51 protein-coding genes, 2 tRNA genes and 4 pseudogenes (2 of these 57 cut by a window edge) are annotated in these 56580 nt (G+C 65.6%); 34 read left to right on the plus strand and 23 right to left on the minus strand.

Annotated elements, in window-relative coordinates:
- Both argF and ALC15_RS27930 read left to right on the plus strand, forming a co-directional pair.
- Positions 1-48: the 3' end of an ornithine carbamoyltransferase gene (gene argF, locus ALC15_RS27925; RefSeq protein ID WP_050630102.1), read on the plus strand. 879 nt of this gene lie to the left of the window's left edge; 48 of the gene's 927 nt are visible here — the last part of the coding sequence; its start codon lies off the left edge, out of view; it ends in the stop codon at positions 46-48.
- Between the two features lie 194 nt (positions 49-242).
- Positions 243-1244 carry an Hsp33 family molecular chaperone gene (locus ALC15_RS27930; RefSeq protein WP_050630058.1) on the plus strand — a complete coding sequence of 334 codons (1002 nt, stop codon included), beginning with the start codon at positions 243-245 and terminating at the stop codon, positions 1242-1244.
- Positions 1245-1322: 78 nt separating this feature from the next.
- Here ALC15_RS27930 and apaG read toward each other — a convergent pair whose 3' ends face one another.
- Positions 1323-1721 (minus strand): Co2+/Mg2+ efflux protein ApaG, encoded by a 399-nt coding sequence (gene apaG, locus ALC15_RS27935; protein WP_050630059.1) that lies wholly within the window; start codon positions 1719-1721, stop codon positions 1323-1325.
- Positions 1722-1994: 273 nt separating this feature from the next.
- Between apaG and ALC15_RS27940 the strand changes: the two genes are divergently transcribed.
- The 6 genes from ALC15_RS27940 to ALC15_RS27960 all read left to right on the plus strand — a co-directional run bounded on the left by ALC15_RS27940 (position 1995) and on the right by ALC15_RS27960 (position 9278).
- Entirely contained in the window at positions 1995-3248 is a 1254-nt protein-coding gene (locus tag ALC15_RS27940; RefSeq protein ID WP_050630103.1) for an OpgC domain-containing protein, read from the plus strand.
- Complete coding sequence (locus ALC15_RS27945) at positions 3245-4018, plus strand: SGNH/GDSL hydrolase family protein (RefSeq protein WP_050630060.1); 774 nt, start codon at positions 3245-3247, stop codon at positions 4016-4018. Before ALC15_RS27940 ends, ALC15_RS27945 begins: the two co-directional genes overlap by 4 nt.
- Positions 4019-4032: 14 nt before the next feature.
- Complete coding sequence (locus ALC15_RS27950) at positions 4033-5046, plus strand: SGNH/GDSL hydrolase family protein (protein ID WP_050630061.1); 1014 nt, start codon at positions 4033-4035, stop codon at positions 5044-5046.
- Between the two features lie 225 nt (positions 5047-5271).
- Positions 5272-6774, plus strand: a complete 1503-nt coding sequence (glpK, locus tag ALC15_RS27955; RefSeq protein WP_050630062.1) for a glycerol kinase GlpK — start codon at positions 5272-5274, stop codon at positions 6772-6774.
- 60 nt (positions 6775-6834) lie between these two features.
- A complete protein-coding gene (locus tag ALC15_RS47300; protein ID WP_283806300.1) occupies positions 6835-7389 on the plus strand; it encodes a penicillin acylase family protein in 555 nt (184 codons plus the stop codon).
- The gene (locus tag ALC15_RS27960; RefSeq protein WP_283806302.1) at positions 7344-9278 is read left to right on the plus strand and encodes a penicillin acylase family protein; all 1935 of its coding nucleotides are present in this window, start codon (positions 7344-7346) and stop codon (positions 9276-9278) included. The genes ALC15_RS47300 and ALC15_RS27960 overlap by 46 nt, the downstream gene beginning before the upstream one ends.
- Before the next feature lie 356 nt (positions 9279-9634).
- Here the strand turns inward: ALC15_RS27960 and ALC15_RS27965 are convergent, their stop codons facing one another.
- The gene (locus ALC15_RS27965) at positions 9635-9910 is read right to left on the minus strand and encodes a hypothetical protein (protein ID WP_050630063.1); all 276 of its coding nucleotides are present in this window, start codon (positions 9908-9910) and stop codon (positions 9635-9637) included.
- 148 nt (positions 9911-10058) lie between these two features.
- Here ALC15_RS27965 and ALC15_RS27970 point away from each other — a divergent pair, with 148 nt between their 5' ends.
- A complete protein-coding gene (locus tag ALC15_RS27970; RefSeq protein ID WP_050630064.1) occupies positions 10059-10652 on the plus strand; it encodes a GNAT family N-acetyltransferase in 594 nt (197 codons plus the stop codon).
- 328 nt (positions 10653-10980) lie between these two features.
- Complete coding sequence (locus ALC15_RS27975) at positions 10981-11607, plus strand: glutathione S-transferase family protein (RefSeq protein WP_050630065.1); 627 nt, start codon at positions 10981-10983, stop codon at positions 11605-11607.
- Between the two features lie 234 nt (positions 11608-11841).
- On the opposite strand, the gene ALC15_RS47305 is transcribed toward ALC15_RS27975, so the two are convergent.
- Complete coding sequence (locus ALC15_RS47305; protein WP_283806301.1) at positions 11842-11976, minus strand: hypothetical protein; 135 nt, start codon at positions 11974-11976, stop codon at positions 11842-11844.
- A 107-nt stretch (positions 11977-12083) separates the two neighbouring features.
- On the opposite strand from ALC15_RS47305, the gene thrC reads away from it, so the two are divergent.
- The 4 genes and pseudogenes from thrC to ALC15_RS27995 all read left to right on the plus strand — a co-directional run bounded on the left by thrC (position 12084) and on the right by ALC15_RS27995 (position 16229).
- Positions 12084-13499, plus strand: coding sequence for a threonine synthase (gene thrC / locus ALC15_RS27980; RefSeq protein ID WP_050630104.1), 1416 nt, complete (start codon positions 12084-12086; stop codon positions 13497-13499).
- The gene (locus ALC15_RS27985; RefSeq protein WP_050630066.1) at positions 13499-14788 is read left to right on the plus strand and encodes a M16 family metallopeptidase; all 1290 of its coding nucleotides are present in this window, start codon (positions 13499-13501) and stop codon (positions 14786-14788) included. Before thrC ends, ALC15_RS27985 begins: the two co-directional genes overlap by 1 nt.
- A gap of 59 nt (positions 14789-14847) precedes the next feature.
- Positions 14848-15434 (plus strand): annotated as a pseudogene (locus tag ALC15_RS27990) (GNAT family N-acetyltransferase).
- Between the two features lie 147 nt (positions 15435-15581).
- Positions 15582-16229: a hypothetical protein gene (locus ALC15_RS27995; protein ID WP_050630067.1), complete on the plus strand. Its 648-nt coding sequence runs from the start codon at positions 15582-15584 to the stop codon at positions 16227-16229.
- Between the two features lie 159 nt (positions 16230-16388).
- Here the strand turns inward: ALC15_RS27995 and ALC15_RS28000 are convergent.
- The 5 genes and pseudogenes from ALC15_RS28000 to ALC15_RS28020 form a co-directional block, all read right to left on the minus strand.
- Positions 16389-16873: pseudogene (locus ALC15_RS28000) on the minus strand (F0F1 ATP synthase subunit B family protein).
- A 3-nt stretch (positions 16874-16876) separates the two neighbouring features.
- Positions 16877-17443, minus strand: a complete 567-nt coding sequence (locus tag ALC15_RS28005) for a F0F1 ATP synthase subunit B (RefSeq protein ID WP_050630068.1) — start codon at positions 17441-17443, stop codon at positions 16877-16879.
- Positions 17444-17526: 83 nt separating this feature from the next.
- On the minus strand, positions 17527-17757 hold the full coding sequence (locus ALC15_RS28010; RefSeq protein WP_016847054.1) for a F0F1 ATP synthase subunit C: 231 nt from the start codon (positions 17755-17757) through the stop codon (positions 17527-17529).
- A gap of 55 nt (positions 17758-17812) precedes the next feature.
- Complete coding sequence (locus ALC15_RS28015) at positions 17813-18562, minus strand: F0F1 ATP synthase subunit A (RefSeq protein ID WP_050630069.1); 750 nt, start codon at positions 18560-18562, stop codon at positions 17813-17815.
- Positions 18563-18634: 72 nt separating this feature from the next.
- Positions 18635-19006, minus strand: coding sequence for an AtpZ/AtpI family protein (locus tag ALC15_RS28020; RefSeq protein WP_050630070.1), 372 nt, complete (start codon positions 19004-19006; stop codon positions 18635-18637).
- Positions 19007-19281: 275 nt separating this feature from the next.
- Here ALC15_RS28020 and ALC15_RS28025 point away from each other — a divergent pair, with 275 nt between their 5' ends.
- The 3 genes from ALC15_RS28025 to ALC15_RS28035 all read left to right on the plus strand — a co-directional run bounded on the left by ALC15_RS28025 (position 19282) and on the right by ALC15_RS28035 (position 21077).
- Entirely contained in the window at positions 19282-19905 is a 624-nt protein-coding gene (locus ALC15_RS28025; protein ID WP_050630071.1) for a 2-hydroxychromene-2-carboxylate isomerase, read from the plus strand.
- A 31-nt stretch (positions 19906-19936) separates the two neighbouring features.
- Positions 19937-20446, plus strand: a complete 510-nt coding sequence (locus ALC15_RS28030) for a hypothetical protein (RefSeq protein ID WP_050630072.1) — start codon at positions 19937-19939, stop codon at positions 20444-20446.
- Between the two features lie 157 nt (positions 20447-20603).
- On the plus strand, positions 20604-21077 hold the full coding sequence (locus ALC15_RS28035) for a secondary thiamine-phosphate synthase enzyme YjbQ (RefSeq protein ID WP_050630073.1): 474 nt from the start codon (positions 20604-20606) through the stop codon (positions 21075-21077).
- A 79-nt stretch (positions 21078-21156) separates the two neighbouring features.
- Here the strand turns inward: ALC15_RS28035 and ALC15_RS28040 are convergent, their stop codons facing one another.
- On the minus strand, positions 21157-22821 hold the full coding sequence (locus ALC15_RS28040; RefSeq protein ID WP_050630074.1) for an MFS transporter: 1665 nt from the start codon (positions 22819-22821) through the stop codon (positions 21157-21159).
- Positions 22822-23130: 309 nt separating this feature from the next.
- Here ALC15_RS28040 and ALC15_RS28045 point away from each other — a divergent pair, with 309 nt between their 5' ends.
- Positions 23131-23805, plus strand: a complete 675-nt coding sequence (locus tag ALC15_RS28045) for a response regulator (protein ID WP_050630075.1) — start codon at positions 23131-23133, stop codon at positions 23803-23805.
- 99 nt (positions 23806-23904) lie between these two features.
- Here the strand turns inward: ALC15_RS28045 and ALC15_RS28050 are convergent, their stop codons facing one another.
- Positions 23905-24540 carry a helix-turn-helix transcriptional regulator gene (locus ALC15_RS28050; protein WP_050630076.1) on the minus strand — a complete coding sequence of 212 codons (636 nt, stop codon included), beginning with the start codon at positions 24538-24540 and terminating at the stop codon, positions 23905-23907.
- A gap of 40 nt (positions 24541-24580) precedes the next feature.
- Here ALC15_RS28050 and ALC15_RS28055 point away from each other — a divergent pair, with 40 nt between their 5' ends.
- Entirely contained in the window at positions 24581-26041 is a 1461-nt protein-coding gene (locus ALC15_RS28055; protein WP_050630077.1) for an MFS transporter, read from the plus strand.
- A 21-nt stretch (positions 26042-26062) separates the two neighbouring features.
- Here the strand turns inward: ALC15_RS28055 and ALC15_RS28060 are convergent.
- From ALC15_RS28060 to ALC15_RS28085, 6 genes and pseudogenes are all read right to left on the minus strand, one after another.
- Positions 26063-29571 (minus strand): annotated as a pseudogene (locus ALC15_RS28060) (PAS domain-containing hybrid sensor histidine kinase/response regulator).
- Between the two features lie 113 nt (positions 29572-29684).
- Positions 29685-30912: pseudogene (gene hemA, locus ALC15_RS28065) on the minus strand (5-aminolevulinate synthase).
- 180 nt (positions 30913-31092) lie between these two features.
- Positions 31093-32157, minus strand: a complete 1065-nt coding sequence (locus ALC15_RS28070) for an MBL fold metallo-hydrolase (RefSeq protein ID WP_050630078.1) — start codon at positions 32155-32157, stop codon at positions 31093-31095.
- Positions 32158-32287: 130 nt separating this feature from the next.
- Positions 32288-34432 (minus strand): methyl-accepting chemotaxis protein, encoded by a 2145-nt coding sequence (locus ALC15_RS28075; protein ID WP_050630079.1) that lies wholly within the window; start codon positions 34430-34432, stop codon positions 32288-32290.
- A 234-nt stretch (positions 34433-34666) separates the two neighbouring features.
- Positions 34667-35413, minus strand: coding sequence for an outer membrane protein (locus tag ALC15_RS28080; protein ID WP_050630080.1), 747 nt, complete (start codon positions 35411-35413; stop codon positions 34667-34669).
- Between the two features lie 245 nt (positions 35414-35658).
- Entirely contained in the window at positions 35659-35979 is a 321-nt protein-coding gene (locus tag ALC15_RS28085) for a hypothetical protein (protein ID WP_050630081.1), read from the minus strand.
- A gap of 75 nt (positions 35980-36054) precedes the next feature.
- Between ALC15_RS28085 and ALC15_RS45550 the strand changes: the two genes are divergently transcribed.
- Positions 36055-36204 (plus strand): hypothetical protein, encoded by a 150-nt coding sequence (locus tag ALC15_RS45550; protein ID WP_210168606.1) that lies wholly within the window; start codon positions 36055-36057, stop codon positions 36202-36204.
- 54 nt (positions 36205-36258) lie between these two features.
- On the opposite strand, the gene ALC15_RS28090 is transcribed toward ALC15_RS45550, so the two are convergent.
- Positions 36259-36333, minus strand: a tRNA-Thr gene (locus tag ALC15_RS28090).
- Positions 36334-36556: 223 nt separating this feature from the next.
- On the opposite strand from ALC15_RS28090, the gene ALC15_RS44910 reads away from it, so the two are divergent.
- From ALC15_RS44910 to ALC15_RS28150, 12 genes are all read left to right on the plus strand, one after another.
- Entirely contained in the window at positions 36557-36859 is a 303-nt protein-coding gene (locus ALC15_RS44910) for a hypothetical protein (RefSeq protein ID WP_347336319.1), read from the plus strand.
- 42 nt (positions 36860-36901) lie between these two features.
- Positions 36902-38602: an FAD-dependent oxidoreductase gene (locus ALC15_RS28100; RefSeq protein WP_050630082.1), complete on the plus strand. Its 1701-nt coding sequence runs from the start codon at positions 36902-36904 to the stop codon at positions 38600-38602.
- An 8-nt stretch (positions 38603-38610) separates the two neighbouring features.
- On the plus strand, positions 38611-38919 hold the full coding sequence (locus tag ALC15_RS28105; protein ID WP_050630083.1) for a UBP-type zinc finger domain-containing protein: 309 nt from the start codon (positions 38611-38613) through the stop codon (positions 38917-38919).
- A 169-nt stretch (positions 38920-39088) separates the two neighbouring features.
- Positions 39089-39589: a hypothetical protein gene (locus ALC15_RS28110; protein ID WP_050630084.1), complete on the plus strand. Its 501-nt coding sequence runs from the start codon at positions 39089-39091 to the stop codon at positions 39587-39589.
- Positions 39590-39736: 147 nt separating this feature from the next.
- On the plus strand, positions 39737-40561 hold the full coding sequence (locus tag ALC15_RS28115; protein ID WP_050630085.1) for an alpha/beta fold hydrolase: 825 nt from the start codon (positions 39737-39739) through the stop codon (positions 40559-40561).
- Between the two features lie 430 nt (positions 40562-40991).
- On the plus strand, positions 40992-41420 hold the full coding sequence (locus ALC15_RS28120) for a DUF2948 family protein (protein ID WP_050630086.1): 429 nt from the start codon (positions 40992-40994) through the stop codon (positions 41418-41420).
- 109 nt (positions 41421-41529) lie between these two features.
- Complete coding sequence (hisD, locus tag ALC15_RS28125; RefSeq protein ID WP_050630087.1) at positions 41530-42825, plus strand: histidinol dehydrogenase; 1296 nt, start codon at positions 41530-41532, stop codon at positions 42823-42825.
- Positions 42822-43328, plus strand: coding sequence for a UPF0262 family protein (locus tag ALC15_RS28130; protein WP_050630088.1), 507 nt, complete (start codon positions 42822-42824; stop codon positions 43326-43328). Before hisD ends, ALC15_RS28130 begins: the two co-directional genes overlap by 4 nt.
- Positions 43329-43439: 111 nt before the next feature.
- The gene (locus ALC15_RS28135; RefSeq protein ID WP_021076517.1) at positions 43440-43901 is read left to right on the plus strand and encodes an arsenate-mycothiol transferase ArsC; all 462 of its coding nucleotides are present in this window, start codon (positions 43440-43442) and stop codon (positions 43899-43901) included.
- A 187-nt stretch (positions 43902-44088) separates the two neighbouring features.
- Positions 44089-44718 (plus strand): Maf-like protein, encoded by a 630-nt coding sequence (locus ALC15_RS28140; protein ID WP_050630089.1) that lies wholly within the window; start codon positions 44089-44091, stop codon positions 44716-44718.
- 63 nt (positions 44719-44781) lie between these two features.
- A complete protein-coding gene (gene yacG, locus ALC15_RS28145) occupies positions 44782-44964 on the plus strand; it encodes a DNA gyrase inhibitor YacG (protein WP_050630090.1) in 183 nt (60 codons plus the stop codon).
- 140 nt (positions 44965-45104) lie between these two features.
- A tRNA-Phe gene (locus ALC15_RS28150) sits at positions 45105-45180 on the plus strand.
- Positions 45181-45365: 185 nt separating this feature from the next.
- On the opposite strand, the gene ALC15_RS28155 is transcribed toward ALC15_RS28150, so the two are convergent.
- The 4 genes from ALC15_RS28155 to ALC15_RS28175 form a co-directional block, all read right to left on the minus strand.
- Positions 45366-46169, minus strand: coding sequence for a hypothetical protein (locus ALC15_RS28155; protein ID WP_050630091.1), 804 nt, complete (start codon positions 46167-46169; stop codon positions 45366-45368).
- On the minus strand, positions 46150-48351 hold the full coding sequence (locus tag ALC15_RS28160) for an AAA family ATPase (RefSeq protein ID WP_050630092.1): 2202 nt from the start codon (positions 48349-48351) through the stop codon (positions 46150-46152). The genes ALC15_RS28155 and ALC15_RS28160 overlap by 20 nt, the downstream gene beginning before the upstream one ends.
- 67 nt (positions 48352-48418) lie before the next feature.
- A complete protein-coding gene (locus tag ALC15_RS44580; protein ID WP_162240518.1) occupies positions 48419-49291 on the minus strand; it encodes a hypothetical protein in 873 nt (290 codons plus the stop codon).
- Positions 49292-50621: 1330 nt separating this feature from the next.
- Positions 50622-53063, minus strand: a complete 2442-nt coding sequence (locus ALC15_RS28175) for a bifunctional diguanylate cyclase/phosphodiesterase (protein ID WP_094194154.1) — start codon at positions 53061-53063, stop codon at positions 50622-50624.
- Between the two features lie 334 nt (positions 53064-53397).
- On the opposite strand from ALC15_RS28175, the gene ALC15_RS28180 reads away from it, so the two are divergent.
- Both ALC15_RS28180 and ALC15_RS28185 read left to right on the plus strand, forming a co-directional pair.
- Positions 53398-53607, plus strand: coding sequence for a hypervirulence associated TUDOR domain-containing protein (locus ALC15_RS28180; RefSeq protein WP_050630096.1), 210 nt, complete (start codon positions 53398-53400; stop codon positions 53605-53607).
- Between the two features lie 12 nt (positions 53608-53619).
- Positions 53620-54168: a DUF488 domain-containing protein gene (locus ALC15_RS28185; protein WP_050630097.1), complete on the plus strand. Its 549-nt coding sequence runs from the start codon at positions 53620-53622 to the stop codon at positions 54166-54168.
- Between the two features lie 42 nt (positions 54169-54210).
- Here the strand turns inward: ALC15_RS28185 and ALC15_RS28190 are convergent, their stop codons facing one another.
- Positions 54211-55371, minus strand: coding sequence for a caspase family protein (locus tag ALC15_RS28190; RefSeq protein WP_050630098.1), 1161 nt, complete (start codon positions 55369-55371; stop codon positions 54211-54213).
- A 73-nt stretch (positions 55372-55444) separates the two neighbouring features.
- Positions 55445-56580 carry the 3' portion of a hypothetical protein gene (locus ALC15_RS28195; RefSeq protein ID WP_128089601.1) on the minus strand. 97 nt of this gene lie beyond the right edge of the window, so only the last 1136 of its 1233 coding nucleotides appear in the window; its start codon lies off the right edge, out of view; its stop codon occupies positions 55445-55447.

Genomic DNA, 56580 nt, shown 5'->3' on the forward strand with positions numbered 1-56580 from the left:
CATGCGCAAAAGGGCATTCTGGCCTGGTGCTTCAACGAAGTCGCGTAGTTGTAAATCAGTAAGCGTTGTCGTCCCTGCGAAAGCAGGGACCCATACGCCGCGGCCCGTGGAAAAGGCACAAGGGGAGACACCTTGTGCGGCGACAAAATCCTGTGGTTATGGGTCCCGGCCTTCGCCGGGACGACGATCTCTCGCTGAGTGAACCCCTTTATTTCACGGTCCGAGACCCCAGATAGAGCGCCATGGTTTCACAATCCCCCGACATCAAAATCACGACCGAGGCGCCGGTTCGGGCGCCGTCTTCGGTTCCTGTCGACGATGCCGTGCTGGCCTTCGAGGTCGACGCGCTGGACCTGCGCGGCCGGCTGACCCGGCTCGGCCCCGCGCTCGACGAGATCCTGCACAAGCACGACTACCCGCCGGCGGTGGGCAAGCTGCTCGGCGAGGCCATCGTGCTGACCACGCTGCTCGGCTCGACAGTCAAGTTCGAGGGCCGCTTCATCCTGCAGACCCGGACCGAAGGCCCGGTGTCGCTGCTGATCGTCGATTTCCAGGCGCCCGACCGGCTGCGCGCCTATGCGCGCTACGACGCGGCGCAGCTCAAGCCTGGCCAGACGTCCGGCGAGCTGCTCGGCAAGGGCCACCTTGCGATGACGATCGACCAGGGCTCCAACACCAGCCGCTACCAGGGACTGGTCGCGCTCGACGGCGGCGGCCTCGAAGAGGCGGCCCACGAATATTTCCTGCGCTCGGAGCAGATTCCGACGCGGGTGCGGCTCGCGGTCGGCGAGGAGATGCGCGGCGGCGAGGGCGGCAAGCTGCACTGGCGCGCCGGCGGCATCCTGCTGCAATTCCTGCCCAAGGCGCCCGAGCGTGCCAAGCAGGCCGATCTGCATCCCGGCGATGCGCCCGAGGGCACGGTCACGCACTCCGTGCCGGACGATGACGCCTGGGTCGAGGGACAGTCGCTGATATCAACCGTCGAGGACGTCGAGCTGATCGATCCGGATCTCTCCGGCGAGCGGCTGCTCTACCGGCTGTTCCACGAACGCGGCGTTCGCGTCTTCACCCCGCAACCGCTGCGCGCGCAGTGCTCCTGCTCGCGCGATGCGGTCTCGTCGATGCTGAAGAGCTTTGCGCCGAACGATCGCGCCGAGATGGTCAAGGACGGCAAGGTGGTCGTGACCTGCGAGTTCTGCTCGTCGGTCTACGAGTTCACGCCGCAGGAAGCCGGCGTCGAGTAGGCGCGCTTCCCGCCACGCGCAACACTGTCATCGGGCTCGCCGAAGGCGAGATCCGGTGGCGTGGCATGACGGCAGGGATTAATTGAGCACCCTCTTCCCATCCGGGCTCGGGCTGTCCAGCGAGAATGTCGGCACGTCGATCTCGAAGCGCTCGCCGGCTTCGGTGACCATCTGGTAGCTGCCGGTCATGAAGCCGGAGGCCGTCGGCAGCGGCACGCCTGAGGTGTATTCGAAGCGTTCGCCCGGCGCCAGCACCGGCTGCTCGCCGACCACGCCCTCGCCACGCACCTCCTGACGGCGGCCGGTGGCGTCGGTGATGATCCAGTGCCGCGTCCGCAGCTGCACCGTTTCCGGGCCGGAATTGACGATCACGATCTTGTACGACCAGAAATATTCGCGCCGGTCGACCGACGAGCGCTCGGGCATGAAGTTCGGCTCGACAGTGACTTCGATCTGGCGGGTAATGGCGCGGTACATAGAGCTCGATCCGATGGTCGTGGCGCGTGATCCGCTTTCGACCGGATCACGCTCAATCAGGACGCCATCATAGCCAATTGGTCAGCCGGAACCAATCGCCTGGCAGGCTGTGAAAACCCGGTCCCGGGGACAGGCTGTTCATCGCGCTTTCAACATAGTTCCGCTCTAAAGCGCGGCCGCATGTCGCCGCACTCTGCGCTTTGTCGGCAAGTCGCGGACCGATATTATCTTTTCAACTGGGCATGCGGGCGTCCGCGGCCGACACGGTGTTTGATGAGCTCGATTGCCGATCCCATAGCCGGTTCGCCGGTGGCTGACGCCAAGACCGAGGCAAACGCCGAGGTCAAGGCGAAAGCGCCCGCGATCACGCTGCCGGTGACCGGCGAGCGTGAGCTGCGGCTGGATCTGTTCCGCGGGCTCGCGCTGTGGCTGATCTTCATCGATCATCTGCCGACCAATCTTCTGACCTGGCTGACGATCCGCAATTACGGCTTCTCCGACGCCACCGAGATCTTCATCTTCATCTCCGGCTACACCGCGGCCTTCGTCTATGGCCGCGCGATGCTGGAGGGCGGCTTCGTGATCGCGACCGCGCGCATCCTGCGCCGGGTCTGGCAGATCTATGTCGCGCACGTCTTCCTGTTCACGATCTTCCTCGCCGAGATCTCCTATGTCGCGACCTCGTTCGAGAACCCGCTGTACAGCGAGGAAATGGGGATCATGGACTTCCTCAAGCAGCCCGACGTCACCATCGTGCAGGCGCTGCTGCTGCGCTTCCGCCCCGTCAACATGGACGTGCTGCCGCTCTATATCGTGCTGATGCTGTTCTTGCCGCTGATCCTGGGGCTGATGAAGTGGAAGCCCGATGTCACGCTCGGCCTGTCGGTGCTGCTCTACGCGCTGACCTGGCAGTTCGATCTCTATCTGTCGGCCTATCCGAACGGCTTCTGGGCGTTCAATCCGTTCGCCTGGCAATTGCTGTTCGTGTTCGGCGCCTGGTGCGCGCTCGGCGGCGCGCGGCGGATGTCGCGCATCCTGTCGTCGAATATCACGATGTGGATCTGCATCGTCTACCTCGTCGCCGCGTTCTTCGTGACGCTGACCTGGTATGTGCCGCAGCTCGGCCACATCATGCCGAAGGTGATCGAGCAGTGGATGTATCCGATCAACAAGACCGATCTCGACGTGTTGCGGTTCGCGCATTTTCTGGCGCTCGCCGCCCTCACGGTACGCTTCCTGCCCCGGGATTGGCCGGGCTTGAAATCGCGCTGGCTGCGACCATTGATCCTGTGTGGCCAGCATTCGCTTGAGATATTCTGTCTCGGGGTCTTCCTCGCTTTTGCCGGTCACTTCGTGCTGGCCGAAGTCTCGGGTGGTGCCGCACTGCACGCCTTGATCAGCGTCTGCGGCATCCTCATCATGTGCGGCATGGCGTGGATTATTTCGTGGTACAAGCACTCCGCCGACAAAGGCGCCTCGAAAAAAGGTGCCGTCGGCAACGCCGATCTGGCGGGAGGGGGAGCATGAAGTCCGCGCGGACGATGCTGGGCCTGCTGCTGCTGGCCGCCACTTTGGCGGCCGCGCCCGCGCGCGCCGGCGACAGCCCCGAGCCTGCACCACCGGCGCCGCCCTGCGACGTGCCCGGCTATCTGCTGTCGAGCGAGAGCTCGCTGCCGAAGGTCACCGACGTCGTGAAGGCCAATCAGCCGCTCAACGTGCTGGTGGTGGGCAGCCGCTCGTCGACCATCCCGGGCAACGAGGCGAGCGCCTATCCGGCCACGATGCAGGCGGCGCTCAAGGAGGCGTTTCCTGCGGCAAATATCGATGTATCCGTAGAATTACAGGGAAAAAGCACCGCGGAAGAGACCGCGGGAACCCTTGTTAAGCTTGTTGAAGCAAAAAAGCCTACTTTGGTTATCTGGCAGACCGGCACGGTCGATGCTATGCGAGCGGTCGATCCCGATGACTTCCGTACCGCCATCAACGACGGCGTTGTTGCGCTGCGGGGCGCCGGGGCAGACGTGGTGTTGGTCAATCTGCAATACAGCCCGCGCACGGAGACGATGATCTCTGCACCGCCCTATCTCGACAATATCAAGGTGGTGGCGCAGCAGCACGACGTTCCGTTGTTCGACCGGTTCTCGATCATGAAGCAGTGGAGCGACGCCGGATATTTTGACCTGTTCAGCACCGCGCATGGTGTCGACCTGGCCAAGAAGGTTCATGCCTGTCTCGGCCGCGCACTGGCGAAATTCGTGATCGATGCGGCCCATCTGGGCCCGGTGCAGCAGAATTAGAGGAAGCAGAGTTGATGCGTTTTGCGTTCCCTTTTCGCTTTCGTGCAGGGCCGAGCCTGTGCGCCGTAGCGGCGCTCTTGCTGCTCGCGCCATTGTCGGTCGCGCCGTCGCGCGCGCAGAGTGGTGGCCAGGCCGACCAGCATGCGGCGCTGTCATCGGGCGCGAAGGCCGAGGCCGCAAAGCCTGACGCGGCGAAGCCCGCCACGATCGAGGCCGACGCAACCAACCAGCAGCAACCGGGTGTTGCCGCAAAGGCGCTCGACAAGATGAAGCAGGTCGCGAAGTCGGCGTCCGACATCTTCCACCGCGTGCCCTGCCATCAGCCGACCGGCGTGCCGAACAGCACCGGCTCGCTGCCGCATGTCGCAGCCAAGCTCGCCGCCGGCAAGCCGGTCGTCATCATCGCGTTCGGCTCGTCCTCGACCCAGGGCTACGGGTCGTCGTCGCCGGAATTCACCTATCCGAACCGGCTCGCCGCGCAACTGCGCCGGCAATATCCCTCCGCCGACATCACCGTGATCAACCGCGGCAAGGGCGGCGAGGACGCGCCGGAGATGATGAAGCGGCTGCAGACCGAAGTGATCGACATGCATCCGGACATGGTGATCTGGCAGGTCGGCACCAACGCGGTGCTGCGCAACCTCGATCCCGTCGAGACAGCCAAGCAGGTCGAGGACGGCGTCGCGCGCATCCAGGCCGATGGCGCCGATCTCGTGCTGGTCGATCCGCAATATTCGCCGCGCGTCACCGAGCGCCCGGAAAGCGCGCGCGGCATGGTGAAGCTGCTCGGCCGCATCGCCGCGCTGCGCCATGTCGGCATCTTCCCGCGCTTCGAGGTGATGCGCGACTGGCACGAGAAGCAGGCGATCCCGATCGACGATTTCGTCATCGCCGACGGCCTGCACATGAACGACTGGGGCTATGCCTGCTTCGCCCAGTTGCTCGGCGACGACATCATCCGCTCGGTCGGCGCCATCAAGATCGGCGTCAACGTGCCGTCTGACGTGCGGACCTACCGGCCGATGTGATCGGCCAGTCCTACCGCTTCAGCCGTCATTGCGAGCGAAGCGAAGCAATCCATCTGTCCCCTTGTGCCGATGGATGGATTGCTTCGTCGCTTCGCTCCTCGCAATGACGCCGATGGGAGAGGTGCAGCTACCTAAAAGTGCCGCCGTCCTAGCCTTGCCCTGCTTGACCTCGCCGCGGTAATCCGCTCCCTTGGCGCCTGCTACCAAGCCTCAAGGGAAACGCTCATGTCTTTCGTGTTGGCCATCGATCAGGGCACCACTTCGTCGCGCGCCATGGTGTTTCGCGGCGACATCTCCATTGCCGCGGTCGCGCAGCAGGAGTTTCCGCAGCATTTCCCGGCCTCCGGCTGGGTCGAGCACGAGCCGGAGGACATCTGGACCTCGACTGTGATGGTGTGCCGCGAGGCGCTGGAGAAGGCCGGCCTTAAAGCGCGGGACATCGCCGCGATCGGCATCACCAACCAGCGCGAGACCACGGTGGTGTGGGACCGCGCCACCGGGCAGGCCGTGCACCGCGCCATCGTCTGGCAGGACCGCCGCACCGCCGACATCTGCGCGAAGCTGAAGGCCGAGGGCCATGAGCCTGTTATCTCGGCCAAGACCGGCCTGATCATCGACCCCTATTTCTCCGGCACCAAGGTCGCCTGGATCCTCGATCACGTGCCGGGCGCGCGCGAACGCGCCGAGCGCGGCGAGCTGCTGTTCGGCACCGTCGATTGTTACCTGCTATGGCGGCTCACCGGCGGCCGGGTGCACGCGACCGACGCCACCAACGCCTCGCGCACGCTGCTGTTCAACATCCATACCGGCGCCTGGGATGACGATCTCATCAAGCTCTTGCGCGTGCCGCGCTCGATGCTGCCCGAGGTGAAGGATTCCTCCGCCCGGTTCGGCGAGAGCACAGCCGATCTGTTCGGCGGCCCGATCGCGATCTCCGGCATCGCCGGCGACCAGCAGGCCGCGACCATCGGCCAGGCCTGCTTCGAGCCCGGCATGATGAAGTCGACCTACGGCACCGGCTGCTTCGCGCTGCTCAACACCGGCACCACGCCGGTCGCCTCGAAGAACAAGCTGCTCACGACGATTGCCTATCAGCTCGGCGGCCAGCGCACTTACGCGCTGGAAGGCTCGATCTTCGTCGCAGGAAGCGCGGTGCAGTGGCTGCGCGACGGGCTCGGCATCATCAAGCACGCCGCCGAGACCGGGCCGCTCGCCGACAAGTCCGACTCGATGCAGAGCGTCTACCTGGTGCCGGCCTTCGTCGGCATGGGCGCGCCGTACTGGAATCCGCGCGTGCGCGGCGCGCTGTTCGGCCTGACCCGCAACACCGGCCCGGCCGAGCTCGCGCATGCGACGCTTGAGAGCGTTTGCTACCAGACCTTCGATCTGTGGGCCGCGATGCGCACCGACTGGCCGGAGGCGAATGCCGCCAACACCGTGCTGCGCGTTGACGGCGGCATGACCGCATCCGACTGGACCATGCAGCGGCTCGCCGACCTGCTCAACGCGCCGGTCGATCGCCCGATGATCCAGGAGACCACGGCGCTGGGCGCCGCCTATCTCGCCGGCCTCGAGGCCGGCGTCTATCCGGAGCCCGCAAAATTCGCCGACAATTGGCGGCTCGAGCACCGCTTCCGCCCGGCGATGAGCGAGGCCACCCGCGAGCGCAAGCTCGCCGGCTGGGCCCGCGCGGTGAAGGGCGTGCTGGCGAGCGACGAGGGGGAGTAGCGCCGGAGAAAAATTCCGGCTCAAGTCGCGTACCAAAAATAACAACCATTGGAGAACAACATGAACACGGATCTCAACCGGGTCACCAGACTACTCGCCGCCGCGCTCTGCACCGCGATGCTGACGGCATCCGCCACCGCGCGCGAAAAGCCGAGCGCGCTGGTCGCGGCGCGCGAGGTCAAGACCGACGTCGCCGGGCTGAAGGCGCCGGGCCAGATCCTGGTCGACGTCTGGGGCATCCCGCACATCTATGCCGGCAACGACCACGACCTGTTCTTCCTGCAGGGCTTCAACGCGGCGCGCGACCGGCTCTGGCAGATCGACCTCTGGCGCAAGCGCGGCCTCGGCCTGCTGGCGAAAGACTTCGGCCCCGCCTATGCCGAGCAGGACAAGGCGCTGCGGCTGTTCCTCTATCGCGGCGACATGAATGCGGAATGGGCCGCCTACGGCCCGAAGGCGAAAACCTATGCCGAGGCGTTCGTCGCCGGCGTCAACGCCTATGTCGCGACGTCAATGCGGGCAAGCGGCCGCTGCCGATCGAATTCAGGATTGCGGGGACGAAGCCGGAGCTGTGGTCGGCGGAGGATGTCGTGCGCGTGCGCAGCCATGGCCTGACGCGCAACGTCGCCTCCGAGGTCAAGCGTTCTCTGGTGGCCTGTGCCGCCGGCCTCGATGCCGATCGCTTCCGCGTCAAGCTGGAGCCTGAGTGGAAGACGAAGATTCCGGACGGCCTCGATCCCTGCAGCGTGCCGAAGGGCGTGCTCGCCGCCTATGACCTTGCCACGCGCCCGGTGAAGTTCGCAGCTCCCAAGGACCAGAAGGCGGCGCTGGCGCACGATCCCGATCAGTTCTTGGCCGAGGCCGATCAGCAGCGCGACACCATCGGTTCCAACAATTGGGTGATCGCGGCCTCGCGCACCGCGACCGGACGTCCCATCCTCGCCAACGATCCGCATCGCGAGCATTCGGTGCCGTCGCTGCGCTACATCGTCGCCCTCAACGCGCCCGGCATCTCGGTGATCGGCGCCGGCGAGCCGGCGCTGCCGGGCATCTCGATCGGCCACAACGACACCATCGCGTTCGGCCTCACCATCTTCAACGTCGATCAGGAAGACCTCTACGTCTACGAGCTCAACCCCGACAATCCGAACCAGTACCGCTACGGCACGGGTTGGGAGGACATGAAGATCGTGCATGAGAAGGAAGCGGTGAAGGGCGAGGCCGACCGCGACCTCGAGCTGAAGTTCACCCGCCACGGCCCGGTGATCTTCGTCGATGCCGACAACAAGCATGCCTTCGCGGTGCGCTCGATCTGGTTCGAGCCGGGCACCTCGGCCTATTTCGGCTCGTCCGACTACATGACCGCGAAGTCGTGGAACGGCTTCCTCGGCGCGATGCGGCGCTGGGGCGCGCCGTCGGAGAACCAGGTCTATGCCGACACCTCAGGCAATATCGGCTGGGTCGCCGCCGGCAAGACACCGCGCCGCACCAGCTTCGATGGACTGATGCCGGTGCCGGGCGACGGCCGCTACGAATGGCAGGGTTTTCTGTCGCTCGACGAATTGCCGAAGCTGTATCAGCCGAAGCAGGGTTTTATCGCCACTGCCAACCAGATGAACCTGCCGGCGGATTATCCGGTCAACGAGCGCCGGGTCGGCTTCGAATGGGCCGACAGCGCGCGCTGGCAGCGCATCACCGAGGTGCTGCAGGCCAACAGCAAGGTGACGCTGGCCGACGCAATGGCGTTGCAGAACGACGACACCGGCATGCTCGCGCGGCGCCTTGTTGCGCTGCTGAAGCCGCTCACGTCAGATGATGCCAACATCAAGAAGGGCCTCGATCTGCTCAATGCATGGGACGCGCGCGACACCGCGGACAGCGCCGCGGCTGCTGTCTATGAAGTGTGGATCGCCAACCATCTCGGCCCGGTGCTGCTCAAGACCACCGCGCCGAAGGCCGCCGGTATGATCGCGCCGGAGGCTTCCAGCATTTCCGCCATCGTCGGCTATCTCGAAAAGCCTGATGCTGCGCTCGGCAGCGATCCGGCAGCGGAGCGTGACCGCGTGCTGCGCGACAGCCTCGGCGAAGCCGTCGCCGACGTGACCGACAAGCTCGGCTCCGATGTCTCGACCTGGCGCTGGGGCCGCCTGCATGTCGCGCAGTTCAACCACGCGCTGATGCCGCTCGCCGACAAGGCGACCGCGGCGCAGATGCAGGTCGGCCCGCTCGCCTTCGGCGGCGCCGCCAACGTGCCGCGCGCCGCCACCTATCGCCGTGCCGATTATCACCTGATCTCCGGCGCCTCGTTCCGCATGGTGCTCGATGTCGGCAATTGGGATGCGAGCCGTACCATCAACACGCCAGGCCAATCCGGCGATCCCTTCAGCGGCCACTACCGCGATCTCGCGCCGCTCTGGGCCACCGGCCAATATGTCCCGCTGCTCTACAGCCGCGGCGCCGTGGAAGCCGCGACCGCGGAGGCGATCACGCTGACGCCGAGGTGAGGGGGATTACGCCTCACCAGCGGCGCCACAAACTCATTGTCGTCCCGGGCAAGCGAAGCGCGACCCGGGACCCATAACCACGGGGTCGCGTTGTGGCGCGATGCTGGGGCCACAGCGCGCCACAACAACTCAACCCTGTGGTTATGGGTCCCTGCTTTCGCAGGGACGACAGCGAGTGTGTATTGGTCGCGCGCCCAAAACTCCGCCGTCGTCCCGGCGAAGTCCGGGACCAATAGCCACGAATGCCAATTGTCTTGCGATGCTGGGGCCGCAGCGTGCTTCAACCGCACAACCCTGTGATAACGAGTCCCGGCCTGCGCCGGGACGACACTGAATGTGTGGCAAGCGCCGTGCGCTCACCCCGTCTGCTTCTCCTGCACCTCCAGCATCGCGCGCAACGTGTCGTCGCTGAGCTTGCCGTTTGGTGACGGCACGCGCCGCTCGACCGTCTCGACCGGGCGCGCATGTTGCGGGACGATCGGCGCGCTGTGCGCGCCGTTGCCGATATCCTCAGTCTCGCCAGCCGCGCCCGCCCCATAGGCGTAACCGATGCCGCGCCGGCGCCGCGTGGACTTCGGCTTCGGTGGCGGCGGCGTGTAGATGATCGGCGGCAGCGTGTGATGGCGCGACACGGTCTCTGCTCCGGTGGCCTCTGCACATCGAGCGCCTGATTCGCGCAAATCCTCACTGACAAATCGGTAACATTGTTACGCCGCGTTGCATTGCATCCGCCGCGACATGCGGATATGTCCGGCAAACAATGCAGAAAAAGGTCGCTTAATGCTGCTGCCCGATGGTTATTCCGATATCCCTCACGGCAAGATCGCGGCCGTCGTCACACATCTGGAAATGACTGCGCGCCCGCCCTTGCTCGACGATCCGCCGGGCGCGTGGCGGCTCCGCAAGGTCGATCCGCCGGCGCTCGATTGGTACCGCGATCTCTACCGCCGCATCGGCGAGGAGTGGCTGTGGTTCACCCGCACCGGGCTCGAAGACGCCGATCTCGCTTCACGGATTCATGCGCCGGGCGTTGAACTCTACGGTCTGGTCGTCGATAGCCAGGATGAAGGCCTGCTCGAACTCGATTTCAGCGTGCCCGGCGAATGCCAGCTGCTCTATTTCGGCGTCACCGCGAAATTCATCGGCACCGGCGCCGCACGCTTTCTGATGAACCGCGCGCTCGAGATCGCCTGGTCGCGCGACATCGGCCGCGTCTGGGTGCACACCTGCACCTTCGATCATCCCTCTGCGGTCGCGTTCTACCAGCGCTCCGGCTTCCGCCCGTTCCTGCGCCAGATCGAGGTGGCCGATGATCCCCGGCTCAATGGCAAACTGCCGCGCGATGCGGCGAGGCATGTGCCGGTGATTGGGTAACGCTGCCAAGAACTCTGCTGTCGTCCCGGGTAAGCGTAAGCGCGACCCGGGATCCATAAACACCGAAGTGAGTTGGCCTGCAGCGCTGGGGCACCAGCTTTTGCCGCGACGGAAGCCGGTGGTTATGGGTCCCTGCTTCCGCAGGGACGACACTGCATATTTGGCTTGCGGGCAATGCTTCACTGGAATGACTCGGCATGTTGCAACGCAGCCCAGTCCATCTAGGATGGTGCAAAGCGCAACCTTTGACCTCGGTTTGGCCGCCGCCTCTCGAAAGCCCTGCTTTCGCGGGCAACGGCTTGCCGCGGCATGACCGACGAGATGACAGATGTTTTTGATCGGCCAGTACGACTCGCCCTTTGTCCGCCGCACCGCGATCGCACTGCGGCTCTATGGATTGCCGTTCGAGCACAAGCCGTGGTCGACCTTCGGCGATGCGGAGAAGGTTGCGGCTTACAATCCGGTGCAGCGGGTGCCGACGCTGGTGCTGGATGACGGCGAGGCGTTGATCGAGAGCGGGGCGATCCTGGATTATCTCGACGAATTGGTTGGGCCGGAGAAGGCGATGATCGCGCGTTCGGGCATCGAGCGGCGCCGGCATCTGCGCATCATGGCGCTGGCGACCGGGCTCGCCGACAAGGCGGTGAGCCTGGTCTACGAGCGCGTGCTGCGCAAGGAGCAGCTCAAGCTGTGGGTCGAGCGTTGCGAGGGGCAGATCTCCCGCGTGCTCGCGGTGCTGGAGCAGGAGCGCACGGCGGTGCAGACGCCATATTGGCTCGGCGATCGCATCGGTCACGCCGACATCGCGGTGGCCTGCGCGCTGCGCTTCACCGGCGAGGCGCATCCGCATCTGTTCGACGCGCGCTATCCGGCGCTCAAGGCCCACGCCGAACGCTGCGAAGCGCTATCGCCGTTCCAGGAGATCGTGCAGCCGCTGGCGCCGCCGAAAGGGTAGGGCGTATATCGCCGACCTCTCTCCGCCGTCATTCCGGGGCGACGCGTAGCGTCGAGCCCGGAATCCATTCCACTGCTTGTTTTGCGGCCCAACGGATTCCGGGCTCGGCCCCTCGAGCCGCCCCGGAATGATGAAGCAATGCCGTGCTGCAAACTCAGTGTCGTCCTGGCGAAAGCCAGGACCCATTACCCCGAAGCTCAATTGTTGCGCGACGCTGTGCGGCCATCGCGTTCATCACCGCATGCGGTGATTATGGGTCCTGGCTTTCGCCAGGACGACATCGATGAACGCGGCGGCGCTGCCGGTGATCAGGCCAAGGCGACGCCACTCACCACTCCGCGCGACCCCGCAGCGCTTCGGACTACCCATTGCCGGTCCGATCTTCTATGGTGAATTGTTCGGGCCGCATACGGCGAGCTTGATAATTCCACGATATCAAAGGCTTAAGGCTCTGATCGAAGCCTTTGGAGGGCGGTTTGACGCGGTATATTTCGACCAGGGGTGAGGCCCCGGTGCTTGGCTTCTGCGATGTGATGCTGACCGGGCTTGCCCGCGACGGCGGGCTCTACGTGCCCGAGACCTGGCCGCAGCTGTCGCACGAGACCATCGCCGCGTTCTTCGGCCGTCCCTATTGGGAGGTCGCGGTCGAGATCATCAGGCCGTTTGCCGCCGGCGAGATTTCCGATGCCGAGCTCGGTCGCATGGCCAACGAGGCCTATGCCACCTTCCGCCATCCCGCGGTGGTGCCGCTCGACCAGGCCGGGCCGAACCAGTTCCTGCTCGAGCTGTTCCACGGGCCGACCTTGGCGTTCAAGGACGTCGCGATGCAGCTGATCTCGCGGCTGATGGACCACGTGCTGGCCAAGCGCGCACAGCGCACCACCATCGTGGTCGCAACCTCGGGCGATACCGGCGGCGCCGCGGTCGAGGCGTTTGCCAATCTCGACAATGTCGACCTCGTGGTGCTGTTCCCGAACGGCCGCATCTCGGAGGTGCAGCGCCGCATGATGACGACGACCGGCGCCGCCAACGTCCATGCGCTCGCGATCGAAGGCACGTTCGACGATTGCCAGGCGCTGGTGAAGGAGATGTTCAACAACCATCGCTTCCGCGACGCGGTGGCGCTGTCAGGCGTCAACTCGATCAACTGGGCGCGCATCGTGGCGCAGGTGGTCTACTATTTCACTTCGGCGGTGGCGCTCGGCTCGCCCGCGCGTACCGTCGACTTCACGGTGCCGACCGGCAATTTCGGCGACATCTTCGCCGGCTATGTGGCGAAGCGGATGGGCCTGCCGATCCGCTGGCTGCGCATTGCCGCCAACGTCAACGACATCCTGCCGCGCACCCTGAAGACCGGGAATTACGAGGTGCGCGAGGTGCACGCCACGGCATCGCCATCGATGGACATCCAGGTGTCGTCGAATTTCGAGCGGCTGTTGTTCGAGGCGTCTGGCCGCGATGCCGATCAGGTCCGCCGCCTGATGGCTTCGCTGAAGCAGTCCGGCCGCTTCGTGCTGCCGGATGCGACGCTGGCCGCGGTGCGCCGCGACTTCGACGCCGGCCGCGCCGACGAGACCGAGACGGCGGCGGCGATCCGCGCCGCCTGGCGCGAGGCCGGCGATCTGGTCGATCCGCACACCGCGGTGGCGCTCGCGGTCGCCGACCGCGACACCTCGGACTCCAAGATACCGAACATCGTGCTGTCGACCGCGCATGCGGCCAAATTCCCCGATGCGGTCGAGGCCGCCTGCGGGGTGCGTCCGCAGCTGCCGGCCTGGCTCGGAGGGTTGATGACCAAGTCCGAACACATGACGGTCATGAAGAATGATGCCGCCGAGGTCGAGCGCTTCGTGCTGTCGGTCAGCCGTGCCGCCAAGCAGGGAGTTGCCTGATGAGCGTTGAAATCACCAAGCTGCCGAGCGGCTTGACCGTCGTCACCGACACCATGCCGCATCTGGAAACCGCGGCGCTTGGGGTGTGGGCCGGGGTCGGCGGGCGCGACGAGAAGCCGAACGAGCACGGCATCTCGCATCTCCTGGAACACATGGCGTTCAAGGGCACCGCGCGGCGCTCCTCGCGCGAGATCGTCGAGGAGATCGAGGCAGTCGGCGGCGACCTCAATGCCGGCACCTCGACCGAGACCACGGCCTATTATGCGCGGGTGATGAAGGCCGACGTGCCGCTGGCGCTCGACGTGCTCTCCGACATCCTCGCCAATCCGTCGTTCGTGCCGGATGAGCTCGAGCGCGAGAAGAGCGTCATCGTGCAGGAGATCGGCGCGGCGCAGGATACGCCCGACGACGTCGTGTTCGAGCATCTCAACGAGCTCTGCTATCCGGACCAGCCGATGGGGCGCTCGCTGCTCGGCACCGCCAAGACGCTGAAGGCCTTCAACCGCGACACGCTGCGCGGCTACCTGTCGACGCATTACCGCGCCCCCGACATGGTGGTCGCCGCCGCCGGCGCCGTCGATCACAAGCGCGTCGTCGAGGATGTGACGCAGAAATTCGCCAGCTTCGAGCCGACCCCGGCGCCGAAACCGCAGCCGGCGATGTTCGGCAAGGGCGGCTCGAAGGTGGTGCATCGCGATCTCGAGCAGGCGCATCTGACGCTGGCGCTCGAAGGCGTGCCGCAGACCGACCTGTCGCTGTTCTCGCTGCAGGTGTTCACTAACACGCTCGGCGGCGGGATGTCGTCGCGGCTGTTCCAGGAGGTGCGCGAGAAGCGCGGGCTGTGCTACTCGATCTACACTTTCCACGCCCCCTACACCGACACCGGCTTCTTCGGCCTCTACACCGGGACCGATCCCGCCGACGCGCCGGAAATGATGGAGGTCATCGTCGACGTCATCAATGACGCCGTGGAGACCCTGACCGAGGCCGAGGTGGCGCGTGCCAAGGCGCAGATGAAGGCCGGGCTGTTGATGGCGCTGGAAAGCTGTTCATCCCGGGCCGAACAGCTGGCGCGCCATGTGCTAGCCTATGGCCGGCCGCAGACGGTGGACGAGCTGGTGGCGCGGATCGATGCGGTCAGCGTCGAATCGAGCCGCAACGCCGCCCGTGCGCTGCTGTCGCGCAGCCGGCCCGCCGTTGTCGCCCTCGGCAGCGGAAGGGGTCTGGACACGGCGGTGTCTTTTGCGGAAGGATTGACGAAGTCGAAGGCAAAGACGCTGCTGCACTAAGGGGGCCGCAAGGCCCGGGGCAGGGTGTCACGCCCGAATGGGCGGGGGAGTGTTGGGCCATGGCCCTGTTTCGTTTGCCGTCCGGTGGACCTGCTGCACTGATGCCGCGCGGTCACGGGCTGTTGCTGCGTGCGCCGCAAATGTCGGATTTCCCGCAATGGGCGCAATTGCGCGAGTTCAGCCGTGCCTATCTGACGCCGTGGGAGCCGATCTGGCCCTCCGACGACCTGACCCGCGCCGCTTCCGCCGCAGGCTGCGCCGCTATTCCGAGGATATCGCCGCCGATCGCTCCTATCCGTTCATCATCTTCCGCGAATCGGATGGGGTGATGATCGGCGGGATCACGCTCGCCAATGTCCGCCGCGGTATCGTCCAGGCGGGCACGATCGGCTATTGGGTCGGGCTGCCGCACGCCCATCGCGGCTATATGACCACGGCGCTGCGGGTGCTGCTGCCCTCGCTGTTCGGCGAGCTCAATCTGCATCGTATCGAGGCGGCCTGCATTCCCTCCAATGCGTCGTCGATCCGGGTGCTGGAGAAGTGCGGCTTCACCCGCGAGGGCCTGGCGCGGCGCTATCTCTGCATCAACGGGATCTGGCAGGACCATGTGCTGTTCGGCCTGCTGCACGAGGATTTCCGCGGCTGAACCACCAGCCTGTCGGTGGGATGGCCGGCGCCGCCCGGCGCCTTCCGGATGCTGTGTTACATGCCTTTCACATGCCTTGGGTTCGCCGCCATTGGCTTGCTATACGCCCGCGAAACGGGAACTCGGTTTGGAGATTTGAGGATACTGATGGGTGACAGGGTGATCAGGTTCGCGCTCGCGGCGGCGGTATCGATCGGTCTCGGTGCCACCCTGCTGCCGGAGGCCAGCTTGGCGCAGTCGCTGAGCGACCGCTTCAAGAGCCTGTTCGGCGGCGGGTCGTCGGATTCGAAGCCGGAGACGCCGGCGGCGCCGCAGCAGCTGAACGACGCGGACGCGGAGCTGACCTGCCCGCCAGTGCAGATCCGCTCCGGGGCCTCGACCTATTCGGTGGCCGTGGACGGCAAGGAAGCGGTCGGCAACGACGTCAAGTTCCTGGCCTCGATCACGCGCACCGCGCGGCAGTGCAACCTCAATGCCGGTATGATCACCGCCAAGATCGGGATCCAGGGGCGGATCATCGTCGGTCCCCAGGGCGCTCCGCCGACCGTCCAGGTCCCGCTGCGCGTCGCCGTGGTGCTGGGCGGCGTCGGCGAGAAGACCATCGCGACCAAGGCCTACACGACCACGGTGCAGATGGACGATAGCGGCAGCGTGCCGTTCAGCCTGGTCGCCGAGGACGTCGTCTATCCGGCGCCGTCGCCGGCCGACAACGACAATTACATCTTCTATATCGGCTTCGACCCGCAGGCACTGAAGCCGGAACCGAAGCAGCGCGCGCCGCACAAGAAGAAGTAGCAGCAGCGCGTTTTCCAGCGAAGCGGATACCGGTTCGCGTGAACGCAACGCGTCAAGACAAGAGCGCCCGGCGCGGCGCGGACAGATCTGAATAAAGAAAAAGGCCGGCGCGATGATCTCGCGCCGGCCTTTTTTTGGAAGAAGGAGTTTGGTATCGCGTCAGTTCAGCTTGGAGCGGACTTCGGCGATGCCCTTGCCGACGAGGTCGTCGGCAACCGAGCCCTTGACCGACTGCGACAGGATGGTCGACGCGGCGGTCACGGCGGCGTTGGCCGCGGCGGCGCGGACATCGGCCACGGCCTGGGCCTCGGCCTGGGCGATCTTGCTCTCGGCGGTCTTGGTCCGCCGGGCGACAAAATCTTCCATCTTGGTCTTGGCTTCCGCCGCGATCCGTTCGGCTTCGGCCTTGGCGCTGGAGATGATGTCCTGGGCCTCGCGCTCGGCGCTGGCGCGGCGTGCCTTGTACTCGCCGAGCAGCTTGTTGGCTTCGTCCTTCAGAGACGGGCGTCCTCGAGCTCGGCCTTGATGCGCTCGGCACGATGATCGAGCGCCGTCAGCAGGGTGCGATGGACGCCGAGATAGCCGAACACGACCAGCAGAACGACGAAGGCGATCGCAACCCAGGTTTCCGGTTCGTAAAACATCGTCTATCCCTTCAGCGACGCGTCGACGGCGCTGTTGACCGCATTCGCGTCCGGCGTGACGCCGGCGAGTTGCTGGACGATGGCGCCGGCCGCATCCGCCGCGATGCCGCGGACGTTGCTCATGGCGTTGGTCCGGGTCGTTGCGATCTGCTTCTCGGCGTCGGCGAGCTTGGCCGCCAGCTTCTCTTCCAGCGCCTTGCGCTCGGCTTCCGAGGCCGCGTTCAGCTTCTCGCGGGTCTCGTTGCCGATCGCCTGCGCGTTGGCACGCGCATTCGCCAGCTCGGTCTCATAGGCCTTCAGCGCCGCGTCGGACTCGTCCTTCAGCTTCTGCGCCTCGGCCAGATCGCCCTCGATCTTGTTCTGACGTGCGTCGATCGTCCCGCCGACGCGCGGCAGTGCGATACGCGACACGATCAGGTAGAGCGCGACAAATGCAATCGCCAGCGACACCAGCTGCGAGGCGTAGTTGGACGAATCGAACGGCGGAAAGGCTCCGCCGTGATGTCCGCCTTCGGCCTCGGTGTGGGCGCCGGCCGCCTGGCCTTTTGCCTCGCCATGACTCTCAGCCATGGTGTTCTCCTGTTGCTGTCATGCGCGCCGCCCCTGGAACGATCCCCTGGGATGATCCCCGGGCGGCGCGAAGGAAGTGCCGCTCAGAGCGGAACGAACAGCAGAAGCAGCGCGATCAGCAGCGAGAAGATGCCGAGCGCTTCGGTCACGGCGAAGCCGAAGATCAGGTTGCCGAACTGGCCCTGAGCGGCCGAGGGGTTACGCACCGCAGCGGCGAGGTAGTTGCCGAAGATGATGCCCACGCCGACGCCCGCACCGCCCATGCCGATGCACGCGATGCCCGCGCCGATAAGTTTTGCTGCTGCCGGTTCCATTTGTAGCTCCTTGAGAAAGATAGACAGATTGGTGGGTGGAGATTCCCCGGACCGCTTAGTGTCCCGGATGAATGGCGTCGTTGAGGTAGATGCAGGTCAGGATCGCGAACACGTAGGCCTGCAGGAACGCGACCAGCAGTTCGAGCGCGTACAGCGCAACCGTGAGCGCCAGCGGCAGCACGCCGCCGACCCAGCCGAGCGCGCCCAGCGAGAAGCCGAGCATCGCGACGAAGCCCGCGAACACCTTGAGGGCGATGTGGCCGGCCAGCATGTTGGCGAACAGACGAACGCTGTGCGAGACCGGCCGCAGGAAGAACGACAGGATCTCGATGAACATGACCAGCGGCAGGATGTAGATCGGAACGCCGTGGGGAACGAAGATGCTGAAGAACTTCAGGCCGTTCTTGTAGACGCCGTAGATCAGGACCGTGAAGAACACCAATAGCGCCAGCGCCGCGGTGACGATCAGGTGGCTCGCGATCGTGAAGGTGTAGGGGATCACGCCGACCAGGTTCGAGACGCACAGGAACATGAAGAGCGAGAAGATCAGCGGGAAGAACTTCATGCCTTCCGAGCCGGCCGTACTGCGAATCGTCGAGGCGACGAACTCGTAGGAGATCTCGGCGACCGACTGCAGCCGTCCCGGAACCAGGTCCCGGCCGCTCGCCAGCATCAGCAGCGCAATCAAGAGCACCGCGACGAACATGTAGAGCGACGAATTGGTGAAGGCGATCGTGTGATTGCCGATGTGGCCGAGCGTGAAGAGGGGCTCGATATTGAATTGATGGATCGGGTCGATTTTCATCCGCGCGGCTCTTGGTCCACCGGCCGTGTCGCCGGTTATCGAATTTCAAATGTCGTGACTTCCCGCCAGCGCTCAGCGCTTGCCCGAGGCCACGCCCGCGGACCTCACCACGTTGACCACCCCGGCGACGAAGCCGAGCAGCGTTAACACGATGAAGCCGAATGGCGACGTCGACAGCAAACGGTCGAACCCCCAGCCAATCGCCGCCCCGACGGCAACGCCCGCGATCAGCTCCGACGAAAGACGAAAACCGAGCGCCATCGCCGAAGCTCTGGCCGCACTGTCCCCGCTTTCAGTACCGGATTGATCAGTCTTGCTCCTGCGGCTGTCGCGAATTTCTGACAACCGATGATCGAGACTTCCGAGCCTTGCGGAAAGCGCAGCTTCGTCAGGAGGCGATTGATCGCGACTTCCACCTGCGTCGTGGTTGGTGTTCTCAGCCATGCTGCAAACACTAACCGATGCCGCGGATGATGGAAATTGCGCCCGTCCCCGTCAAAAGCCGCGCGGACCATACTTACCGCGTCTAATCAAGTCAAGATTGCGTCGTAACCAGTTATTGCTTTGATTCTGCTGGATTTATTCTGAGATATTCAAGGTCAGAGTGACGCAGTGTTCGCAGTGCAACAGCTTGCGTGACATTGAGCGATGTTGCGCGGCTTTTCCCGCTCTGCTGGGATCACCGAAAGTCTTCATCCTTCGTGCAGCCAAGGTTCCGCATGCCGCGCCAGATCGACTACTATTTTTCACTGCAATCGCCCTGGGCCTATATCGGCCACGGGCCTTTCGTTCGACTCGTAAGCACTTACGATCTCAAGGTAAATTACCGTCCGGTGCTGCTGGTCGATCTGTTCTCGGAGACCGGCGGGCTGCCGCTCGCCAAGCGTCATCCGGTGCGGCAGCGCTACCGGCTGATCGAGTTGCAGCGCTGGCGTGACAAGCGCGGGCTGAATTTTCACCTGCAACCGGCCAACTGGCCGTTCAACGCGCGCCTTGCCGATGGTGTCGTGATCGCGGTGCTGGAGGCCGGGCTCGATCCCGAGCCGTTTCTGCAACGTGCCTATCCCGCAGTCTGGGAGCGTGAGCTCAACCTCGCCGATCCCGCAACGCTGGTGAAACTCGCCGATGATGCAGGTTTGCCGGGCCGCCAGCTGGTGGAGCGCTCGGGCTCCGATGCGATCAGCGCGGCCTACGAGCAGAATCGCCAGAACGCATTGGACGCCGGCGTATTCGGCTCGCCCGGATATGTGCTCGATGGCGAGGTGTTCTGGGGACAGGACCGGATCGAATTGCTCGAGGACGCGTTGAAGTCGGGCCGCAAGCCCTATAGCTCTGTGGTGTAGGGGCAGCAATCAAGTTGAGGCGGAGCAAGCCATGCCCATCGCGATGTCGTTCTCGAAATTGTCCATCGCAATTGCCGCCATGCTGATCGCGAGCGGTGCGGCGTTGGCGCAAACCGCGCCCGACACCGAGAACGGCCGCTACGCGCTGTCGCCGGCCGGCGATGGCTTCCTGCGGCTCGACACCCGCACCGGCGCGGTGTCGACCTGCACCAATTCCAGCGCCGGCTGGGCCTGCTACATGGTGCCGGACGAGCGCGCGGCGCTCGATGCCGAGATCGGGCGCCTGCAGTCCGACAATGACAGGCTGAAGGGCGAGCTTGCTGCGCGCGCACCGTCGGCCAAGACCGACGAGGCGCTGCCGAAATCGGATTCATTGAAGAAGCCGGATGCGAAGACCGCCGAAGGCGAGCGCAAGATCGAGATTCCGCTGCCGAGCGATCGCGACATGGATCGCATGATGTCGTTCGTGGAGCGGGCCTGGCGCCGGCTGATCGAGATGGCCAACCGCGTGCAGCGCGACGTCAATGGCGGCAAGATTTGATGTGGCTCTCTCCGCTGCGTCGTCCCGGCGAATGCCGGGACCCATAACCACCGAAGCGAATTGTCTACAAAGAATGTCCACTCCGAGTCTTCGAACTTGAGGGGCCGCGGAGTATGGGTCCCGGCCTTCGCCGGGACGACAGGTTGAAAGAGCTCAGATGACCTCACCGAGAACCATGTCGCGCTCGGCGCCATCCTCCGTCGCCGCAACCAGCATCGTCTCGTCGCGTCTGACGGTCGAAACGCAGGGTGCAGGCTTCACCGACATCACGCGCGAGGTGGCAAGATTCCTGCGCGCGGTGAGGGCGGGCGAGGGCGCGGTGACGCTGTTCATCCGCCATACCTCGGCCTCGCTGACGATCCAGGAGAATGCCGATCCGACCGTGCTGGCCGACCTGATGACGGCGCTCGACCGCGCCGCGCCCGAAGACGGCGGCTGGCGCCACGACACCGAGGGGCCCGATGACATGCCGGCGCATATCAAGACCATGCTGACGGCGACCTCGCTGCAAGTCCCGGTGCTCGACGGCGAGATGGCGCTCGGCACCTGGCAGGGCATCTATCTGATCGAGCATCGCGCCCGGCCGCACCGGCGCGAGATCGTGCTGCAGTTCATCGGCGCCGCGCGCTGACGCGTTCGAATCGCCGCGTAAAACGACATCGGCCGCGGATCGCTCCGCGGCCGATGCATTTTGACTGATCCGTCGACCGTCAGGTCTTGGTGATGTCGACGTCCTTGGTTTCCGGAATGAAGAGGGCGCCGACCACGACGGTGATCGCCGCGAAGATGATCGGATACCAAAGACCGGAGTAGATATCGCCGGTCGAGGCTGTGATCGCGAACGCGGTCGCCGGGAGCAGGCCGCCGAACCAGCCGTTGCCGATGTGGTAGGGCAGCGACATCGAGGTGTAGCGGATGCGGGTCGGGAACAGTTCGACCAGCATGGCTGCGATCGGGCCGTAGACCATGGTGACGTAGAGCACCAGGATGAACAGCAATCCGATGATCGAAGCCACCTGCGGACGGAAGATGTCGAACGGGTGCGACATCTTCACGATGCCGGCGTCACCTGCCTTCGGATAGCCCGCCGCCTGCACCGCCGCCGTGATCGCGGGGTTCGACGTCTTGGCGTCCGTGTAGGGCACCTCCTTGTCGTTGACCACGATCTTTACCGGCGAGCCGGCAGGACCCGGCACGGTGGAGTACTTCACCGACGACTGGGCGAGGAAGGCGCGGGCGGTGTCGCAAGGCGCCGTGAAGACGCGGGTGCCGACCGGATTGAACAGGTCGCCGCAGCCCGCGGGATCCGCAACCACCTGCACCTTGACCGTCTCATAGGCCTTTTCCAGCGCCGGGTTGGCGTTGGTCGTGATCATCTTGAAGATCGGGAACAAGGTGAGCGCGCCGATCAGGCAGCCCGCCAGGATGATCGGCTTGCGGCCGATCCGATCCGACAGCGCGCCGAACACCAGGAAGAAGCCGGTGCCGAGCAGCAGCGCCCAGGCGATCAGGAGGTTGGCGGTATAGCCGTCGACCTTCAGGATCGCTTGCAGGAAGAACAGCGCGTAGAACTGGCCGGTGTACCAGATCACCGCCTGGCCCATGGTGAGGCCGAGCAGTGCGAGGATCACGATCTTGGCGTTTGCCCAGTTGCCGAAGGCTTCGGTCAGCGGCGCCTTGGAGGTCTTGCCCTCCTCCTTCATGCGCTGGAACACCGGCGATTCGTTCAACCGCATGCGGATCCAGACCGAGATGCCGAGCAGCAGCACGGACACCAGGAACGGAATGCGCCAGCCCCACTCGGCGAAATCCTTCTCGCCGGTGAAGGTGCGGGTGAATAGGATCACCAGCAGCGACAGGAACAGACCGAGCGTTGCCGTGGTCTGGATGAACGAGGTGTAGTAGCCGCGCCTGCCGGGCGGTGCGTGCTCGGCGACATAGGTCGCCGCACCGCCATATTCGCCGCCGAGCGCGAGGCCCTGCAACAGGCGGAGCGAGATCAGGATGATCGGCGCGGCGATGCCGATGGTCTTGGCGTTGGGCAAGAGGCCGACGATGAAGGTCGACAGGCCCATGATCAGGATGGTGACCAGGAAGGTGTATTTGCGGCCGACGATGTCGCCGACCCGGCCGAACACGATCGCGCCGAACGGGCGGACCAGGAAGCCTGCGGCGAAGGCCAGCAACGCGAAGATATCGCGGGTCGCCGGCGGATAGTCGGAGAAGAACTGTGCGCCGATGATGCCGGCCAGTGAACCGTAGAGATAGAAATCATACCACTCGAACACGGTGCCGAGCGACGACGCGAGGATGACGAATCGCTCATCCTTCGTCATGCCGGCGGGCCGCGCCGAAGTTGCAGTCATTGTGGACATCTGGATTGCTCCCCCCGAACTATTGTTGCCATGCTCGCCCCCGGCTGGCGGGTTAGGCTCAAATGAGCCTTAGGCTTAAGTTGAGGGTAACATCGCAGTGAAACCCGTCCCAATAAGACTTTTGGCTTTTGCACGCTTGAACTTATCCTGGGAGGCGAGCGCTGGATGGAACGCCCCCGCGTGCGTCTATTGCGGCGCACAAGCTGGGCGGGTTAACTGCGTTGGCATCTGGTATTTGCAAGCCCTTGCGTGATACTGCCGCGCGGGCGACAACCGAGCGTCGCGGGCTTGCCCGCTTGTGGGACTGAGATGACTGCTGCTGCCAATACTCATCTTGTCATCGCCGACGACCATCCGCTATTCCGCGATGCGTTGCGCCAGGCGGTGTCGAGCGTCGTGAGTTCGGCCACGATCAGCGAGGCCGGATCGTTCGAGGACCTGACTGCGCTCCTGGAGCGGGACTCCGAGGTCGACCTGATCCTGCTCGACCTCAGCATGCCCGGGATCAGCGGCTTTTCCGGCCTGATCTATCTGCGCGCGCAATACCCGGCGATCCCGGTGGTCATCGTCTCGGCCAGCGACGATGCCGGAACCATCCGCCGCTCGCTCGACTTCGGTGCCTCCGGTTTCATTCCCAAGCGTTTCGGCGTCGAGACGCTGCGCGATGCCATCATGAAGGTGATGGAGGGCGACGTCTGGGTTCCGCCGGACACCGATCTGTCGGCCGCCGGCGATCCCGACATGACGCGGCTGCGCGACCGCCTGGTGACGCTGACCCCGCAGCAGGTGCGGGTGCTGATGATGCTGTCCGAAGGGCTGCTCAACAAGCAGATCGCCTACGAGCTCGGCGTCTCCGAAGCGACCATCAAGGCCCATGTCTCGGCCATTTTGCAGAAGCTCGGCGTCGAAAGCCGGACGCAGGCCGTGATCGCCGCCGCCAAGATCGCCGGTGGCCAATGGCGCCAGGGCACGCCGTCGAGCTGACCCCGGAGCGTCTTCGGTTCTGATCGAACCCAGAAGCTCTGGATTCTTGTTGACCCGTTCCCTTCACGTGAACCGGCGCCGACGTGGCTCGCAAACGCTCTAGCGGACCGGCGTGACGCGGTAGGCGCAGCGCCGCGCACCGGCGAGGATGTGATCGACGCGTTCGATCACGACATCGGGGCCCAGAACGGCGCGAAACACCGCAAGCTCCGAACGGCAAAGACCCTGGCAGGCCGCCGCCGCGGCGCAGATCGGACAGTGGTTCTCGATCAGAAGAAAGCCGTCCGCGCGCTTGAGCACACTCGCCATATAACCTTCCCGGCTGCGCAGGCGGGCCAGCGACGCCAGCCTCTGGCGCAGCGAGCCCTCCGTGCCGACCGCCGTGAGGTAGTCGGCGATGGCGGCGCGTTCCCGGTGCTCGATCAGCGTCTCCAGGCCGCGCTCGCCAAACACCTCGTGCATCGAGCGCAGCAGGTCGAGCGTGAGGTCGGAATGGCGGTCGGGGAAGCGCTCGTGACCGCGCGGCGTCAGCCGCCAGTACTTCCGCGGCCGCCCGCGGCCCTCCCGCTGGTTGTCGCTTTCGACGAGGCCGGCCGCCTCGAGCTTGACGAGGTGCTGGCGCGCGCCGGCCGGCGTCATCTCGAGGCGCGCGCCGACCTCAGCGGCGGTCTGCGGGCCGCGCGTCTTCAACTGGAACAGGATGCGATCCTGGGTTCGGGGGTCGTCTTGACTCATGGGAATATTTTAGAAACAAGATGCTATCTAAAATAACACGATGCTGTCGCAGGCAACTGCCGGAGCGTCGGTCCGGAAGGAGGCTTCCGACATGAAGCAGGCCGTGGTTCAGGAGGGGTGGCGATCGCTCCTCAAGCGCGAATGGATTCCGACACTCGCCATCCTGCTCGGCGGCGTCCTGCTGCAATCCATGAACGTGCTGATGCTGACGACGGTGTTGCCTTCGATCGTCGGCGAGCTCGGCGGCGTCGCGATGCTGAGCTGGCCGACCACCGCCTATCTGGCCTCCTCCATTGTCGCGGCAAGCTGCGTCGGCGTGCTTTCGACCGCCTTCGGTGCGCGTCGGGTCTATTGTGGCGGGGTCGTGATCTTCGGCCTCGGCGCCGTGTTGTGTTCGCTCGCCCCGGCGATGGGGTGGGTGGTGGCCGGCCGGCTGATCCAGGGATTTGGCGGTGGCTTGGAGGCCGCGGTGGCCTATGTGCTGGTGCGCGCCACCTTTCCCGAGCGCATGTGGTCGCGAACCATCGCCGTGATGTCGATGAGCTGGAGCATGTCGGTGCTGATCGGGCCGCTGGTCGGCGGACTGTTCGCGCATTTCGCCAGCTGGCGCGGCGCCTTTGTCGCGAGCGCCGTGAGCGCCGTCGTGCTCGCGATCGCAGCCTTTTTCGTCCTGTCGCCTGCCGCCGTGGCGAGGCCGACGTCTGCGGCGCGCATGCCGCTCGGCCGCGTCGCGCTGATCTGTCTTGCGATTGCCGCGACGTCGGTCACGTCTGCCGTGGGGTCGTCATGGCTGAAGCTCGGGCTGATCGTCACCGCAATCCTGGCGTTTGTCGCGATGCTGCGGCTTGACCGCACCGCGCCCACGCGGCTGCTGCCGAGCGACGCATTCTCCTGGCGCAGCGGAACCGGCATCGGCCTCTGGGTCGCGCTGCTGCTCTGCGTCACCTTCAGCCCGCTCCAGATCTACGTGCCGATGTTCCTGCAGCAATTGCATGGCTTCGACCCGCTCTCGGCCGGATTTGCCGTTGCTTGTGCGTCGATGGGGTGGAGCGTGGCCTCGATCCTGACGGCCGGCGTCTCGAGCCGCTGGGCCGACCGTTTGATGCTGATCGGTCCGGCGATGATGGGAGCAAGCCTGATGGCAATCGCGCTGCTCGGTCCGAATGCGACGGCGTCCGTCGTGCTGCTGATTCCGGCCATCGCACTGCTGGGCGCAGGCATCGGGCAATGCTGGCCGCTGGTCGCGCATCGCATCATGGACAGCGCCAGGCCGGGCGACGAGGTGGTTGCGGCGTCATCGGTGCCTACCATCCAGCAGATGGGATTTGCATTCGGTGCCGCGATCGCCGGATTGGTCGCCAATGCCAGCGGACTGGCGGCGGCGGTTGCGGACGCGACGATGGAGCGCGCGGCGTTCTGGGTGCCGGCAAGCTTCGTCGCGTGGGCCATGCTCGCTTTTGTTGCGGGGCTGCGCCTGCGTGCCCTGCGCCGGCGCGGGTGAGCGCTTCGGAACAGGCGGAGATTACTCCGCCGCCACCATCTGCTGCGTCCGCCACTGCCCGAGCAGTGCGCGCAGCGAGGCCGGTTTGACCGGCTTGTTCAGCACGGCGATGTTTTCCTCGCGCGCGGCGGCGCGCACTGCCGGGCTGCGGTCGGCGGTGATCAGGATCGCCGGGATGTTGTCGCCGAAGCGGCGGCGGATCTCGCGGATTGCGGCGACGCCGGTGCCGCGGTCGAGGTGATAGTCGACCAGGACGCCGGTGACGCGGCCGCCGGCGGCCTCGATCGCGCTGATCGCGCCATCGGCATCGAGCACCGCGATCACCTCGGCGTCCCACGCCGTCAGCAGCGTCTTCATGCCGTCGAGAATGGCGGGATCGTTCTCGATGCAGACGATCAGCGAGCCGCTCATCGGCGTCTTCGACAGCGGGGTGGCGCTGGTGACGGCCGCGGTATGGTTGACGGCGGTCGCGACCGGCACGGTGACCGAGAACGCCGAGCCGCCGCTGACATTGGCCGAGATCGCGATGCGGTGGTTGAGCACGCGCGCCAGCCGCTCGACGATAGACAGTCCAAGGCCGAGGCCGCGGGCGATCCGGGCGCCCTGCTCGAGGCGATGGAACTCCTTGAAGATCTCGCCGCGCTTCTGCACCGGGATGCCGACGCCGGTGTCGAAGATGCTGATCTGGAGCGCGTCGCCGCGGCGGCGGCAGCCGATCAGCACGCGGCGCGCGGGGTATATTTGATCGCGTTGGAGATGAAGTTCTGCAACAGCCGGCGCAGCAGCGAGCGGTCGGATTCGACCGGCAGCGAGCAGGCCACGAAGCGCAGATCGAGGCCCTTGTCGCGCGCGATCGGCATGAACTCGATCTCCAGCGAGCGCATCAGATCGGCCATCCGGAAGCTCGTGATCGCCGGCGTCATGGCGCCGGCATCGAGCCTGGAGATGTCGAGCAGCGCGCCCAGGATGTCCTCGATCGCCTCGAGCGAGTCGTCGATGTTCTCGACCAGCCGCGAATCCTCGCCGCCGCTCTGGCGCTCGACCAGGCTCGTGACATAGAGCCGCGCCGCGTTGAGCGGCTGCAGGATGTCGTGGCTGGCGGCCGCCAGGAAGCGCGTCTTGGAGGCGTTGGCGTCTTCGGCGATGCCCTTGGCGAGCGCGAGCTCCGAGTTCAGCCGGGTCAGCTCCTCGGTGCGGTCGCGCACCCGCTTCTCCAGCGTTGCATTGGCGCGTTCCAGCGCCTCGGCGGCCTCGAAGCTCGGCGTGACGTCGGAGAAGGTGATGACGAGCCCGCCGCCCGGCATCCGATTGGCGCGCACCTCGATCACCAGATGGCGGTCGGTGAAGCGTTCCAGATAGGGCTCGCCCTCGGTGGTGTAGGCGCGCAGCCGCAGTTGCAGCAGGTTGTCGCTGTCACCGGCCGGCGGCGGACTGATCGCGCCCATGAATTCGAGGATCTCGGGCAGGGGTATGCCGAGCTGCACCAGATGCGGCGGCAGGGCGAGCAGTTCGGAGAACTGGCGGTTGGAGCAGATCAGCTGCAGATCGGCGTCGAACACCGCGATGCCCTGGCGGACGTGATTGAGCGCGGTCTGCAGGATCTCGCGGTTGAAATGCAGCGCGGCGTGGGAATCGTCGAGCAGTTTCAGCGCGGCCTTGGCCGACACCGTGCGCCGTTGCAGCAGCAGCGACATCACGAGGCGCGAGGACGCCGCCCCGATCGAGGAGGCGATCAGCCGCTCGGCGTGCTGCAACAGTTCGAAATCGGCCGGTGCCGCCGCCAGCAGCACGATGTTGCGGTCGACGGCGAACGAGGCGAACGCCTCGCGGGTGCGGTCGGGGCCGAGATATTGCCTCACCGTGCTCTCGATGTCCTGCACCGTCACCGTGGTGCGCCAGCGCCGGAAGCTCGGTGCGATCGGAGCCAGCGCATTGGGCACGAACACATCGGCCTGCAACAACTCGATCGAGGACGGTGCGCGCGCCAGCGAGAACAGCACGTAGGTGAGGATATTGAGCGCAAGGCTCCACAGCACGCCGTGCAGCAGCGGCGGCAAATCGGCGCCGAACAGCGCCTGCGGCCGCAGCGCCTCGATCCCGAACGGCCCATGCTGCAGCAGCATCAGGCCGGCGGTCGAATTCTCCAGGAAGCTCGGGATGAACAGCGTGTAGAGCCACATCGCGAAGCCGACCAGCATGCCCGCCATCGCGCCGCGCGCGGTGGCCCGGCGCCAGAACAGGCCGCCGAAGAAGGCCGGCGCGAGCTGGGTGATTGCGGCAAAGGACAACAGGCCGATCGCCACCAGCTGGGTGTTGCCGAGCGCGCGATAGTAGAAATACGCCATCACCATGATGGCGAAGATCGAGAAGCGGCGCGCCTTGAGCAGGAAATCGCCGAAATCCTTCTGGCCGATGCGGGCGTCGTCGCTGCGCGGCAGCACCAGCGGCAGCACGATGTCGTTGGAGACCATGATCGACAGCGCGACGCATTCGACGATCACCATCGCGGTCGCCGCCGACAGCCCGCCGACGAACACCGCAAGGCTGAGCAATTGCGCATTGCCCTCGATCGGCAGCGCCAGCACGAACATGTCGGCATCGACCGCGCCGAACGGGAAGATGACGAGGCCTGCGATCGCGATCGGGATCACGAACACGTTGATGGCGATGAGGTAGAGTGGGAATAGCCAGCGCGCCCTCGTGACTTCCGCGCCGGTCGAATTCTCGACCACGCTGACATGGAACTGGCGCGGCAGCAGCATGACCGCGCAGAACGACAGCAGCGTCATGATCAGGAAGTTGCCGATCGACGGCACATATTCGATCGCACGCACCGCTTCCGGCGTCTTCAGCGCGCGCTCGTAGAGTTCGACCGGGGAGAACATCCAGAAGGTGACGAAGGCGCCGGCGGCGATGAAGGCGACCAGCTTGACGATGGATTCGGCGGCGATCGCCAGGATCAGCCCATGCTGGTGCTCGGTCGCGTCGGTGTGGCGGGTGCCGAACAGCACCGCGAACACCGCCATCGCCAGCGTCACCATAAGCGCGATGTCGCCGATCACGGGGATCTTCGAGAACGCCTGATCCTCGCTCAGGATGGTTTCCAGCGACGAGGCCATCGCCTTGAGCTGCAGCGCGATGTAGGGCACCGAGCCGATGATCGCGATCAGCGCCACCGTCGCGGCGACCGCCTGGCTCTTGCCGTAGCGGGCGGCGATGAAGTCGGCGATCGAGGTGATGTTCTGCGACTTGGCGAGCGCGATCACGCGGCGGAGCAGCGGCGTGCACAGCCCGACCATCACGATCGGGCCGACATAGATCGCCAGGAAGTCGACGCTGGTGCGGGTGGCGAAGCCGACCGAGCCGAAGAAGGTCCAGGAGGTGCAGTAGATCGCCAGCGACAACGGATAGATCCATTGGCTGGCGCGGCCGCGCTCGCCCGCCGACATCCGGTCGCCGCGGCTGGCAATGAAGAACAACAATCCGATGTAGGCGAACGCCGTGGCGATGACGCCCCAGTCGTGCAGCATCGCTGCTCATCTCCTGTCCCGGCCGCTGGGAGGGCCGGTCGCAGGATTATAACGCAAAGGGCCGGCCGCGCGATGCACGGCCGGCCCAAATTCGGGGCCCGTAACGGATAGGGTTACTCGGCGGCCAGCGACTTCTGGTGCAGGGGCAGGCCGAGCCGGTCCCAGACCTGGAGCAGGGCTTCGGCCAGCCCATCGATCAGGCCGTCGTCATGGTAGGGTGAGGGGTGATGCGCAGCCGCTCGGTGCCCTTGGCCACCGTCGGGTAGTTGATCGGCTGGATGTAGATGCCGTGCTCCTCGAGCAGCAGGTCGGAGGCCCGCTTGCACTTCTCGGGATCGCCGACGAACAGCGGCACGATATGGGTGTCGCTCGACATCACCGGCAGGCCGGCGGCGGTCAGGATCGCCTTGGTCCGTGCGGCGCGGTCCTGGTGGCGCTCGCGCTCCCAGCTCGAGGTCTTGAGATGGCGGATCGCGGCGGTCGCGGCCGAGCAGATCGCCGGCGGCAGCGCGGTCGTGAAGATGAAGCCCGGCGCGTAGGAACGCACGGCATCGATGACTTCGGCCTTGCCCGCGATGTAGCCGCCGAGGCAGCCGAACGCTTGGCGAGCGTGCCCTCGACGATATCGACCCGGTGCATCACGCCGTCGCGCTCGGCAATGCCGCCGCCGCGCGGGCCGTACATGCCGACCGCATGGACCTCGTCGACATAGGTCATGGCGCCGTATTTCTCGGCGAGATCGCAGATCTTGCCGAGCGGCGCGACGTCGCCGTCCATCGAATACAGGCTCTCGCAGACGATCAGCTTCGGCCGGTCGGGACCGGCGGCGATCAGGAGCTCCTCGAGATGCGCGACGTCGTTGTGGCGGAAGATCTGGCGTTCGCAGCCGGCCTGGCGCACGCCTTCGATCATCGAATTGTGGTTCAGCGCGTCCGACAGGATGAGGCAGTTCGGGATCAGCTTGGCGAGCGTCGAGATGCCGGTCTGGTTCGAGACATAGCCCGAGGTGAACAGCAGCGAGGCTTGCTTGCCGTGCAGATCGGCGAGCTCCGCCTCGAGCGCCACCAGCGGATGATGGGTGCCCGCGATGTTGCGGGTGCCGCCGGCGCCGGTGCCGACCCGGGTCGCGGTCTCGACCATGGCGCCGACCACCTTGGGGTGCTGGCCCATGCCGAGATAGTCGTTGGAGCACCAGATCACGACGTTGCGGCTGCCCTTCGGCGAATGCCAGGTCGCGTGCGGGAAACGTCCCGCGATCCGTTCGAGGTCGGCGAACACCCGGTAGCGACGCTCCTCATGCAGACGGTTGAGGGCGGAATTGAAGAACTGGCTGTAATCCATCGGCAAACCCAGAAAGCGGAACCTGACCGGAATGACTGCTTCTTCTTAGAGCTTTTCCAGCTCTAATGTCTATGCATTGGCCCACATCTGGGCATGCGTCGCAGTTGGGCAAATTGCCCTATCTGGCGATATTTGGTTTGATTTTGCTCAAATCGCCGGGGGCGGCCGCCCGCGGCGGGTTCAGGTCGTCTTGAAGCGCAGCATGCCGTCGCCGTGCATTTCGGCCGTCAGGCGGCCCTCGACCAGCATGTAGTTGACATGGGCGACCAGCTCGCCGGCGGCAAAGCCCATCTGGTGCTCGTCCAGCACGTGCTTGTGGAACACCACCGGCACCAGTTCCTTGGAGGTCTGCGGCACCTCGCGGCAGGCCTCGGCGATCAGCCGGCAGCGCTCCTCATGGTGATCGGCGAGCTGCTTGATCCGGGTCTTCAGCCCGTAGAACGGCACGCCGTGGCCGGGCAGCACCATCACGTCATAGGGCAAGGTCGTGGTCAGGCTGGCCAGCGAGGCCAGGTATTCGCCGAGCGAGTTCTGCTCGGGTTCGACCGCCCAGACGCTGACATTGGGCGAGATCTTGCTCAGCACCTGATCGGCGGAGAGGAACAGCTTGTCGGCGGCGCAATACAGCATCACCTGGTCGAGCGCGTGTCCGCCGCCGGTGATCACCTTGAAGCGCCTTGAGCCGATCACGACTTCGTCGCCATGGGTCAGGCGGTGATAGGACGGCGGCAGCACCGACACCCGCTTCAGATAGTCCTGGCCGCGGCCGAGCAGCTTCTCGGTGAGGTCCTCGTCCATGCCGTGGCGGCGGAAGAACAGCCGCTGCGCATTGCGCCGTTCCTCGGTGCCGCGGTTCTGGTGATAGACCGATTGCAGGTACTCGACCTGCGACATGAACAGCGGGCAGTTGAAGCGCTCGGTGATCCAGCCGGCGAGACCGACATGGTCGGGATGCGAGTGCGTCACGATCAGCCGCTTGACCTTGACGTGCTTCAGCGGTCCTTCGAACAGCGTGGTCCAGGCCGCGATCGATTCCTCGTTGCCGAAGCCGGCATCCACCATGGTCCAACCGTCGCCGTCGGCGAGCAGATAGATGTTCACATGGTTGAGGCGGAACGGCAGCTTCAGCCGCGCCCACAGCACGCCGGGCGCCACCTCCACGACCTGGTCGTGGCCGGGGTGGTTCTCCCAGGGGTATCGCAATGCCTCCGCCGAGGAGGGCAGGCTGTCGGTCTTCTTGTCCATGCTACGGGCTTAGCGGGACATGGGCCGCCGCGCCAGCCGAAAATCAGATAGCCGTCCGGAGAAAACGGTGCGGATGCGCCCGAATTCCGTAGCCCGGATCAAGCCGGGCTACGGATCGCACAGAGCCCTGCTAGGCGGCGCGGATGTTCGACAGGAAACCGTCGATCTCCGAGCGCAGCACGTCGGCCTCGCGGCGCAAGGCGTCGGAGGCGCTCAGCACCTCGCCGGCGGCGGCGCCGGCCTCGGCCGAGGCGGTCGAAACGCCGACGATGTTGCTCGACACCTCGCTGGTGCCTCCGGCGGCGTGCTGGATGTTGCGGGCGATCTCGCGGGTCGCCGCGCCCTGCTCCTCGACGGCGGCGGCGATCGCGGTGGTGACGTCGTTGATCTCGCCGATCGTGCTCGAGATGTTGCGGATCGCGGAGACCGCGGTCGTCGTCACCTCCTGCATGCTGACGATCTGCTGGCGGATCTCCTCGGTCGCTTTCGCGGTCTGGCTCGCCAGGTTCTTCACCTCGGAGGCGACCACGGCAAAGCCGCGGCCGGCTTCGCCCGCGCGCGCCGCCTCGATGGTGGCGTTGAGCGCCAAGAGGTTGGTCTGCGAGGCGATGGTCTGGATCAAATCGACCACGACGCTGATCCGCGCGGCGTTGTCGGCAAGGCCCTGCATCGTGCTGTCGGTGGCGCTGGCTTCTTCGACGGCCTTGCGGGCGATCTCGGCCGAGGTGACGACCTGGCGGCTGATCTCCTGGATCGAGGACGACAGCTCCTCGGTGCCGGCCGACACCGTCTGCACGTTGACCGAGGTCTCCTCGGCGGCCGAGGCCACCGCGTTGACCAATGCGCTCGACTGGTCGGCGGTCGCCGACATGCTCTGCGCGGTCGACTGCATCGAGTTCGCCGCGGTCTGCAGGCTGCCTAGCGCGTTGCGGACCGTCGATTCGAACGTCGTGATCTGGGTCTCCATGCGCGAGGCGCGCTCCGCCTTGGCGGAGCGGTCCTTGTTCTGGTTCTCGGTGAGCTCGCGGCTCTCGATCATGCTCTCGCGGAACACCTGCAGCGCGTCGGCCATCACGGCGATCTCGTCGCGCTGGCGGCTCTGCGGGATCTCGGTGTCGAGGTCGCCGTCGGACAATAGCTGCATCGAGCGCTGCAGGCCGCGGATGCGGCGCAGGATGTTGCGCCCGACATAGAGCCAGACGAACAGGAACGAGCCGACCAAGGTCAGCGCCCCGAGGCCGATCATGACGGTGGTCGCGAGCGAGATCTGCTGCCGCGCCTGGAAGGTCGAGGCGTCGGTCTCCTTCTGGACTGCATCGACCAGCTGCTGCACGCTGATGCCGAGCCCGACATTGAGCTTGCGGGTCTCCTCCAGGATGGTCTGGCCGTAATCGATCGAGTCGAGCTCCTTCTGGCGGACCTTGAACACGCCGGTCTTGCCTTCGCCGAGCACGAGCAGCTTCTGCGCGGTGTCGCGCACGGCGACGATCGCCGGATTGTTCGGCAGATCGTCGAGGTTCGATTTGATGCGTTCGCGGCCCTTCTTGAACTCCGCCTCGATCGCATCGAGCGTCTCGCTGGAATTGGCCGACAGCGCCGCGGTCATGTCGGCGGCCATCAGATTGCCGATGGACAGCACGTTGCTGATCTGCCCGACGGTGCGGGCCGCTTCGGTGGCGTCGTCGGCGGAAACCTCGGCCGAGGCGAGGATGGCGTTGAGCCGGGTCTGCGCGTCGAGCATTGCGGGACCGGCTGCGGAGGCGAAGGCGCCTTGCGCCTTGCGCAGCGCGTTGTACTGCTTGTCGCGCAGCGCGCCGACCTCGAGCCGCTCGCGCGCCGCCGAGATCAGGCTCTTGGTCGCCTCGTCGGTGTTCTTGACGTTTTCCTGCAGCGCGCTGACGACGGATTTGTCGGCGCCGAGTTCGATGATCTCGCCAAGCTTGGCGTTGGTCTGCTGCGCGACCTCCTGCACTTTCTTGGTGCGCTCGTTCAGCGCATCCTCGCTCTGCACGGCGAGCAGGCCGGGACCCTGGGCTGCGAGCGAGGCGCTCTGCGCGGAGAGCTGCAGGCTCGCGGCAAGCCGCGGAATATCGCGGCCGGAGAGATCGCTCATGGTGCCGCCGAGCTGATGCAGCACGATGCCGGCGCCTGCGCTGATCACCAGCGCCATGGCTGCGATCACGGCGAATGCCGCGAACAGGCTGCCCCTGACGCCCATCTGCGGCAGGCGGATGCGCTTAAGATTGAGTTTGCCGAGCTTGAACCGAAACGCCATTGCCCCCGTACCCCCTGGCCCACTACCCCTGGCCACTACTCTTGGATGTTTCCCCGGCGCGGGAGTATCGGTGCGGCGGGTTAACAAAATCGGGAAAATTGCGACGATCTGCTGGATTTTTCAGGGCTTCCACACACGGGCGTGGTTCGCTGTGCGGAATCGATGCGCGCGAACGGACGCAAAAAGGCCGGCTTGCGCCGGCCCTTCTACTCTTGGTTGAGGTGGTGTGTAACTTTAGTAGCGGCCGTAGGCGGGGCCGCCGAGATTGCCGAGGTTGAAGCGGTAGTTGAGGCCCGCCTTCACCGTGTGCTCGTCATTGTGGAAGCTGCCGACCGGCACCAGCGCGGCCGGCGCGCTGAAGCGGCTGTCGCCGAAGTCGTAGTACTGGTACTCGACCTTGGCCGACCAGTTCGGCGCGAACATGTATTCGGCGCCGCCGCCGATGGTCCAGCCGTTGCTGTGGTTGTCGGTGAGCGCAAAGCCGACCGGCGCGCCGCCGAGCGTCACCGTCTCGTTGTTGTCGGAATAGGCGTAGCCGCCCTTCACGTAGATCATGCCCGGGCCCCAGGTGTAGCCGACGCGGCCGGTGATCGAGCCGATGCCGCGCTGGTTGTTGTTGTAGGCGTAGCCACCCGGGAAGATCGCGTTGAGCTGGTGACCGCCGAGCCAGGAATACTGGCCTTCGACGCCGATCACCCACATCGGCGACAGCTGCCAGTCGTAGCCGGCCTGCACGCCGCCCATGAAGCGGGCATCGGAATTGGTCAGCGCGAGGCCGTTGAAGGCGTTGTTGCTGCCCGAGAACACGCCGCCGAGATGGCCGCCGAGATAAAAGCCGGTCCAGTTGTAGAGCGGCGCGGCGTAAACAGGCGCGGGCGCCTTCTGGTAATAGCCGCGGTTGAAGTCGGCGGCGTGAGCGGTCGCGCCAAAGGCAGCGAGGGCAGCCGCTGCGGCTGCGGTTGCGAGCAGGAACGTCTTCATAAGGCAGTCTCCGGACAAGTCATGAGGCGCAGCGTGAGTGGCGCCATCCATGGCCGAGGGGTTAGACCGCATTTGAATAAAATTTCTCACCGAAAGACGGTTTGGCGCGTTAAGTCGCACCCTTTGCGGCGAAACGTTTTGTTGTGCCTAACGAACGCTTAAAGCGGAGTGACGGAAGGCTTAACGCGCCGCGCGCGGCACGCTTCTGCCGTTAACCAAGCCGCATCGGCTCATCGGGCCGCTCGTCAATCGAGCCGCTTGCGCACGTCGTCGCGGATCTGCTCGCGGAACGCTTCGCGGCGCGCGGCGCGCTCCTTGACCGGAACGTCGTGGCGATCGAACACGTCGAACTTCTCCAGGATCGGATAGTGCTCGCTCGCCATCGCCAGCACGCGCAGCAGGCCCGCGACCTTCGGGGTCGGGCCGGTGACTTCCCACTTGCGGAGCTTTTCGGCGCCACCGGCCGCCGGCAACCCGCACAGCTTCGCCATGTCCGCCGCCGTCAGCTTGCGGCCGAGCGCCTCGCCGAGATGGTCGCGCAATTTTCTTAGTTCTGGGCCGGTCACTCTTGGGTCCGCTCCGCGGTGGCGAATGTGAAATGAGTCACATGACGTGCTCGGGGCGAGGTCTATACGCCGAGCATGCGACTTCTCAAGGAAATCATCATGCACGGCATCATCGAAAGCCTTAGCCCCGAGCACGGAGAGATCGATTGGAAATGGGTCGGCAGTGTGTTCGCGTTCTACGTCGTGCTGATGATCGGCGGGGCAGGTGCGCTGCTGGCGCACTGATGCGTGGCACGCGACCCGCCGCGTGCTTGTGACGACCATAGCTTGCGAAGATCCTGGTGCTGCCAGACAGGATTGAACTGTCGACCTCTCCATTACCAATGGAGTGCTCTACCACTGAGCTACGGCAGCATGCCCGGGAATAATTGAATCGGCCCGATGGGCCCGTCCAAGCGGGCGGTTCTTGCCACAGGCCTCCCCTTCGCGCAAGCGAAACAGCGTCCCTCCTGCCGGGCAAATCGGCAGAAATCGCGTTCCGCGCCGGTGATTTCGACCAATCCGGCCGATTTCGGCCCGATTGGGTTCCCGATCGCGCCGGAACGCTCCGATCCGCCTGCGGCCGAATCATGTCGCCGTGCGCAACTGGCCGACCGGGCAGGGTGCGCGCGCGGCGGCCATTGTCTATGCTCGGCGCGCGCAATGGCGTCGGCGGTTCGAGAGTTCAGCAATGACGGGTGATCGGGACAGTGGCGGCGGGCAGGCCGGAGCCCGCCTGAAGGATTCGCGGCAGGATCGCCTCAAGCTGGCGCTGCGCGAAAACCTGAAGCGGCGAAAATCCCAGGCTCGCGGTCGCGAGGATGTGGCTTCCGAACCGGCAGACGGCTCGCTAGATCACGTCTCGCCGGATGACGCCGGCGGAAGCGAGCCGGGCCGCTAACCCCGGCTCGGGTGTGTGCAAAGAGAGAAGCGGGTCGCCGACATGGCTGCAATCGATGAGACGACAATCAATCGCCTGAACGCAACGGCCTACGCCTTCCCGCGCCATGAGCAGACCTTTCCGACCCTAACAGCGCATGAGATCGAGCGGATGCGCCGCTTCGGCGAACCGCGTTCGTACAAGGACGGCGAGGCGCTGTTCGAGACCGGGACGCCGGGGCCCGGCATGTTCGTGGTGCTGTCGGGCAATATCGCGATCACCCAGCGCGACGGCCTCGGCCACGTCACGCCGGTCATCGACCAGGGCCCGGGACAGTTTCTCGCCGAGATCGGTCAGCTCTCCGGCCGTCCGGCGCTGGTCGACGGCCACGCCGACGGCGCCGTCGAGACCCTGCTGCTGCCGCCCGAGCGGCTGCGCGCGCTCCTGGTGGCCGAGGCCGACCTCGGCGAGCGCATCATGCGCGCGCTGATCCTGCGCCGCGTCAGCCTGATCCAGGGCGGTGCCGGCGGGCCGGTGCTGATCGGTTCGGCGTCGGTCGGCAACACGGCGCCGCTGCAGAATTTCCTGGCGCGCAACGGCCAGCCGCACCACGTGCTCGATCCCGAGACCGACAAGGATGCCGCCGACCTCGTCGCGCGCTACTCGCCGACGCGCGCCGAGCTGCCGCTCGTGGTCTGTCCGAACGGCACGGTGCTGCGCAATCCGTCCGAAACCGCGCTTGCGATGGCGCTCGGCATGATCGGCAAAGGCGCGCATGAGAAGCTCTACGACGTTGCGGTGGTCGGCAGCGGCCCGGCCGGGCTCTCCACCGCGGTCTATGCGGCCTCCGAGGGCCTGTCGGTCGCGGTGTTCGATTCGCGCGCTTTCGGCGGCCAGGCCGGCGCCAGCATGCGGATCGAGAATTATCTGGGATTCCCGACCGGCATCACCGGCCAGGCGTTGGCCGGGCGCGCCTTCAACCAGGCGCAGAAATTCGGTGCCGAGATGCTGATCCCGGTCTCGATCAAGTCGCTCGACTGCTCGAAGGCGTCGGGTGCGTTCGCGCTCGCCACCGGATGCGGGCATACGCTGCGCGCCAAGTCGGTGGTGGTGGCAAGCGGGGCGCGCTATCGCCGGCCGGTGATCGACAATCTGGAGAACTATGAAGGCCGCGGCGTCTGGTACTGGGCTTCGCCGATCGAGGCGCGGCTTTGCGCCAACCAGGACGTCGTGCTGGTGGGCGGCGGCAACTCCGCAGGCCAGGCGGCGGTGTATCTGTCGGCGCATGCCCGCCGGGTCAACATGATGATCCGCGGCGGCGGGCTCGGGGCCAGCATGTCGCGTTATCTGATCGAGCGCATCGAGGCGACGCCGAACATCGAATTGATGTTCAACACCGAGGTGATCGGGCTTGAGGGCGCGGAGACGCTGGAGCGGGTGCGCTGGCGCAGCCGGCTCGCCCCCGACGAATTCACCATGGATATCCGCAACCTCTTCCTGTTCGTCGGCGCCGATCCGGCGACCGGCTGGCTCGAGGGCTGCGGCGTGCAGGTCGACCGCGGCGGCTTTGTGATGACCGGCGTGCAGAACGGCGAGGGCGCGCCCGCCGTGCCGCTGCTCGAGACCACGGTGCCCGGCGTGTTCGCGGTCGGCGACGTCCGCTCCGGCTCGGTCAAGCGCGTCGGCGGTGCGATCGGCGAGGGCGCGCAGGTCGTCGCCGCGCTGCACGGCTATCTCGCCGATGCCGGCAGTCCGTCGCTGTAGGAGGCTCAATGCCAAAAGGCTGCACCCATATCGCCGGCATCCAGGACGTCACGCCGAGTGCGCGCGGCTGCGAGGAATGCCTGAAGAGCGGCAGCCGCTGGCTGCATCTGCGGATCTGCCGAACCTGCGGCCATGTCGGCTGCTGCGACGACTCGCCGAACCGGCATGCGACGGCGCATTTCCACGCCACCGGCCATCCCGTGATCGAGGGCTACGATCCGCCGGAAGGCTGGGGCTGGTGCTATGTCGACGAGGTGCTGTTCGACCTGTCGAAGCGCAAGACGCCGCATGACGGGCCGATCCCGCGCTACTATTGATTCAAGGTCTCCGACGCGCACGTGCTTCGGCGCGCAGCATCGGCGCCAATTCTCTTGGCGAGAACCGGCATCATTTCATGAGATGTCGGCCGTCCTGCCATCGAACCATGTAGCAATTTTCGAAGATGCATCGTAACGTGGCGTGGGTTCTCAACGGAGAGTGCACCACATGTCGACGATCGTGCTTGTCCACGTCATCATCAGCCTGATTGCGATTGTCGCCGGTGTGGTCGTGATGTTCGGCCTGCTCGGCTCGCGCGCGATGCCCGGGCTGACCTCGATCTTCCTCATCCTCACGATCCTGACCAACGCCACCGGCTTTGTGATCCCGCCTTTGGTGACCGAGAAGCTGCTGCCGTCGCACATCATCGGCGGCCTCTCGCTGGTGCTGCTCGCGATCGCCTGCATCGCGCTCTATGCGATGCAGCTCAAGGGTGCCTGGCGTCCGATCTATATCGTGACCGCGATGGTCTCGCTCTATCTCAACGTCTTCGTGCTGGTGATCCAGAGCTTCCTCAAGGTGCCCGCGCTGCAGGCGCTGGCGCCGGCCGTGCCGCCGAACCCGCCGTCCGGGCCGGTATTCGGGGCAGTGCAGGGCATCGTGCTGGTGTTCTTCGTCGTGATGATCATCGGCGCATGGCGCCGGTTCAGGCCGGTCAATTTCGTCTGATCCAGGCGAGAATGACATCACTTCAAGACGACGCACAGCATAGAAGATGATGCGCGGTGACGTGTCGAGAACACGCGCCGTCGCTCGAGATCCGTTCACGCCTGGCGTGCCGGACCTGGAAAGATCAGCAACAAGAGGAGCAATCAAATGCCCATCATCACCACCAAAGACGGCGTCGATATCTTCTACAAGGATTGGGGTTCGGGACAGCCGATCGTGTTCAGCCATGGCTGGCCGCTGTCGTCGGACGATTGGGATGCGCAGATGCTGTTCTTCCTCAACCATGGCTTCCGCGTCGTTGCCCATGACCGCCGCGGTCACGGCCGCTCCGCCCAGGTCGCCGACGGCCATGACATGGACCACTATGCCGACGACCTCGCGGCGGTTACCGCGCATCTCGACCTGAAGAACGCCGTCCATGTCGGTCATTCCACCGGCGGCGGTGAGGTGGTGCACTACATCGCCCGTCACGGCGAGAGCCGGGTGGCGAAGGCCGCGATCCTGAGCGCGGTGCCGCCTCTGATGGTGCAGACGGCGAATAATCCGGGCGGCCTGCCGAAATCGGTGTTCGACGGCCTGCAGGCGCAGCTCGCGGCCAACCGCTCGCAGTTCTACCGCGATCTCCCCGCGGGCCCGTTCTATGGCTATAACCGGCCAGGTGCGAAGCCGTCGGAAGCCGTGATCCAGAACTGGTGGCGGCAGGGCATGATGGGCGGCGCCAAGGCGCATTACGACGGCATCGTCGCGTTCTCGCAGACCGATTTCACCGAGGATCTGAAGAAGATCAACGTGCCGGTACTGGTGATGCACGGCGACGACGACCAGATCGTGCCCTATGCCGATTCCGGCCCGCTCTCGGCCAAGCTTCTGAAGAACGGCACGCTGAAGACCTACAAGGGTTTCCCGCACGGCATGCCGACGACGGAGGCCGAGATGATCAACGCGGACCTGCTGGCGTTCATCAAGGGGTGAGGGCCGGGGCTGTGTGCTTCGCACTTCGCAACGCCATCCAATGCGGACTTGGCAGGCTGTTGCGTAAGGGAAGCACTGGCGGAAGGGTTCCCTCCCCCTTGCGGGGGAGGGTTAGGGAGAGGGGCCACACGGCGTGCGCTCTCGAAATGCATTCCAATCCGCGCATTCAAGGTTGCGAAGCCCATCGCTTCATCGATTACCTCGCCCGAGGCTTACCCCGCTCCCCAACCCTCCCCCAACGCAAGTCGGGCCTGCCCGACCTACGCAAATTTACAATGCACAACCGGGGATCGGGTCATGCCGCGGAGCTTCCAGCTCCTTTGCATGGGGTTGTTTTCGGTATTTTGCTCGTGTGCCCGCCGGTTCCCTCGAGCGGGATTTCCTTGCGGCCACTGGTACCTCCCGGGCCGCAAGGCGTTATAGTCATCGCATGTCCTCACCCCCACCGCTGAAACTGATCGCCCTCGACGCCGATGACCTCGCGGTCATCTCCGCCCATGTGCAGGACGCCCGCGTCCAGCCCGCCGACATCATCTGGCGGCAGGACGAGAAGCGCCTCGTGGTCGGCCTGAACCGGCTCGACTGGGAGCAGACCCTGTCCGGCGGCACCTGCTCGCGCCGGCTGATTGCCGCGCTCAGGTTCGACCGAGTGCTGGCATGCAAGTCGCGCAATATCGACCTCGAAGCCCCGGAGGCGGCCCTGGAACTGCTCGGGATCGAATTCCACGCCTCCGACCCGCCGGGCGGCAGCGCGCTGCTGATGTTCGGCCATGGCGGGGCGCTGCGGCTCGATGTCGAATGCCTGGAGTGCGAACTGACCGATCTGGGACCCGACGACCTCGGGGTGGGGCCTGGGTAACTCTCGGCCGTGGTCCCGGCTTTCGCCGGGACGACGGGAGCCAAGGGTTGACGGCCATTATCCGCCGCGCCATTGAGCAGGGACCAAGAGTCCTTTTCAGAAAGCCGCCATGCCCGTTCGCCTGGACCGACAGAGCGCCGATTTCGACCAGCGTTTCCGCGACTTCCTGGCGGCCAAGCGCGAGGTATCGGCCGACGTCGAGCGCGCCACCCGCGCCATCGTCGACGACGTGGCGGCCCGTGGTGATGCGGCGCTGCTCGAGGCGACCAAGAAGTTCGACCGGCTCGATATCGACGCCGCCGGCCTGCGCATCATGCCGGCCGAGATCGACGCCGCGGTCGCAGCCTGCGACCCCAAGACCGTCGAGGCGCTGAAATTCGCGCGCGACCGGATCGAGACCTTCCATCGCCGCCAGCTGCCGAAGGACGAGCGCTTCACCGATGCCGCCGGCGTCGAGCTCGGCTGGCGCTGGAGCGCGGTCGATGCGGTCGGGCTCTACGTGCCGGGCGGTACCGCGGCCTATCCGTCCTCGGTGCTGATGAATGCGGTGCCGGCCAAGGTCGCCGGCGTGCCGCGCGTGGTGATGGTGGTGCCGGCGCCGGACGGCAAGCTCAACCCGCTGGTGCTCGCGGCCGCCCATCTCGGCGGCGTCTCCGAGATCTACCGTGTCGGCGGCGCCCAGGCGGTGGCCGCCTTGGCCTATGGCACGGCGACGGTCGCGCCGGTGGCCAAGATCGTCGGCCCCGGCAACGCCTATGTCGCCGCCGCCAAGCGGCTGGTGTTCGGCAAAGTCGGCATCGACATGATCGCCGGCCCCTCCGAGGTGTTGGTCATCGCCGACGACACCGGCAATGCCGACTGGATCGCGGCCGATCTGCTGGCGCAGGCCGAGCATGACGTCAGCGCGCAGTCGATCCTGATCACCGACAGCGCGCGGCTCGCCGCCGACGTCGAGCGCGCGGTCGAGGCGCAGCTCGCGACGCTGCCGCGTGCGGCGATTGCCCGCGCCTCGTGGGACGAATTCGGCGCCGTCATCAAGGTGGCGAAGCTCGACGACGCGGTCGAGCTCGCCAATGCCATCGCGGCGGAGCATCTGGAGATCATGACCGCGGACGCCGAGGGCCTGTCGAAAAAGGTCCGCAATGCCGGCGCGATCTTCCTCGGGGCCCATACCCCGGAGGCGATCGGTGACTATGTCGGCGGCTCCAACCACGTGCTGCCCACGGCGCGCTCGGCCCGGTTCTCTTCCGGCCTCGGGGTGCTTGACTTCATGAAGCGAACCTCGATCCTGCGGTGCGGGCCGGATCAGCTTCGCGCGCTCGGGCCCGCCGCGATGACGCTCGGCCAGGCCGAGGGTCTCGATGCCCATTCACGTTCCGTCGGATTGCGCCTCAACCTCTCATGAACAAGCCACCAGACGACGAGGATTCCAACAATCGCATCGTCGCGGTGACGCTCGACGAGGAATCGATCGGCCGTTCCGGGCCCGACATCGAGCATGAGCGGGCGATTGCGATCTACGACCTGGTCGAGCAGAACCTGTTCGCGCCCGAAGGCGTCGCCGGGCCGGGGCCGTATACCCTGCATATCGCGATCACCGGCAACCGCCTGATGTTCGATATCAGGAAGGAAGACGGCACGCCTGTCGTGGCGCATCTGTTGTCGCTGACGCCGTTCCGCCGCGTCGTGAAGGACTACTTCATGATCTGCGACAGCTACTATCAGGCGATCCGTACCGCGACGCCGGACAAGATCGAGGCGATCGACATGGGCCGCCGCGGCATCCATGACGAGGGCTCACGCACGCTGCAGGAACGGCTCAAGGGCAAAGTGCGCGTCGACTTCGAGACCGCGCGGCGGCTGTTCACGCTGATCACTGTGCTGCACTGGAAGGGTGAAGGCGCATGATCCCGAAAAGTGGCTACCGGTTTTCGGATCGGATCATGCGCCGAAACGAGGGGCGCATGATCGTCGACGCGATTGACGGGGGCGTACCCCGGTCGAAAAAAGCCTGATCGCATGGCAGCGCCAAGCGCGCGCACCCCGCAGGCCGTGCTGTTCGCATGCGGCCACAATGCCGTGCGCTCGCCGATGGCCGAAAGCCTGCTGCAGCAGATGTTCCCGCAAGGCCTCTATGTGCGCTCGGCCGGCGTCAAGAAGGGCGAGCTCGATCCGTTCGCGGTCTCCGTCATGGCCGAGTTCGGCCAGGACATTTCCGGCCACAAGCCGCAGACCTTCGAGGAGCTCGAGGACTGGGAGGGGCTGAACTTCGACCTCATCATCACACTGTCGCCGGAGGCGCACCACAAGGCGCTGGACCTGACCAGGACGCTCGCCGCCGATGTCGAGTACTGGCCGACGCACGACCCGACCGGCACCAGCGGCAATCGCGAGCAGAAGCTCGCCGCCTATCGCGAGGTCTGCGACGGCCTCCTGATGCGGATCCGCCGCCGCTTCGCCAAGGCCGCGGCGAACCTTTGAGGCGAACACGCGGCGTGTTCCGATTCGCAGGTTCGGCCCTTGTCGCCAGACTGACAAACAGCTGTGCTTATGGGGCCTTGTCTCCAAGCGGGAGCGCGATTCGCGGCCGGTTCCAAGGTTGTGCATCCATGCCCCATCCGATAGGTTCCGCCCGCGTCCGTCCCCCCGATTCAGCCCAAAAGCCCGCATGCTAGGCCGTCCCAAATTCGTTCTTGCTTCCGGTTCGCCGCGGCGGCTGGCCCTGCTCAACCAGGCCGGCATCGAGCCCGACGCGCTGCGCCCGGCCGATGTCGACGAGACCCCGCGGCGGGGCGAGTTGCCGCGCGCCTGCGCCAACCGCCTGGCGCGCGCGAAAGCCGATGCGGCGCTGAAATCGGTGCAGCTCGACGACGATCTGCGCGGCTCCTTCATCATCGCCGCCGACACCGTGGTCGCGGTCGGCCGCCGCATCCTGCCCAAGGCCAATCTGGTCGACGAGGCCGCGCAATGCCTGCGGCTGCTGTCGGGCCGCAACCACCGCGTCTACACCGCGATCTGCGTGGTGACGCCGCGCGAGGCGTTCCGCCAGCGCCTGGTCGAGACCCGCGTGCGCTTCAAGCGGCTCAGCGAGGACGATATCCAGGCCTATATCGGCTCCGGCGAATGGCGCGGCAAAGCCGGCGGCTATGCCGTGCAGGGCATCGCCGGATCCTTCGTGGTCAAGATGGTCGGCTCCTACACCAACGTCGTTGGCCTGCCGCTCTACGAGACCGTGACGCTACTCGGCGGCGAAGGCTTTCCGATCCGCCACGGCTGGCTCAACTCCGTCGCGGTGTGAGGCCGAGGAACCTCGTGCCCTCAGCGCCCTTGCATCTCGATTGATGTAAGCTACCTCCGAGCCATGACCGACCAAGCCCGAACGCCCCCGGCTACCCCGCGCGCCTGCCCGATCTGCGGCAAGCCGGTCGAGCAGGCCTTCCGTCCGTTCTGTTCGTCGCGCTGCCGGGATGTCGACCTCAACCGCTGGCTGACCGGCCACTATGTCGTTCCCGGCCGCGAGGACGACGCCGACGACCCGGAATAGCCAAGTTTTCCCAACAAGTTGGGGAAATTTCACAGAGCGGGCCGCGCCCGGCAAAGCGTTTCGCGAAGCCGGGTGGACACGGCGCTCCGACCTCTCTATAAACCGCCCGCTCGCTTCGGCCTTTCCGGCCCCGCGGGTATGCCCAGGTAGCTCAGTTGGTAGAGCATGCGACTGAAAATCGCAGTGTCGGTGGTTCGATCCCGCCCCTGGGCACCACGTTCCGCCCTTGCGGGCTATGCGTGGCGGAGCCTCGCAGATTGCGACGGCGAAGCGTGTCCGGCGTAGCTTGAGCAAAGCGAAAGCGAAGACGGACTTTTCGATCCCGCTCTCGGGGACCACTCCTTTCACGGCAGATTTGATCGGCTGGTAGCTCCAACGAGCAGGCCGGTGGATTGAGCGACCTACCGATAGTCCCTGTTGTTGATCGTCTTGCTGTCCTTGCCTTCGTCGGCGCCGGTCGGCATGCATTCGACCTGTAGGAGGTCGGGATAGAGCTCCCAGGACCGCACCAGGAATTTCCTGCGCACGCCGTAGGAGGTGATGACGCAGCGGTTCAACACCGGGCTGACGGCGGCGGCGACGTAGCCGGGATAGAACAGCGAACCGTGGTGGAGGATGCTCCAGAGCTCGTTGAACCAGGTCGAGCGCACCCGGAAGGTCACGGTGTTCTGCTCGGTGCAGGGCAGCGTCTCGCAACCATAGACCTCGTGGACCTCGAGGCCTTCGGTCTGCGAACCGGAGAGGTTTTGCGAATTGGAGAGATACAGCTGCTCATCGTGGCGCACCGTGGCCAGGTACCAGGGCAGGGTCGCCGCGACCGTCACCGCGCCATAGACAAAGTAACAGACGGTGATCGTCGCCAGGATCATGATGCCGCCGCGCGCCTTGCTGAATTCCGGATCACCATAGGCGTCCTTGGCGTAGACGCAGCGCGCCCACAGCCCGCGGTAGCCGGCGAATAGCCATCGCACGAAGCGGTAGATCCGCCAGGTGACCGGCGCGATCAGTGTCAGGTAGATCCATCCGCAGGAGCGGACGAACTGCGACCAGAACCGGCCGAGCATGGTCAGGTCGCGATGGGCGCGCCCGAGCTCGGACTGGTCGTAGGACTTCTTGGCCTCATAGGCGTTGGTCTTGAAGTCGGACAGCGTCTTGTCGATGCCGTCCAGCAACGCGTTGGCGTCGTCATGCGGCTTTTCGGTCATGGGGGATCCAGCTCGACGTGAAATTGCGGCTCGTGGCATCGAAGCCGATGTCGAGCGTACCGCTGAAGGCCGGGTCCGCCATCGTCTTCTCGACGATCATTGCTTCGATGCGTTTGATGCGCCCCGGCAGGCCGCGCGCGCCGATCTCGGGCGAATAGGTCTTGTCGCAGAACTCGCGCAGCTGGGCTTCGGGGAAGCGCACCTCGATCGATTGCGCCGTGTAGAAGGCGTTGATGCGCGCGATCTCGCGGAACACGATCTTCTCGATCGTGTCCATGTTGAGCTTATGGAACAGGATGATGTTCTCGCGCCCCTCGAAGCGGTTCAGGAATTCGGTCCGGAAGGCCTTCTTGAGGTCGCGGATGGTGAGTTCGTAGGCCTCATCCTGGCTGAGGTCGCCGGGACCGGTGCCAACCCGCAGCGCATGATCCGCGCCGATGTTGGTGGTCATCGGCATCACCACGTCGCCGAACTCGACCTTGCGGCCCAGATTGTCGCGGCAGCGTCCATCATCGAGGATGTTGAGGCAAATATTGAAGATGTCGGGATGAGCTTTCTCGATCTCGTCCCACAGCATGACCTGATACGGATTGGCCCGCACCGAATTGGTCATCTCGCCACCGGCCGCGAAGCCGTCATAGCCCGGAGGTGCGCCGATCAGCTTGGTGACGTCGTTCTTCTCCATGAACTCGCCCATGTCGTAGCGGTTCAACGCCTTGTCGGTGTCGAACAGCGCTTCCGCCAGCCCCTTGGCGACCTCGGTCTTGCCGACGCCGCTGGCGCCGCAGAACAGGAACGGCAGCGGCCTGTCGGTGCGGCGTCCCCGCCGCCAGACCTTGACCGCGCGATCGACATGATCGAGCACCTCGTCCTGGCCGAACACGCGCCGCTTCAGCGAGCCGTGGAGATTCAGCAGCTTGACGGCGTCGTTCTGCTTGAGCTTGGAGGCATCGATCCCGGAGATCAGCGAGAATTCGTCGATCACCATGTCCGCCGTGAACAGCAGCCGATCATTGATCTCCTTGGTGACGGCCTTGTACTTCACGCGATTTTCGTCGACGGCGGCCTGGGTCCGCGCGATGTCGCCGCGCAGCGAGAGAATCTCGGGCGTCGCATAGCCGGAGGCTCTTGCGATCAGATCGAAGTCGGCATCGCCGGCCGAGGCCTTGCCGGCGGGCTCGTCGAGGTGCCGCTTCTTTTCCTCTTCCTCGAGGGCGCGCAGTTGGGCCTCCATGTGTGCGATCGACTTCTCGCCCTCGCGCTGCGCCGCGTAGTAGCCCTTGATCCTGGCCTGGTATTCGGCGAACTCGGCCTTGTGGCGCGCGATCGCGGCGCGCACGGCGGCGGCCTTCGTCTCGCTTCCCGCAGGGGCTCCGCCAGCGGTGAGGCGCGCCAGCTCCGCCTCCAACTCCGCGAGCAGCGGCGGCGTCGAATGCGCCCGCAGCAAATAGCGCGCCATGCCGCGATCGAGCAGGGTGCGGGTGCGCGCGGGCTGCGCCGCGGTCAGCCCGGTGTCGAGGGAGCGATACTTGCTCGTCATGTCGATGGCGGCCTTGACCGCCGCCGGATCGATCCGGACCTCGTAGCTTTCCTCGAGATCTTTCGCGCCGTGCAGCGCGATCTCCTCGAGCTCGGCGCCGGCCGGCTCGGTCAGATCCATCAGCGTGAAATGATCGCGGAAATCGGAATGGCACTTGAGCACCTGGGTCAGGTCGGCCTCGCGCACCTCGAGGAAGACTTGCGTCTTCTTTGCCTTCACCATCGCCGTCAACGCGTTGACGATGTGCATCAGCCCGCTGTTGCGCAGCGCGTCGATCAGATCGAGCGTGTCCTCGACAATCAGGACACTGTCGGGGGTGCGGTTCAGGATGGCGAAGATCGCCTTGAATTGCTTGACGATGGCGTCGTTGTCGCCGAGCCCGAACAGGCCGTCGGTGTCGAGCCAGAACAGCCGCTTGTTGACGATATCGAACGGCGCGTCGGCGTCGGCCTTGCGGGCCTGCAGCGCCAGCGCCAGCGTGGTGATGCCGACGCCGCTCGGACCGGAGACGATCACGCTGTTGGCTTCCATCCGCGTCAGGATGGTGCACAGTTCCTCGAACTTCTCCGCCCGGCCAACCAGCTTGAAGTTCTTCCGGTTGGCGAGCATGTCGCTGCCGGTGATCAGAAAATTGTCGGCCATGGGGATGTCCATCGGTCAGGCTGCAGGTGGAAGGCCCGGACCGGCTGTGCCGGTCCGGGAAACAAGCTCAGATCTGTCCGAACGTGATCTCCTTGTCGTCGACCGGCTTCGGCGCCGTCGCAGCGGCCGACGCGCCGGGTTCCTTGGCGTCCATGCCGATGCTTTCCTGCAATCGTGCGCGCACCGTAGCGGTGACATCGCTGAGCTCGCCGAGCCGGCTCTGGATGTTGGAGAGCCCGTCTTCCCGCAGCTTGTTGGCGGCCTGCAGCGATTCGGCGATGTTCGACATCGACTCGACCTTCTCCATGATCCGCTTGGAAGCCTCGTCGACCTGCAGCGCCTGGCGGATCACTTCCTTGTTGGCGACGTCGTCGGTCACCGCATTCATCGCACGCATCGAATCGCGCACGCTCTCCGAGGCCTCATTGAGCGCCGAGTTGTTGAGCGCCTGGATCGTGGTGTTCAGGCTGGTGGCCACACTCGCGATGCCGTCGCTGGAGAGCTCACGCAGGTTGACATTCTGCTTGCCGAGGGCGTCGTGGAAGGTGTTGGCGTCGACCGCATCCTTCTCGAGATCGGCCACGGTCTTCTTGGTGCCGCGCCCGCTGTCGAGCAGCGCAGTGACGTGGCGCTCGAAATCGTTCTTCTTCCGCTCACGCTCGAGGCGGGCAAGGGTATCCTCCCCCTCGCGCGCGGTCGACAGCGCCTGCACCTTCTCCTTGTTCGCCGCGGAGGCGAGGTCGATGCCCTTGTCGAGGATCGCGACCACCGTGATCATCTGCGAGTTGATCTTGACCAGCTTGTCGGCCTGGCCCTCGATCCCGCCGAGTTCGTCGCGCAGCTCCGAGACGGTGACCTGCGACTTGTCGATGTAATCGAGCGCCGCCTTGATAATTCCTTCGACGCGCTTGACGTGCTCGGGACCGGAGATGTCGAGCATCTTGCGGACCTGGTCCTTCTCGGATTTGAACTTGCCTTGCTTGGCGTCGCGCTCGGCCTTCTCCGTGATGATCGCCTTTGCCTTGTCGCGACAGTCGTGAGGCCCTCGATCCGCTTGGCGATCAGGAGCTCCTTGGCGGCGATTTCGGCCTGCGCGGATTTCTTGATGCCGCCGAACAGGCCGGTCTGCGTTTTCAGCTTGGCGATGTCGCGCTCGAGCATCTCCTTGTCGGAGGTGATCTGCCGCGCTTCGGAGTCGATCTCCGAGGTACGGCGATCCCAATCGGCCTCGCGCTTGCGATCCTCCTCGATCTCCGCGAAGGTATCCAGCACGACATTGTCGCCGGCGGTGCGCAGCGTGTAGAGCGCATCGAGATTGTCGACCAGCGGCCGGATCATCTCGCGGAAGTCGAGCACGCCCTTGTTCATGTCCGCGAACGTCTGCTTCATCTTGGCGAAGACAGACGTCGACGACAGCTCGATCAGCTTGCGTTGCATCAGCGTGCGCTGCTGCGCCAGATATTCCTTGTAGGCCTCGAGCTGCTTGACCGAAGCCTTGCACTCTTCGGCAAGGTCCGGCGAGAGCAGGGCGCCGATCTGGCGGCTGCGCTCCTCGGGCGTGACTTCGGGGTTGAAGACGATCTTGGCCACGGGATTGGCGGTGATATCGACAGGCGCGGCCTGCGTCGCCTGCTTCGGCGCCATCCGCGCCTTAATGGCCTCGTTGACGGCGGTCGATTCCGCGAGTTTCGGGGATGCAGAGGTAGACATTGCAGTCGTCTCCAGGTGGGGCGACTCCGAAACGGAGTCGCATGTGCAGCGCAGCCGTTCAGGCTGCGTTGCGGGAAATCGTGCTTGGGCAGCTCACATGAAAATTCCGGCCGGCGCGGAAGCTAGATGCGGCTCCTCAGCCGCACAACCATAAGGTGGTGCAATTAGAACGTTTAACCAAACGAAGTCGCAACAGTGTGTACGCATCGTTTTATGATTGCTGAGAGTTTCAGCCCGGCGGGAAGCTCATTGTTGATGGCTGTTTTGTCGCTTCATGCCCGGTCTGGTTCGATTGAATCGTCGAGGGCCTGTTCTGGATCGATGCGAGGGGGGCTTGGCATCTGACGCCAAAGGAGATGCGCCCTCTGGTTGACGCGCGCAAGGCGCACACGGCGATTTGAACGCGCGGCGGTCGTCTGGTTCGGGATCGATCAGATTCCGCTCTAAGTATCTGAATTTAGTCTTGAAATTATCCAGAACCCATTGCGCAGGCAGGAATTCCGGCCGGATGTAATGTTGTTCAGCCGCGGGCAAGTAAAATCGGCCAAGGCAGTGCTGGCCTAGAGGCGATTCCGTCTCGGCTGGATCCGGTACGCCTCGCGCTCGATGCCGGCGGCGACCTGGGGCGCCTTGTTGGCGGCGACCGGTGGTGAAAACACGAAGCCCTGCACCAGGTCGCAATCGAGCCCGCCGAGCACGTCGACCTCGGCCGCCAGCTCGGCGCCCTCCGCCACCACGGTCATGCCGAGCCCGTGCGACAGCGCGATGATGCCGCCGAGCAGCTTGCGCTTCTCCGGCGCGGTGGAAATGCCGTCGACGAATGCGCGGTCCACCTTCAGGCAGTCGAACGGCAGGCGCGTCAGATAGCCGAGCGAGGAATAGCCAGAGCCGAAATCATCCAGCGCCAGCCGGGCGCCCAGATCGGAGAGCGCCGTCAGCGTGCGGCTGATCCGCTGCTCGGTATGATCCACGAACAGGCTTTCGGTCAGCTCCAGGCAGAGCAGCTCCGCGGGAAAGCCGGTCTCCGCCAGCGCGGCCCCGACGGCCGTCTCGAAATCCACGTTCCAGATCTGCGCCGGCGAGACGTTGACCGAGACGGTGCGCGGCGGCAGCCCGGCATCCAGCCAGGCGCGGCCCTGCCGGCAGGCCTCGCGCAGCACCCAGAGGCCGAGATCGACGATGAGGCCGGAGCTTTCGGCGATCGGGATGAACTCCGCCGGCGGGATCGGCCCGCGCTCGGGATGGGTCCAGCGCAGCAGCGCCTCGAAACCGGTGACGCGGCCGGTCCGCAGGTCGAGCTGCGGCTGGTAATGGGCCTCGAGCGCGCCCGTCTCCACGGCGTGGCGCAGGTGCCGGCCGAGATCGAGCCGTTGATCGACCGCCTGGGCATAGACCGGCTCGAACAGCTGGGCCCGGCCGCGCCCGGCCTCCTTGGCCATATAGAGCGCGAGATCCGCGTTGCGCACGGCCGTCTCCGCCGTCGCGCCATGCTCCGGCAGGCGGGCGATGCCGATGGTGGCGCCGACGACGGCCTCGCCCTCGGTGAGATCGACCGGGACCGACAGCCTGCCGATCAGCCGGTTGGCAAGTCCGGTCAACGCGGCGTCGGACATGCCGCGTCCCTCCGCGAGCACTGCGAATTCGTCGCCGCCGAGCCGGGCGATGAAGGCACGCGGCCCCAGATCCTGGCGCAGCGCCGCCGCCACCTGGATCAGCAATTTGTCGCCGGCGGCATGACCGAGGGAATCATTGACCTCCTTGAAGCGATCGAGGTCGATCAGCAGCAGCGCGCCGCCGCGGCCCTCCACGGCGCAGCCCTCGATCATGGTGGCGAGCTGGCGCGTGAACAGCGCGCGATTGGCAAGCCCGGTCAACGGGTCGCTGTAGGCGAGCTGCTCGAGCTGGCGCTCGGCCTCCTTGCGCTCGGTGACGTCCTGCACGGTGCCGATGATGCCGATGACCTTGTCGTGGGCGACCTCCGCCTTGCAGATCACGGCCAAGTCGCGCGCGGTGCCGTCCGCGTGCAGGATGCGCAGGTCCGTGGCCTCGGTCCTGCGGGTGCGAAGCACCCGCTTCTGCACGTCGCGGAAGCGCTCGGCATCGCCGCCCAGGAAATGGGGCATCACGCTTTCATTGGTCGGCTCGAACGTCGCGGGGTCGAAGCCGAGCAACTGATAGAGCTCGGGTGCCCAGGTCGTGCGGCCGGTGTCGAGCCGATAGCTCCAGGTGCCGATCTTGCCGAGCCGGTGGGCTTCCTCCAGCGCCCGCGTGCGCTGGTCGAGCAACGCCTTGGCTGCCCTCAGCTGGGTGATGTCGCTGGACGTGCCGCGATAGCCGAGAAAGCTGCCGTCATCGGCGAAGATCGGTTTGCCGCTGGTGCAGATGCTGACGCGCGAGCCGTCCTTGCCGATCAGCGTATAGGTGAAGTCGCGAAACGGGCGACGGGCTTCCATGTCGGCCCGGTGCCGCGCCATCGCCTCCGCGTCCTCGGGCGCATAGGCCAGTTCCCAGCGCGCCTTGCCGCCCGAGGCCACCGTCTGGAAGGCGGCGTTGCCGGTCAGCGATTTGGGATAGGGCAGCAGCCGATGGGCGGCGTCGCTTTCCCAGCACCAGTCCGAGGCGGTAGAGACAAAATCGGCCAGCCGCTGCTCGCTCTCCGCGAGGCGGCGCAGCGCGGCGGTTTCCTCGGTGACATCGCGGACGATGCCGGACACCCGCCGGACCTGGCCGCGTGCGTCGAATTCCGGCTCGCCATGCACGACGCAGTCGAGCACGCTGCCGTCGGACCTGCGCAGTCGCGTCTGCACCGCATAGGGCTGCCCCTCCGCCCAGCAGGCCGCGTAATGCGCCTCCAGAAGCTTCCGGCTCTCAGGCAAATAGCGCTCGCGCACCGTGGCGATGGGGATGAAGCCGTCGACCGTCTTGAATTCGTAGAACGAGGCGAATTCGGGCGAGATCCAGACATCGGTCGCAGTGGCACTGTGCGATTCCCAGTACCCCATGCGGGCCATCCTGATGGCACACCGCAGCGACCGTTCCTCATTCCAGCGTCGACGCGCTACCCGCGTTGGGGCCTGCCCTTGCGGCAATTTACGAGCGGCCATCGGTCCCCAACCAAAAACGCCAACGTACAATTACGCGGCAAACTCGTTAGCATATCGCGCGACAACCTTGGAGCGATGCAGCTCACAGTCGGGGGGTCTTCCGCAGATTTGGTATAGTATCGGTGAATCCTGCAACCAGCATTAGGTGCGGGAGGAACTTAACCTGGATGAAACTCTTTGTTGCCGCGGTAGCTCGTTGCCTGGCATCCCGCGCGCGAAGGACGCTTGAAAAATGACCAGGAGATTCAAGGTCGGCGATCACGTCAGCTGGAATTCCGAGGCCGGACGCGTCTCGGGCACCATCATCAGGATTCACACGCGTGATTTCGACTACAAGGGGCACATGCACCGCGCCTCGGCGGCCGATCCGCAATACGAGATCAAGAGCGACAAGACCGACCACGTCGCGGCCCACAAGGGCGGCGCGCTCCATCCTGCGTAGCAGGGGCGAGGCGTGGCACTCCCGTTCTTCACGATAGGTCATTCGAACCGCAGCCTCGAGGATTTCGTCGCCGTCCTCACCGCGGCCGGCATTGACCGTGTCGTCGACATCAGAACGGTGCCGCGCTCGCGAACCAATCCGCAGTTCAACAAGGACACGCTTCCCGGCTCGCTCAACGCCGCGGGCATTTCGTATGAGCATCTGGCCGATCTCGGCGGGCTGCGCGGCAAGGCGCGCAGCGTGCCGCCTTCGGTCAACGGCTTCTGGAGCAACGAGAGCTTTCACAATTACGCCGACTATGCGCTGTCGCCGCAGTTTCACGCTGCCCTGCAGCGTCTGCGCGACGAGGGCCACGCGCAACGCTGCGCGATGATGTGCTCGGAGGCGGTGTGGTGGCGCTGCCACCGCCGCATCGTCGCCGACCACCTGATCGCGGCCGGCGAGAGTGTCGTCCACATCATGGGAGAGGGCCGGCTCGAGCCTGCCCGGCTCACCGAAGGCGCCATAGTGCAGGGCGATGGGATGGTGGTCTATCCGGCGACGGGGCAGCTCGATCTATGAGAGCGTGATGCAACCCGCGGCGACCGCGGTGTGCCATGCGCTTCACTCCACGCTGCGCTTCCAATAGCCGGTGCCAAGCTTACCGGTGATGACAGCAGTTGCGTCATGGACCTCGTAGGAACCGGCGTCGCTGTAATTCCGCATGCCCTTCAGCGCGTGTAGCGTCCAGCGGCCGTTGGCGAAGGTCACGGTGCCTTCATGGGCTTGCGCCGAGCGGAACGGCTCGGCGTGGAATTTGTAGGTGCCGTCGGCCATGATCTGCCAGATCCAGCGCGACTCGCCGCGGCCGCTCGCCACCATGATCTCCCAGGTGCCGACCAGCGCGGGATCGATGGCACCGACTGGCGTTGCCGGCGGCACCGACAATGCCGGAGCGGCCGCTGCCGGCGCATTGTTCGCCTGCTTCGCGCTTGCCGTCTCGGCGGGCGGCGCTGCCAGATAGATCGCCTTGCGCGACAGCGAGCCGTAGACGAAGGGCTGCTGCTCGTTGCGCGTCGCCTCCATCACGTCATCGCGGACGTTGCGGAACATGAACGTGACCTCGACGCCCGGCGCCTCGATGTTGCGCAGCAAGGCTGCGGCGAACGGGCTGTTGCGGCCGTCGCCGTCGAGCGCGGTGGTGCCGTCGCGCGCGGCATAGGCGACCAGCACGTTGCCGACCGGCTCGATGCGGCCGAGCCCGCTGGTCGTAGCGGCGCAGGTCGCGATCGAGCGGCTCATCTTCGCCGCGAACGGATTGTTGCGGCAGGCGTCGAGGATGACGAGGCCGAGACTTCCGGTGTTGGAGACCTGCAGCATCACGCTCTGCAGGCTGATCGCTTCATTCGCGGCATCGGTGTCGCGCTTCAATTCGGCATCGACCGGGATCAGCCAGTTGTCGCCGTTGATCTCCATGCCATGGCCGGCGAAATACACCGTTGCCATGTCGGCGCCGGCGGCCTCGTGTCCGAATGCGATCAGGCCGCGCCGCATCTCATCGAAGCTGCCGTTCCTGATCAGGGTGACGGCGAAGCCGAGGCGCTTCAGCGCCGCGGCGATATCGCCGGCGTCAGTCGGCGGATTGGTCAGCGCCGGCACGCTCCTGTAGGCGCCGTTGCCGATCACCAGCGCCACCCGCTTGCCGTCGGCGGCGGCCGGCGGCGAGGCAAGGCCGACGAGCGCCGCGGCAACAGCCAGTCCCGAAACAAACGCGCGGCGGTTCATGCTGGACCCGTTCGGAGGTGACGGGTGCAGGGTATCGCAGCCGGCGCGAGCCGGCCATGGAAATGGCAATGCGTCAGGCCGCCTGCTTCGGCATCCAGACGCCGGCCGGCACCGGCTCGGCGGGCAACAGGCCGGCGCCGGCGGCGCCCGCGATCGACATCGTGATCTCGTGGATGTCCTGCACCGACCGCTGCATCGAGAAGCGCGGATAGAGCTCGCTCATCGTGGCGGCGGTCGCCGCCTGCGCCGCGGCAGGGTCGGCCAGCACGGCCTCGACGGCGGCGGCGATGCTGGCCGTGTCCTGGCCGAAGCTGTAGCGGGCAAGATGCGGCATCTCCGCTGCCGAGAAGCGGTTGGCGTCGAACACCGGCACGGTGCCGGCGCCGAGCGCGAAGAATACCCGGTCATGCACCGACAGGTCGATATTCGGATTGAGCGAGACCGCGGCGAGATAACTGCCGAGGCTTTCGCGCATCGCATCGAAGGTCATTGCGCCGAGCACGCGGGTCGGACGTCCGCTGACGTCGAGATCGCTCCAGCCGCCGCCGATGAAGTCGACGGGATAGTCGGCAAGCACGGCACCGACCTCACGGGTGCGCACGCCCCTGGTGTAGTTGTCGAGCCGGGTCAGGATCACGTTGAACAAATCGCCGCCCGGCGTCAGATAAACCAGATGCCGCTCGGCGACGTCGACGATGATCTTGGGAAACGCGCCGCAGGTCTTGCCGCGCGCCTCGGCGATCGCATCGAACAGCAGCGCGAACAGTTTTGGCGGCATCGTCTTGCGCCAGCCGCGCTCGAGTCCGAGCGGATTCCAGCCGGACTTCGCGAACATCAGCCGGCCGTTGCGCTGCTCGGGCGGCAGGCCGCCGAAGAAGCCGGGATCGGGGATGCCCATATGGGTCGCAAATGCGCTGCCATTGGCTCGGAGATGGTCGCGGTTGAACGCGGCGTGGTCCGGAAACACGTAGCCATGCGCGGCGTAGCGGCTTTCGAGCCCATGGCGCTTGGCGAAGTAGCAGGGGTGGTCGCAGAACCAGGTGAAGACGGGTATCTGGGCGACGTCCCAGAACAGCCTGCCGTCCTTGGTGTGGATGTCGAGCCCGATGCCGGAGAAGCCGAGCGCCATCGTCTCGGCCTTTCGCGGCAGCAGGGCGTTGAGCCGGGCCGAGAAATCCGGCGCCAGCAGGTCGAGCATCTTGACCTCGT

It is taken from the genome of Bradyrhizobium viridifuturi (assembly GCF_001238275.1).
Lineage (GTDB): Bacteria > Pseudomonadota > Alphaproteobacteria > Rhizobiales > Xanthobacteraceae > Bradyrhizobium > Bradyrhizobium viridifuturi.

Coding starts and splice junctions, on each gene's coding strand:
- ALC15_RS28050 (WP_050630076.1), bottom strand. CDS start 24,540: ATGAGTCAAGACGACCCCCGAACCCAGGATCGCATCCTGTTCCAGTTG.
- ALC15_RS28045 (WP_050630075.1), top strand. CDS start 23,131: ATGACTGCTGCTGCCAATACTCATCTTGTCATCGCCGACGACCATCCG.
- ALC15_RS28025 (WP_050630071.1), top strand. CDS start 19,282: ATGCCGCGCCAGATCGACTACTATTTTTCACTGCAATCGCCCTGGGCC.
- ALC15_RS28030 (WP_050630072.1), top strand. CDS start 19,937: ATGCCCATCGCGATGTCGTTCTCGAAATTGTCCATCGCAATTGCCGCC.
- ALC15_RS28010 (WP_016847054.1), bottom strand. CDS start 17,757: ATGGAACCGGCAGCAGCAAAACTTATCGGCGCGGGCATCGCGTGCATC.
- ALC15_RS27970 (WP_050630064.1), top strand. CDS start 10,059: ATGCTGCTGCCCGATGGTTATTCCGATATCCCTCACGGCAAGATCGCG.
- ALC15_RS28180 (WP_050630096.1), top strand. CDS start 53,398: ATGACCAGGAGATTCAAGGTCGGCGATCACGTCAGCTGGAATTCCGAG.
- ALC15_RS28055 (WP_050630077.1), top strand. CDS start 24,581: ATGCTGTCGCAGGCAACTGCCGGAGCGTCGGTCCGGAAGGAGGCTTCC.
- hisD (WP_050630087.1), top strand. CDS start 41,530: ATGCCCGTTCGCCTGGACCGACAGAGCGCCGATTTCGACCAGCGTTTC.
- ALC15_RS28080 (WP_050630080.1), bottom strand. CDS start 35,413: ATGAAGACGTTCCTGCTCGCAACCGCAGCCGCAGCGGCTGCCCTCGCT.
- ALC15_RS27975 (WP_050630065.1), top strand. CDS start 10,981: ATGTTTTTGATCGGCCAGTACGACTCGCCCTTTGTCCGCCGCACCGCG.
- ALC15_RS28020 (WP_050630070.1), bottom strand. CDS start 19,006: ATGGCTGAGAACACCAACCACGACGCAGGTGGAAGTCGCGATCAATCG.
- ALC15_RS44580 (WP_162240518.1), bottom strand. CDS start 49,291: ATGCTCGACATCTCCGGTCCCGAGCACGTCAAGCGCGTCGAAGGAATT.
- ALC15_RS28160 (WP_050630092.1), bottom strand. CDS start 48,351: ATGGCCGACAATTTTCTGATCACCGGCAGCGACATGCTCGCCAACCGG.
- ALC15_RS28075 (WP_050630079.1), bottom strand. CDS start 34,432: ATGGCGTTTCGGTTCAAGCTCGGCAAACTCAATCTTAAGCGCATCCGC.
- ALC15_RS27940 (WP_050630103.1), top strand. CDS start 1,995: ATGAGCTCGATTGCCGATCCCATAGCCGGTTCGCCGGTGGCTGACGCC.
- ALC15_RS45550 (WP_210168606.1), top strand. CDS start 36,055: ATGCGACTTCTCAAGGAAATCATCATGCACGGCATCATCGAAAGCCTT.
- ALC15_RS28110 (WP_050630084.1), top strand. CDS start 39,089: ATGTCGACGATCGTGCTTGTCCACGTCATCATCAGCCTGATTGCGATT.
- ALC15_RS28120 (WP_050630086.1), top strand. CDS start 40,992: ATGTCCTCACCCCCACCGCTGAAACTGATCGCCCTCGACGCCGATGAC.
- ALC15_RS27945 (WP_050630060.1), top strand. CDS start 3,245: ATGAAGTCCGCGCGGACGATGCTGGGCCTGCTGCTGCTGGCCGCCACT.
- apaG (WP_050630059.1), bottom strand. CDS start 1,721: ATGTACCGCGCCATTACCCGCCAGATCGAAGTCACTGTCGAGCCGAAC.
- ALC15_RS27985 (WP_050630066.1), top strand. CDS start 13,499: ATGAGCGTTGAAATCACCAAGCTGCCGAGCGGCTTGACCGTCGTCACC.
- ALC15_RS28175 (WP_094194154.1), bottom strand. CDS start 53,063: ATGGGGTACTGGGAATCGCACAGTGCCACTGCGACCGATGTCTGGATC.
- ALC15_RS27930 (WP_050630058.1), top strand. CDS start 243: ATGGTTTCACAATCCCCCGACATCAAAATCACGACCGAGGCGCCGGTT.
- ALC15_RS27950 (WP_050630061.1), top strand. CDS start 4,033: ATGCGTTTTGCGTTCCCTTTTCGCTTTCGTGCAGGGCCGAGCCTGTGC.
- ALC15_RS28115 (WP_050630085.1), top strand. CDS start 39,737: ATGCCCATCATCACCACCAAAGACGGCGTCGATATCTTCTACAAGGAT.
- ALC15_RS28005 (WP_050630068.1), bottom strand. CDS start 17,443: ATGGCTGAGAGTCATGGCGAGGCAAAAGGCCAGGCGGCCGGCGCCCAC.
- ALC15_RS27995 (WP_050630067.1), top strand. CDS start 15,582: ATGGGTGACAGGGTGATCAGGTTCGCGCTCGCGGCGGCGGTATCGATC.
- ALC15_RS28155 (WP_050630091.1), bottom strand. CDS start 46,169: ATGACCGAAAAGCCGCATGACGACGCCAACGCGTTGCTGGACGGCATC.
- ALC15_RS28135 (WP_021076517.1), top strand. CDS start 43,440: ATGGCAGCGCCAAGCGCGCGCACCCCGCAGGCCGTGCTGTTCGCATGC.
- ALC15_RS28070 (WP_050630078.1), bottom strand. CDS start 32,157: ATGGACAAGAAGACCGACAGCCTGCCCTCCTCGGCGGAGGCATTGCGA.
- ALC15_RS47300 (WP_283806300.1), top strand. CDS start 6,835: ATGAACACGGATCTCAACCGGGTCACCAGACTACTCGCCGCCGCGCTC.
- ALC15_RS28140 (WP_050630089.1), top strand. CDS start 44,089: ATGCTAGGCCGTCCCAAATTCGTTCTTGCTTCCGGTTCGCCGCGGCGG.
- ALC15_RS28035 (WP_050630073.1), top strand. CDS start 20,604: ATGACCTCACCGAGAACCATGTCGCGCTCGGCGCCATCCTCCGTCGCC.
- glpK (WP_050630062.1), top strand. CDS start 5,272: ATGTCTTTCGTGTTGGCCATCGATCAGGGCACCACTTCGTCGCGCGCC.
- ALC15_RS28190 (WP_050630098.1), bottom strand. CDS start 55,371: ATGAACCGCCGCGCGTTTGTTTCGGGACTGGCTGTTGCCGCGGCGCTC.
- ALC15_RS28130 (WP_050630088.1), top strand. CDS start 42,822: ATGAACAAGCCACCAGACGACGAGGATTCCAACAATCGCATCGTCGCG.
- ALC15_RS28105 (WP_050630083.1), top strand. CDS start 38,611: ATGCCAAAAGGCTGCACCCATATCGCCGGCATCCAGGACGTCACGCCG.
- ALC15_RS28040 (WP_050630074.1), bottom strand. CDS start 22,821: ATGTCCACAATGACTGCAACTTCGGCGCGGCCCGCCGGCATGACGAAG.
- ALC15_RS28015 (WP_050630069.1), bottom strand. CDS start 18,562: ATGAAAATCGACCCGATCCATCAATTCAATATCGAGCCCCTCTTCACG.
- ALC15_RS47305 (WP_283806301.1), bottom strand. CDS start 11,976: ATGGGTAGTCCGAAGCGCTGCGGGGTCGCGCGGAGTGGTGAGTGGCGT.
- ALC15_RS28100 (WP_050630082.1), top strand. CDS start 36,902: ATGGCTGCAATCGATGAGACGACAATCAATCGCCTGAACGCAACGGCC.
- yacG (WP_050630090.1), top strand. CDS start 44,782: ATGACCGACCAAGCCCGAACGCCCCCGGCTACCCCGCGCGCCTGCCCG.